This window comes from Sphingobacterium sp. KH_072, assembly GCF_057837975.1.
Genome location: NZ_CM174457.1, coordinates 1,439,388 through 1,497,058, shown reverse-complemented (window position 1 = coordinate 1,497,058; position 57,671 = coordinate 1,439,388). Strand labels below are relative to the sequence as shown.

Genomic DNA, 57,671 nt, shown 5'->3' with positions numbered 1-57,671 from the left:
ACATCATTCATGATTAATATATCAAACCTCTCCCTTCGTTTCGGAAAACGCATACTTTTTGAGGATGTGAATCTAAAATTCACCTCAGGAAACTGTTATGGTATTATCGGTGCAAATGGAGCAGGAAAATCTACTTTCTTAAAAATCATCTCTGGTGAGGTAGATCCATCAACTGGTTCCGTAGCTTTCACTCCAGGCGAGCGCATGTCTGTACTTAGTCAGGATCACTATGCCTTCGACGAATTTAGCGTGTTAGAAACGGTGATGATGGGTAATCAGGATCTGTACAAGATTATGAAAGAGAAAGACGCCATCTATATGAAGGAAGATTTCTCGGATGCAGATGGTGAGCGCGCTGGCGAACTAGAAAGTCTGTTTGCAGAAATTGATGGGTGGAATGCCGAAAGTAATGCCGCTACCCTTTTGAGTAATTTAGGTATTAGAGAAGAGCAACATACAAAACTCGTTCAAGAGTTGGATGGTAATGAGAAAGTTCGTGTGCTCTTGGCACAAGCGCTTTTTGGCAAGCCAGATATCTTAATTCTCGATGAGCCTACCAATGATTTGGACATCAAAACCATTGCTTGGTTAGAAGATTTCTTAGCATCATATGAAGCGATTGTATTAGTGGTATCCCATGACCGTCACTTTCTAGATTCGGTGTGTACGCACATCGTAGATATCGACTTCAGCAAAATGACGATATATACCGGTAATTATACGTTCTGGTACGAATCTTCTCAGTTAGCGCTGAAACAACGTTCGGATCAGAACAAGAAGACGGAAGATAAGGTCAAGGAACTACAGGAATTTATCCGTCGTTTCTCGGCCAATGCGTCTAAATCCAAACAAGCCACCTCTCGTAAGAAGGCTTTGGATAAGATCAATATCGATGAGATCAAACCTTCCAATCGTAAATATCCTGCTATCATGTTCAACACCATGGATCGCGATCCAGGAGATCAGATTTTGCAGGTAGAAGGCTTGAGCAAAACGGTGGATGGACAGGTCTTTTTCAAAGACATTTCCTTTATGGTCAATAAAGGCGATAAGATCGCGATCTTAGCAGATAACAATTTAGTCACTTCCGCATTTTACGATATCCTAGCAGGTCGTGATCAAGATTATAAAGGAGATTTCAAGTGGGGTATAACGATCACTCCAGCAGATATGCCGATTGATAATACCGATTTCTTCGAAGGCAGCAAGGAAAATCTAGTTGACTGGTTGAGAACGTATTCTACACGCCCAGATTCGGACGAACAGTTTATCCGTGGTTTCTTGGGTAAAATGTTATTCTCTGGTGAAGAGGTATTGAAGAAATGTTCGGTACTATCTGGAGGAGAAAAAATGCGTTGTATGTTCTCCCGCATGATGTTGCAAGGAGCGAACTTCTTGATGTTTGACGAGCCTACCAATCACTTGGATTTGGAGTCGATCACGGCTTTGAACAACGGAATGACAGATTTTAAAGGTTCGGTGCTATTCACTTCGCGAGATCATGAATTGACCGAAACGGTAGCGAATCGTGTTATTGAACTGACGCCGAAAGGAATCATCGACAAGTTAATGTCTTACGACGAATACATTCAGTCGGAAGTGGTGCAAGCGCAACGCGAAGAAATGTATAATTAATACGTGATCTAATCACTCTTTTTAAAACACCCTCGATAAATTTCTATTCATCGAGGGTGTTTTTTTGTGATAGGGTCGTTATCTTAGTGCCTTGATGAACTCCAACGATAGCAAGCTAAAATCTTTAAAACGGTATATTTCGGATACGGATGTTTCGATATCCGTCAGAAACCGAAAGGTGAACCTCTTGAATTACCAAAAATTCAAGTATGTTTTCTTTGGTGGTTTTAATGTCTTACTGAATTGGACACTGTTTTATCTGATCTTCCACTATGTCACCTTCAAAAACAATGTGGAAGTTCTTGGATTGGTTACCATCAGCCCATATATATTTGCACTATTAACCTCTTTTGTGGTGACGTTTTTTACGGGATTTCTGTTTAATTTCTTTTTCGTATTCAAACAAAATGAACACGCACCGAAATTCGGAAATCGGCTGCTTCGTTATTTTGCCACCAATATGGGATCGTTGTTCTTGAATTATTTCCTACTCAAACTATTTGTGGAACTATTACACTGGTATCCTACGCCATCACAGGTTTTGTGTACTTCGATTATCACTATTTATAGTTACCTCGCCCAGCGGAAGTTTACGTTTAGTAAGAAGTTTTAGCGCATTATTTACGAAATACCACTATTCCCAAGATATATGCGTTGTGAATAGTGGTAGTGATCATAGCACCAAAATTTAGAAAATATATCGAATACCTAATTGCATCTGCCAAGTAGTTCCCAAAGTACTTGCATTCTGAAATGGTGTAGTTGGTAGCTCCCCATTAATCACATTCATATTAAATTCGGGAATACCAGACTGTGCCGTCCTTTGGGTATTTAAAACTGGTTGTCCTTGATTGTTTACGCCAGGAATTACATTATTTCCATACAAAAATTATACATTATTAAGCCGACTTTGTACACCCGAACTTTTGCGAATTAGGTTGCCATAGCTAAATGGCTCATTTCCAAAAGTGGTGATAATATCACCTCCATCTAAGATATCGACTAAAGGAAATTCATCACCAGGAGTACTTCTCGGCTCATATTGATCTGAGTAGGATAATCGAATAGTGTTATTCGTGTTGCCCCAACGGCCGAAGTATTCTAGTGCACTAGAGTAAAAGTTGCGATCCTGAAAATAGTTAGAATTTTGGAAATGCAAGGTATTTCTCCCAGTTCTATTGTAACCAGCACGCTATAACCCCGAACCTGTAAAGGAACCGCTCAAGTTAGCCGGGGTGCTGGAAAGCACCTGATTATACCTGAGATTTATTTTATGATTATCTGCAATATTCCAATCAATTTTCGCAAAATCATGTCATGATTACTATTGTTTGAATAGCCTTGATAAGGCCCGGTTTCATAGCCATATGTGTTTCGGAGGAAGTTGCTCACACCATTTAAAAACTCTTCTGTAGGTCGAGTTACGTTGTTGGATGCATCCGGCCCAAAGGGATTTGAAGGACTTGATGCAATGCGATTCGGCCCAGGTTGTACACGTCTGAGTTGTTCTATATTAGCAAAAAAGAAGACTTTATTTTTGAGGATTGGTCCACCGAGCGTCACACCATATTGCTTTTCGCTCAAGTCTAATATGGGAATAACTTCATCACCCGCGCGGTTTCCGATTTGATTTTGATTTCTGGTGGTGTAAAACGCGGAACCGAAAAATTCGTTACTCCCTGAACGGGTCACCGCGTTTATCCCCGCCCCCGTGAAACCGGACTGGCGAACATCTATAGGGTTAATATCTACTACAATCTGCTCAATGGCATCTATGGAAATTGGAGATCCATTTGCAGGCAGATTTTGACCTATACCAAATTGGTTGTTGAAATTTGCACCATCTACCGAAAAATTATTAGCAAGGTAATTTCCTCCTGCTATTGCTGTTCCATTAGCTTGTGGCGTCAGCCGTGTAAAATCATTTATTACTTCTGGAAATGGATGGTAGCTGGTTAATCTGATCGCGACCGATCGCAGTGGCTGCACCGTTTTGTTGACCTTGAGTTAATCGTCTTGATACGGCCACCTCTTCCACGGTCGCTATATCATCACCGAACATCGCATTCAACACAAAAGACTGCCCCAACTGCAGGTAAACGTTATCATAAACTATAGCATCTTGGCCTACATAGGTAATTTCAATCCGGTAAGGACCTCCAACACGCATGTTGGCTAAAGTAAATCGTCCAGCATCGTTAGCTGAACTGGAATAGGCTGTACCAGACAGTGTGTGAACCGCACGGATAGTAGCGCCCGGTGTGGCTTGCCCCGATGATTGTGTTACTATCCCCGTAACACTACTTGTCGTAACCTGTGCTTGGATAGTTCCATAACTGGCTAGAACTAACAAAAAGAAAAGTAAAGATCTCTTCATAAATTAAAGTTTGTATTAATTAATTTTTGGTCGCGTAATAGTTGTAGTGAATAAGTTATTTTATACACGATGCCGAAACAAGAAAACGTTCAACGATCCCATTTCTAATTCGGATACCAGAACGAAATAAACTTAATTTTATTAAAAATAAAATTTCTAAAAAAAAAGTAATAATTACATCAAGATTAAACATAAAGAAATTGTTAACTTTTTAAGGCTTTAATATATCTACATAAATATATTTATTTCACATAAAGAATAATAAGCAAAGTGGATCATTATTCAGTTATTGGCAAGAATATTTTTAAATTTATAACTACTGCAAATTTGCATGGATAACAGCTTCCATCTGATTAAAACAAAAAAATCCCCGAGCGATTGCTCGGGGATTTTAAAATTAAATCTCTATGTGAAAAACGTTAGACTAGAACGTGTAACGCAATCCTAACATAATTTGATAAGTAGTTCCAAAGTTACTTGCATTTTGGAATGGTGTTGTAACCAGTTCATTATTTACATTACGTAATCTAAATGCCGCTGGTACGCCTTGTGGAGACACTCCTCCATTAACTCCTAACAATTGCTCTGCAGTATTTAAGTTCTCTTGAATACCCCAAGCTTTGTTAAGCAAATTACCGAAATTGATAAAGTCAGCACTAAATTGTAGGCTATGTCTGCGAGGGCCGATATTTGTAAATATGTCTTGCAAAACACGCACGTCAAAACGATTCAACCAAGGTCTCAAAAATCCGTTTCTTGGCAAATACTGACCTCTATACTTATCTAAACCATTTTCAGCAGCATATAGATCGAACGCTGCCGCTTGATCTGCCGAGGTAAAGGTTCTGCTTTGTTGGACATCATCCTTATCTCTGTAGGTGATCGTGTAATCTTGGAAGTTAAGAGAAGATGTTAATTTAGGCATGTAGATCAGATCTGCAGTTTGGCCGTCTCTATTAATGTCGGTCGAGTAAATGTACGAGAAGCGACCTTGATGAGAACCATTATAATAAACACCCACCGTAGTAGCTAATGCATTTGCATACTCAAAACGATAGCTCAAATTAGCAACAACTCTATGAGGAATAGCAAAAGATGATATGTGCAACATTTGATCGTTAGGACCATTAATATTTGCAGACGCACCCCAAGCTGAACTAGCGCTTGATCCGCTGTTTCCAGTCACATCTTTTGCATCAGAATAGGTATAGAAAACACTACCACTAAAACCTCTATAGTTTGGCACGCTTAAACCAACTGTAGCACTCAAAGCATATCCTTTAACATTAGTATTTGTTAAGACAGTTCCGTTGTTAGCGCCAATAGCAGGGTTAAATGCAGTTGCTCCGTTTGGATGATATGCACGATTATCACCATAATCTCCCGGTTCGCCAGACGATCCATAGTTAAGGAAAGTATTAGGCGCTCTTAAGTTAGAACCAAACTGGAATACCGCGTTAATGTCACGAGTATATAAGAAATCTCCCGTTACAACAAAAGGTGAGTTTGGAATTTTGTAATCAGCGCCCAAACTTGTACGCCAAACCATTGGCATCTTGAACTTGCGATCCACTAAAGAAAATGTACCTGGAGCACCATCACGAGGTGATCTGATAAATACATTTTCCGCACCTTGTGGCACATTGTTTAAATGATAATATGGATCTGTATTGAAATTTACATTTCCAATCCATGGTGCCACTTCGCCGTAATTTCCTGGTTCAATCGTGTTTTGTAAAACTCCAGCACCTGTAGGCATGTTGGTCAACCACACAAAAGGCACACGTCCAGAGAAGAATCCGGTACCTCCGCGAAGTACTAAGCTGCGATCTCCAAATACGTCATAGTTCACACCTAAACGTGGAGAAACTAGCAATTGCGATTTAGGCCACAAACCTGAGTTGTAGTTAGTCGGCATACCATTTACATCTTGCAAACGCAACGCGTCGATTGAAGGATTTGCCGTTAGCTTATTCATGTAAATTGGTAACTCTGCACGAACACCATAAGTAATAGTCAACTTATCGGTAGCAGTCCAACGATCTTGCGCATACAATGATGCCTGACCAAAGTTTACTCTCGAATAAGTATCTTGACCATCATAAGGGTAGGTCAATCCGAACATGATTGGCGCCACCTCATTAGGACCACCTGTGCTCAAGAAATCTTCCACAGATGCATATCTGTAATACGAACTTCCCATTCGGGTAAAGCTGTTACCAAAGTTCTGAATCTCAAATGCTGCACCAAACGTGAAATTATGTTTATCAGCTAATAAGGTTAAGTTGTTAATGAAGGAATAATTATTATTAATTACATCATTATTGTACGAGAATAGCTCGGTACCGAAACTCATATAGTTTTGGTGCGGACTAGAGTTGTCAGCTGGATTATGCGTACCGTCACCTATATCTACAAAAGGAAATAATTGATTACTAGGTGTTGTACGAGTATCTTGAATACGTGTATACGTCGCTAGAAATTGATTACTTAATCTTGAGCTAAAGTTACTGTTTAACTCAGCTGTGATAGAACGAACCACATTCTGAAATGCATAATTTCCATTCTCAAATGTAATCGAGTTTTGACCAACCCGATTATAGGCACCAGTTGCACGTGGGCGAGGTCCTGATGAACCATTTGCTACTTGCATCGAGTTTCCAATAACCTGATTGTAACGCACTGCTAATTTGTGCACATCATCAATATTCCAGTCTAAACGCGCTAAGAATTTCGTACTGCTTTGCTTAGCCTCGTTGGCATAACCCTCATATCGTCCTGGATCATATCCCCATTGGTTAATCAAGTGATTCCGTACTAGCTCCAAATCAGATCTACGAGTTCGGGCGATATTTTGTTCAGGTACCGCTACACCGTCTTCAGACGGTCTCCAAAGATTAGAACCAGAGGCATTTGCTCCAGTCGATTCCTCACGCTCCGCATTAACAAATAAGAATAATTTATCTTTTACAATTGGACCGCCTAATCTAAAACCATAGTTGCGATTTGCAGCGTCAACACGGTCTAAAGTAACATCTCCGATGCGGCGACCTTGTAGATTTTGGTTCTGTAAAAAGTAATAGGCAGATCCCTCTACGCGGTTTGAACCACTACGAGTGATCGCATTGATACCCGCACCAGTAAAACCCGATTGCGTCACATCAAAAGGAGCAATATTTACGGTAATTTGTTCGATTGCATCTAAAGAAATAGGTTGCGATCCACCACCTGGTAAAGGATTGTTTGTATCGGTACCAAAACCGTTGTTAAAGTTTGCACCGTCAATTTGCACGTTATTATAACGTGCATCACGACCGGCAAATGACGTTCCATTAGCTTGTGGAGTTAAACGCGTAAAGTCTATAATACTACGATTAACTTGCGGAAGCTCTTTTAATTGCTTTTGACCAATGGCAGTTGAGGCACCGGTACGAGCCGTATTGATACGACTTGGTCCTGTTACAGCAATCTCATCAAGATTTGTCATCCCATCTCCAAATACTGGAGTTGCTACCTTTAGTGCGAGACAGATTTAATCAGTAATTTTAAATTTGATGATATGCATAGAAAATTTGATGATTCGTTTAAGATAATGGCTGTTGAGCTGAGTATTGTGAAAGGCTCAGTTTCGGAAGTGGCCAAGGAGCTGGATATCGATCCCAGTTTGCTCAGTAAATGGCGCAGGAACCCACGTTTCAATGGCAACAAAGTTCTTCCGGACAACCCCAAGATAAGCCCCCAGGAGCAGGAGTTGAGGGTTTTGCGCAAAAAACTAAAAGATGCGGAGCTAGAGCGCGACATCTTAAAAAAGGCCATCGCCATCTTCTCCAAGGGAGACGGTCCATATACCGGTTCATAGCAGCGAATCGAGAGGTATATTCCGTAGAGAAGATGTGCGATGTATTTAGTGTTAGCGCTAGTTGTTTTTACCGCTGGTTGGTTTCTCCAGAGTCCCCTGGTGAACAGCGGGTTAAAATACTTGTTGAGAAAATACAAAAAATACACAAGGAGAGTGATTGTATATATGGCAGCCCAAGAATAACAGCTGAACTGCATAAAGCTGGAGACCCGGTTTCCAGATCCTATGTAGCAAGGTTGATGAAGAAACATGGTATACGCAGTAAAGTGAAAAAGAAGTATAAGGTGACAACAGATTCCAGCCATGGCTATCGGATAGCTGAAAATCTCCTCCAAAGAGATTTTTCAGCGGATACCCTGTCGCAAAAGTGGGTCGGCGATATCACCTATATCCATACCAGCAAGGGCTGGCTTTATTTGACAACCGTTATTGATCTGGCGGACAGAAAAGTGATCGGGTGGTCTTTGAGCACCGATATGACAGCTGAAAACACCTCGGTAGCCGCCATGAACATGGCTGTTGGGAACAGAGCTCCCAAGAATGGACTGATCTTTCACTCCGACAGAGGGGTTCAGTATGCCTGTGACGAATTTAAATCGATACTCAGGGATAATAATATAACCCAGAGTATGAGTAGGAAGGCAAACTGTTGGGATAATGCGGTGGCTGAGAGCTTCTTCAAATCACTAAAAGCTGAAATGGTCTACCACAGAAGATTTATTGATCAGCAGTCCGCTAAATTAGAGGTATTCGGATATATTGAAGGCTTTTACAATACCAGAAGAACACATTCGGCATTAGGGTATAAAACACCTAAGCAAATGGAAGAAATGCTGCTGAACAAAGAAAAACTAGCAGCGTAAAAAAAGTCTCTCATTTTTAGTTGCAGTTCCATACCGCGTTTAACACGAAAGGTTGACCTAATTGTAGATAAACATTTTCATAAACAACTGGGTCTTGTCCAACGTAAGTAACCTCGATACGGTAAGGACCACCAACACGCATATTGGCTAAATTGAAACGACCAGCGTCGTTGGCAGCGCTGGAGTAAGTGGTACCAGACGGCGTATGCACCGCACGAATGGTCGCACCTGGTGTTGCTTGCCCCGATGATTGTGTTACAATCCCCGTAACACTACTCGTCGTGACCTGCGCTTGGATAGTTCCATAGCTAGCTAGGACTAACGCAAAGAAAAGTAAAGATCTCTTCATAAGTTGTTGTTTGATAAAATAATTATGCACCGCAAAATTAAGAAGAGAGAGCAGTATATCAACGGCTTAACATAAACTTAATGTTAGATTTATACTGTCCTTACATGTTAATAAGTGCTTATGATAAACGAGATGTCAGAAAAATGGAAATTATGGTAACAGCTTGGGGCAAAGTGTTAAAGATATGTTAAAATATAGGCAACCAAATTACCATTATGGAAAAAGTAACTTTTTAAAAATGTGGAAAAAAAAATGACGGTGTGATATCAGCGCCTATAATTTATAGTGAGTCTAAAGAACTCTATTGCATGTGCTTATGCGCTCTACTTGATGTAGGCATAGGTAATACCATCTCCGCCCCGATCCGCGTGTTCATCCTCAAAATGAGAGATATGACTGTATTTCCGTAAATATTCTCGCACAAACTTTCTTAAAATACCATCACCCTTACCATGAACGATCTTCAGAGAAGGATAACCAATCATGACGGCACGATCCAACACCAACTCCAATTGATTCATCGCATCGTCGGTACGCATACCACGGATATCGAGCTCCGGACTGAAATCAGCGGCATCACCGGTAGACACAGAACCGATCCGCTTCAATGCTTTTTTCTTTTCTTTGCCTTGTAGTTTCTCTACTTTAGCAGGCTTCACCACCGTGCGCAACTCGCCTAAGGCTAGAATCAAATTTTTATTTTTGGCGATCTCGATCACTTGTGCTTCATTACCAGAATCAAGAAGCCGCACCCAATCTCCTACTTGAAGATCTTGATCAACCACCATTTCCGATTTCGATACTGACTTTTTCACAACTGGTTTGACCGGGCTGTGCTTATCAATCGCTTGATGCAAGGTAGATCGGATTTCACGTGTTTTCTCCTTATCCGCTTGTACCGATTTGATTTCCGCAATCGTATTTTCTACCAGCTTATTGGCATCTTTCAGGATCTGGCGCGCTTCCTCTTTCGCTTGCTTGAGCAGCTCTCTCCTATTGGTATCTACATAATCACGCAGCTCTTCATATTCTTGCTGCTTGGCCAGCAATTCTTTCTCTCGCCTCAGAATAGCTGCTTTGGTATCAATGATTTCTTTTTTATCCCGTTCCAGATTTACTAACAGCGATTCTACATTTTGCTGATGTTCACCAATTTTAGTTTTTGCTAAGCGCACCACTTCCTTGGGTAGTCCGATATTCTGTGCGATTTCCAGTGCATAGGAACTACCGGGCTTGCCAATCTGTAAAATATACCGTGGCTTCATCGCGGAATTATCAAACAGCATCGAGGCATTTTCTAATCCAGCGGTATCACTCGCAAAAACTTTGAGGTTGGAATAGTGAGTTGTGATCACCCCACGCACATTTTTGGTATTCAAAACTTCCAAAACAGCTTCGGCAATTGGCCCACCAAATTGTGGATCTGTACCTGTACCAAACTCATCAATCAGCACCAAGGTTCTGGCGTTAGCAAACTCTGTAAAATGTTTCATCTTCGACAAGTGAGCACTATAGGTACTCAAATCGCTTTCGATCGATTGATCATCACCAATATCCGCAAATATTTGCTTAAAAATCCCCATTTTAGAATTGCCGTCAGCAGGGATTAGTAAGCCCGACTGAAACATCAATTGTAATAGACCAACCGTTTTCATACAGACAGATTTACCACCAGCATTAGGACCTGAAACCAAAATCACCCGATCTTGCTCGTCCATCTTAATATTCAAAGGCACAATCGTATGTGTGCCTTCAGCCTTGGCACTTAGGAATAATAAAGGATGGCGTGCATTCACCAAATGAATTTCCGCGGTCTTTATAATCTCCGGCAATGCCGCTTCGATATCAATCGCAAACAAAGCTTTGGCACGTACAAAATCCAGCTTCGTGAGTAAACCATGGTAGGATTGCAATAGCGGAATATGGGGGCGCAATGAATTCGTCAGTTCCGTGAGTATCCTAACGATTTCGCGGCGACGCGCGAACTCCAAATCCCTTACCTTATTATTTAAGTGAAATACTTCTTCGGGCTCTATATAAGCAGTTTGTCCAGTAGCTGATTCATCATGAATCAACCCTTTTAACTTCCGTTTATTCTCTGCTAAAATAGGAATACACAGCCTGCCATCGCGGATAGTCAAATTACCATCTGCCGTCCAGCCATTATTTTGTGCGGCCTTGAATACCGACTCCAAACGCTTGCGCGCTTCTTGCTCACTTTTCTGAATTTGCTGACTAACATCCAACAAGAATCTGGATGCATTCTCCTTCATCTTGCCGCGATCATCGATCACTTGCTCGATCGACCGAACGATGCTATTTTCAATCGTCAGATGCTCAAATAACATATCGAGATGCGCATACTGCCCTTCGCGTTCTTTGAAATAGCGAATCAAAGCAAAAACAGTACGCAGCGATAATAGCACGCGATGAAACTCCTCCTCCAATAAAAATGTCCCTTCTACACGGGCTTTCTCCACCAAAGGACGAATCGGATACAAATGGTCGATCGGCAATGGATCATCCGTCTGCAGCAAGGTTTTGAACTCCGCAGTCTGATGCAAGAATTTTTGGATCTGTTCTGGATTGACCTGAGGTTGTATTTTACTCACCAATTCGCGCGCTGGTTCGCTCAGGCATTTCTGCCGAACCAAATCTTTAATTTCTAAAAAACCCAGCTTATCGGCTGCGTTAAGGGGATATATCATAGATAATTGTAGTCAATAAATTAGGGTGCTATTGTAACATCCAAAGGCCCTGTTTCCACACCAACAGAATCTACCTGAATTGGCTTTGGCACCGATACTGGTGTAAGATCCGTACGTCTCCATAGGTATCCGATACCACTTGGACGATATACGCTCTCTTTGTAACCTTCGTAATCAAAGCGGAAATTTGAATCTGGATAGAACTTCCAAAGATTCTGTTTTATGTCCAACAATCGCTGATAATGGGCTATACGATTCAGACTATCTCGCTCTACGGCATAGCGCAACGAATCGGTACGGTTAAACTGTCGCTCGGCATCTGTAAGCTCCTTCTGAATGTTTCCATAGATTTTTTCGGTAAGCACCGGATCCGCGTAAAAATAATCCAGATTACGCTCAAACGCGACTGAATCCAGACCATATCGTGATAGCAATTGTGTATATAGCGTATCGATCACCTTCTGCGAACTATCAATCGGCAATGTTTGCAGATATCCATCCAGCATATGTACATCCGTAAGCAATTTGGTCACTTGATCTTCCTTCAATATTCCTTCTGGCCTTTTCTCTAAACAAGAGGCCAATAGTAAAATCAGTGGAATCAACACATAGAATGAAGCACGCATTTTGTAAATTTGTACAAATTTAGCAATTAGGGTCGATAATGCCTATCCCATTGCTTGTTAATAAATGCAAAGAAGATGAGTATACGAAATAACATAGAAGCTTTACAAAATGAACTAAAGGCACGCGAAGTGACTTTAATAGCCGTATCCAAAACGAAGTCAAACGAAGATATTCTAGAAGCTTATGAAGCCGGTCAGCGCCTATTTGGCGAGAATATGGTGCAGGAGTTAGTGTCTAAGCAAGAAGCGCTACCGAAGGATATTGAGTGGCACTTGATCGGACATTTGCAGTCCAACAAAGTGAAGTACATAGCGCCATTTATCGCTATGATACAATCGGTTGACTCGTTTAATCTCTTGAAAGAGATTAACAAACATGGTGTTAAAAATAACCGTGTCATTGATTGCTTACTGCAGGTTCATATTGCCGATGAAGAAGCGAAGTTTGGTTTAGACCACGCGGAACTGATCGAAGTGTTACGCGATGATGCTTTGAGCGAGTTGCAAAACATTCGCATCCGCGGATTGATGGGCATCGCTACTAATACAGATAACGAAAAACATATTAAAGAAGAGTTTTACGAACTAAAAATGTTATTTGATGGCGTCAAAGTAAGCTTCTTCCGCAAAGAAGATTCTTTTGACACGCTTTCTATGGGTATGTCTTCCGATTATACCATTGCGGTAGCGGAAGGAAGCACGATGATTCGTGTGGGCAGTACACTATTTGGTAAACGCGTTATCAAACATTTTAAAGCATCAGAGGGTTAGAAACGGTATACGCTATCTGCGTTTCAATAAATCGACATGTTATGGTTCAAAACTTCGTTATACTCCTTGCTGCTTCATTAATTTCAGTATCTGCTTGCCAATCTCCTAATGGACAACGGCAAACGGAACGATCGGACACGACACGATCTGTAGATACTTCCGCGTATCGCACGACGGAGTATTTTCAAACGAGTCCGTACTATCAATCTCGTGGCGATCAGTACGATACAGCTTATTTTCGGGCAAGTTATCCGACTTCGGAAGATACACTGTTCAATGCCTTGATCATGCAATCGATGGCGGTGAAAGACAGAGCCGACCTCGAACAGATGGGAGAATCTTTCTTAGCAGATTATGATAGCTATGTGGAAGAAGCGCAACAGCCCGAACTTACCCATGCGTGGTTTCAAGATATTCGTGGCCGCGTGATGCTATACACGCCGACCTTGTTGGTGATTAGCAAAACACTGATCGAATACACAGGCGGAGCGCATGGCAACTTTGCGGAGCTGTATGACAATTATGATCTGCAAACAGGAAAACCATTAACGCTCAGCGATATTGTGCCAGCAGAACGTCAACAAGAGTTTATCGCGTTGGCAGAAGCGCGTTTTCGCCAAGTCGAAGGCCTAGCGCCGGATACACCGCTAACGGATCGGTATTTTTTTGATGAGGGCGTATTTGCACTCCCTGATAACTTTGCTTTTGACAAGGAAAACTTGGCCTTTCAATACAATCCCTATGAAATAAAAGCGTATGCAGAAGGCGTCACGCAATTCCATATACCGTACGATCAGTTGAAAGACTTGTTGACGGATAAAGCACAAAAATTCATTCAGGATATAAAAGTAACACACCCTTAATTCTTTCAAGATTCATGCAGGTATTCAAATTTGGTGGCGCTTCGGTGAAAAGTGCAGAAAACATTCGCAATGTAGCGACCATCATAGATACATATAAGATAAACGGATTATTAGTTGTCGTTTCTGCCATTGGCAAAACCACCAATAAACTTTCTGAAGTAGTAGATCGCTATTTTTATCGGGAAGGCGATCCGTTTGAAGCGTTGGAGCAAGTGCGCACCGAGCACCTTACCATTTTGCATGAACTGTTTAGTGATAAAAATCATCCAATTTTTGATGATGTGATCAATACCTTAGTCGAAGCCGAATGGATTTTGGAGGAAGATCCCCAAGATGCATATGACTATTTGTATGATCAGATCGTCTCTTTAGGCGAAATCTTATCGACGAAGATTATTGCTGCATATTGTCAGCATGTCGGATTTGCGGTTCGCTGGTTGGATGCGCGTGATTATATCTTTACCGATAACAGGTATATGGAAGGCACGGTAGATTGGGCTAAGACGGAAGATAAAATTAGCCGAGAGATCCCAGCCATGCTGGAAAAGGAGATCATTATTACGCAAGGATTCATCGGGTCTACTTCCGAAAATTTCACCACGACATTAGGTCGCGAAGGTTCGGACTATAGCGCTGCTATATTTGCATCTTGTCTCCGAGCACAAGATCTTACGATCTGGAAAGATGTACCGGGCGTGCTGAATGCCGACCCAAAATGGTTTAATGAGACGGAATTGATACCCGAATTATCGTACACGGATGCGATTGAGTTGACGTATTATGGTGCGACAGTGATTCACCCCAAAACTATCAAGCCACTGCAAAACACACAAATACCGCTTAATGTGCGCTCGTTCCTAGATCCTACCCAGCCGGGAACACAGATTCGCGCTACGCACCAGACGCTGCCTGTTCCTTCCTTTATCTTTAAGGTCAATCAAGTGTTGGTCAACATACAACCATTGGATTTCTCCTTCATTGTGGAGGATAATCTGGGGCATATATTCAATACCTTTCACCAGAACCGCATTAAGGTCAATATGATGCACAATAGTGCGATTAGCTTTTGCGTGAGTATTGATGATACTGGTGAGAATGTTTGGCAATTGATGGAAGACTTGCAAAAGCGCTACAAAGTGAGCGTTTCTGCGGGATTGGAACTCATCACCATTCGATATTATAATCAACAAACGATTGATCGCGTACTAGTAGGCAAAGAAATCGTTCGGGAATTAAAAGACAGTTATACCTGCCAGATGCTGGTCAAGAAAAGAGATGAATAAACGACTGCTACAGGCTGATGTACAAAATTATATCCTGACGCATCGTCAGGAATTACCAGCGACCATTGCGTTGCGGAAAAGTCCATTTCCGGATGTTGCTTCGAGTGAGCTAGCCGCGCAAATCGACGGTTGGCAACGATGTGTATCGAAGTTGCCGACTTGGGCTTTCAGCTTGCAAATCTTTTATCCTCCAAAACTCAATCTGGAACAGTGTTCATCGGAACATACGGCCTTGATCAAACAGCAAATTATCCGTAAAGGCGCTAAGGTCATAGATCTTACCGGCGGTTTTGGTGTTGATAGCTGTTATATGGCGCAGCATGCCCAATCTGTGGTTCATTGTGAGTTGAACGAAGCCTTGTCTGAGATCGTCGCACACAATGCGCAGGTGCTTGGCGTACATAACGTAAGCTGTGTAACTGGTGATGGCATTGCATATTTGCGACAGCAAGCAGATGATAGCTTCGATTATATTTACATCGATCCTTCGCGGCGCGTAAGCCAGAGCAAAGTTTTCCTGTTGGAAGACTGCGAGCCGAATATCGTGGCCTTACAGGAGTTGTTTTTCGCCAAATCCGAACGCATTATCACCAAGGTTTCCCCGCTATTAGACATTACGCAGGCATTGCGCTCGCTAAAACATGTGACGAATGTATATGTGATCAGTTTAGATAATGACTGCAAGGAGCTGTTGTTTATTCAGAAAAGAGGTTTCGAAGGCGAGCCATTGATATCTGCGATCCGCTTGTTCAAAGATCAGGTGCAAGAGTTATCTTTTACCATGGCGGAGGAAAAAGCACTTCGCAGCGAATACCGCACGCCGCAAAGGTATCTGTATGAACCGGACGTCAGTATCGTAAAAGCGGGTGCCTTTAAGACTGTGGCGAAAGAATATCAACTCGGAAAACTACACCTTCACTCCCATCTTTATACCTCTGATAAACTCATTGTTGATTTCCCAGGGAAGGCTTTTGAGATTTTAGAGGTATTCCCGTTTGGCGATTTGAAACGCAAAAAGACATTTGGCAAAGCCAATGTTACCACGCGTAATTTTCCGCTGAAGGTGGAAGAAATTCGAAAGAAATTTAAGATTCGGGATGGAGGTCAAATACACCTCTTCTTTACCACCGATCTGGAAGACGCACTCACCGTGCTGGTCTGCGAAAGACGGTAAAAAAGAGGTGCTGATAAGCTTTATTTTTTAATTCGCGTAACTCGCTTTTACAAAGTCGGCTTGCTGCAAGTAATCAATACTTTCTTTCAGACCTTGCTCTAGGTCGCCTCTTACCTCTTCCAGCTCCACAAATATGTGTTTCAAACCGGCAGCATCTGCATTGCGAAAAATGGCATCGAAGCCGACCATACCGCTTTGGCCAATCTCTTTATGATCTTTGATGTGTAGCGTAGTAAAACGATTAGGATATTGCTTGAAATACTCCACGGGGCTAGCATTACCAATCACCGCCCAATATACATCCATCTCGAAAAACACTAATTCTGGATCCGTATTCTCGATCATATAATCGTACATTACCACCTGATTTTCTACTTTCTGAAACTCGTGTGCATGATTGTGATATCCATATTTGATTCCCTGCTCTTTGCATAGTTTTCCTACTTCATTAAGGTAACGGCAGTTCACAGCTAGCTCTTTTACGGTTTTAGGCAAATCCATCCAAGGCGTCACAATGTAGCTCATTCCGGCCGCTTTATGCGCTTGGATCGTGGTTGCCCACCAAGCTAACGCTTTGGTAAAATCTTCATTAGCCACTTCTTCCGCAGATAGCGGTCTGGCTACGTGCGAAGACAATACCTTCATCCCTACAGATTCTACTTTTTGCTTAAACTCTTCTGGCGTTGTATTGTAAAATTTACCGTCGCGAAATCCGGCCGTTTCTACAGAAGTATAGCCCATATTCGCTAACTTCTGCAATACATTTACGTAATCAGCATTGTACGATTTGGGATCCACGTGGCTTCCCATCATACTGCGTACAGAATACAATTGCAATCCGATTTCTTTCTTTGGCTGTTGTTGTTGTTGTTGTTGTGCGAATGTGTTGTTTGGAGAGATGCTCAGCATGAAAAGCACGGTTCCCAACACGGAGGATTTAATCATTTGTTGATACATGTTAATGTGTTTGTGTAGATGTTCGGTTCATAAGATATCAACACTTGCATCTTTATGCAAATTTTAATAACATCGTAAATATATTAAACTACCGACAAAAACATGAACAAATTTAGAATTATTGTCACACTGACCATTGTAATTATCCTCACTTCTTTCTCGATGGAAGTTGTTGCTCAAAAATTGGAAAAGATGACCTGGTTTAATGAACCTAGTGATTGGGAAATACAAAATGAAACCTTGCAAATGTTCGTGACACCAAAGAGTGATTATTGGCGAATTTCTCATTATGGCTTCACGGTCGATGATGCCCCATTCTATTACACCGAACGCGGTGGCGAGTTTGAGGTGAAAGTCAAAATATCAGCCGATTATAAAACTAGATTCGATCAAGCTGGACTAATGCTGCGCATCGATCACGAAAATTACATCAAAGCAGGGATCGAGTTTGTGGATGGAAAATACAATTTGAGCGCGGTGGTAACGCATAAGACAAGCGATTGGAGCATTGTACCGATCGAAGATGCCATTCCCTTTGTATGGATAAAAGCCGTTCGTAGATTGGATGCGATAGAAGTTTTCTATTCTTTTGATGATAAAACCTACACGATGATGCGCAATGCGTGGCTACAAGATAATCATCCGGTGAAAGTTGGCGTGATGGCGGCTTGTCCAGACGGCGATGGGTTTAATGTAAAATTCGAGCAATTTAAAATTACACCGTTGGCAGATCAGCGCCGCACGGAGTGGCTCCAAAAGAATGCTGGAAATTAAATCACATTGATCGAGGCGGTATTTACACTGTGTTGACGATAGACAAAGGCAATTGTGACGATACCGCGACGATAGATGGCGCTCGCGGCTCGTATCTTTGAATTATGAAAAACGTAAAATTTTCGACGCTTGAACTGGCAACTGTAGTAAAAGACGATAATCTCGCAGGTGCTATGGCTCGTACGGTGGAAAGTGCACATGCTGCGGAGCAATACGGATTCGAACGGATCTGGTTGGCTGAGCATCATAATATGGAATACATCGCAAGTTCGGCCACTTCGTTGCTGATTCAGCATATCGCTAGCCACACGAAGCAGATCCGTGTAGGATCTGGCGGCATCATGCTACCGAATCATGCACCTTTGGTCATTGCAGAGCAGTTTGGCACATTGGAAACACTTTTCCCAGGTCGTGTAGAAATCGGTTTGGGCCGTGCGCCCGGCACAGATCAGCAAACGGCCATGGCATTGCGTCGTAACAATCTGAACACTTCTTTTTATTTTAAAGATGATGTACAGGCTTTGCAACAATATTTGAGTACAAATAACCACACATCAAAGGTAAGAGCATTTCCGGGTGAAGGTTTGGAAATTCCATTATGGATTTTAGGGTCGAGTACCGACAGTGCTTATTTGGCGGCGGAGTTGGGACTACCTTACGCCTTCGCAGCACATTTCGCTCCTGCAATGCTTTCACAAGCTATTGAAATATATAGAGCAAATTTCAAACCTAGCGAGCAACTGCAAGAACCATATGTATTGATTTGCGCGAACATCGTACCGGGCAGTACTAATGCAGAAGCGCAGTTGTTATCCACCAGTTTGTTCAATATGTTCGCTGGAATAATTACCAATCGCAGATCACCGCTTTCTCCGCCTACGGCGGAACCAATTTATGCGGGTATCCCAGAAATTGAGCAGGCGGTACAGTCCATGATTAGCTGCACTTTTATAGGAGATACTCCAACTTTGGTGAGTGAACTTTCGGAGTTTATCGAGCAGCACCAACCCGATGAAATTATGAGCACCAATTACATTTTCGACAATCAGAAACGCTTAGATGCTTTTCGATTGACGGCAGACATATTCCAAAAAATCAACAGTAATTAGCATGCGCGTACTAGCAGAATTACCTCATCCCGCTTTCAAGATCAGCCTTTTCGGGATGAATCAAAAATTCATTATAAAATTCGAACAAGGGACTTTGGAGCAGTCTTATAAAATTGCAGAAGCCGACATTATCGGAGGAGTAAACGGAGTCTTCGAATTAATTGATGAAGGCTTTTTAAAGACGGTAGAAGAGACCTTTCAGCAGATGCGAAGCAGTTTTGTGGAAGCCTATAAAAGATATGAATAATTCGTTCATATAATTATTCATAAAAACCTGTTAAATAAGATGTTATTTAACAGGTTTTTTGTTTTCAGAATAATATTTGGCGTTTCACACCGATCGCTAGTATTCAATTACACTTAATATTAATAATAACTATATATAAATTACGTAACAACATCATAAACAAAACACTAAATAGTTAAACAAAATATTATTTGGCTAGCAAATTTTGAAGAATTGACACACTTTCAACCGCAGTTTTCTCGATTATGATAGTTTGCGCAGGTACGCCATATTGTGACGCATTTGGATCCACAAAAATAAGGGTACAGTCACTTTTCAAATGGTATAAAAGATTGGCTGCTGGGTATACTTGTAGTGATGTACCAATCACAATAAAGACATCTGCTACCTCTGCAAGAGCAGTAGCTTCATCCATCGCCGGAACGGCTTCGCCGAACCAAACGACATGCGGTCTTAATGGCGAACCGCGCTCACAGCGATCATCCATGGAGAGTGTATCTCCTATTATCGGATATACAGCAGATGGATCAATAGAAGACTGCGATTTGATGATTTGTCCGTGCAAGTGCAACACACGATCGCTGCCAGCGCGCTCGTGTAGATCATCTATATTTTGAGTGATGATTTGCACATCCTCTACCTTTGCTAAATCGGCCAGATATTGATGTGCTGCATTCGGTTGTGCAGCCAAGCAAGCTTTCCGTCTTATATTATAAAAATGCTGCACAAGCTCGGGGTCGCGATGCCATGCTTCTGGTGTAGCCACATCTTCGATGCGATAACCTTCCCACAATCCATCCGCACCGCGAAAGGTTTGCAAACCACTTTCGGCGGATATGCCTGCGCCTGTAAATACCACAATATTTCTCATAAATGCATTCAATGATATAAGAGTAAAAATACGGGAAACATAAAAACATACTCGATAATCTTGCGCATTTACGACACGAATTTCTCCCTATCATCCCTATTTTGATTACAAATTCTCAATCTGGCTATCGGCTTTTCACCCGATCTATGATCGGTCAATTACGCAACAACGTCGAAGAATTCTTGCAGAGTAAGTTTAGAGACCTTTTCAGATCTTCCAGACGTTGGCCTGCTTAATATTAGAATAACAAATTGATATTGATAATTAAGAGTTGACTTAAGGAATAGTATCGATTACGTAATAAAAACGTAATCGATCTAGCAAAAAGGTAAATATCCATAATACGATTCTTCTAAGAATGATGTATACAGCTAATCTTGAAGATTTCATTATGGAAAACCGTAAACAAATAGTCTCACGAGGTGTTAGTTTTAACAAAATTTATTTCGATACATCTGTCAACACCTATATGTTTAAAAAAACACCTGCTCTTAAGTCATTACTAACACTTCCTCTTCTGCTAGTTTTAGTGATATTACTAGTACAACTAAATGCTTGTCATTAGATGACTGGAGATAAATTCTAATAATATATTATTCTGAAGAGATTTTTCGGCTAGGTTAGTTACTCGCTTTCGTTCATCGTGCTTTAGAAAGAGAAGGCTTGCACAGAAAATTGTAAGAATGCATTCTGATCTACCGTATTCCACATCGCCCAGATACCTATCGGAATTCGCCATGATGCTATTGGTATAGGCTTTATGACGATAAGACTTACTTCGCTAAGGCCGCGACGGGAAGCGAAAAAGTTGTTACGTTCGCCCAGAGATCTTAATGCATCTGCATAGCCTATGCGGCCGCTTACTATCAAATCATTCGTGCGAAGAAAAGGATATTCTAAGCTAGCAAAGTAAGAATACTTATTGCCCGTGTTATCCGAGTTCCGATCTCTACCAAAAACCACCGCATTCCAGCTAAGCTCCAACGGAAAATTATTACTAATTGTATAGAAACTTCTAAAATCCCAGAAACGACCAGTTTCTGCTGCCTTGTAATTAAAATACTCTGTATTATTGTACGTAGCTTCTGGTGAAAAATTATAAATATCCCACAATTCAAACCTAAATCTATTTTTTATATTTCGGTATCCGAGGTAATGATTAAATTCTTTATAACTACCCGTCGCATCTCCTCCTCCCCAAAAACCACCATAAAAATTATCTCCTGTAAGTTCTATATTACCCGTGTACACCAATCCGGTCGCTACTTCTAATCCTCGCCATAGATGACTATTACGTAACTGCAACGAAGAATGGAGATTTTGTCCTTGAGCAGACAGGGCAATAAGTATCACTAGGCATGCAAATACCTTTCTCATTTTTAAATAATTAGTGTTAATGATTTTTCTATTGGACGATATCCTGCTCTCGTGGTCGTGAACCGACCAAAGCATAAGCTAACATCAGCAATTCACACACAAGAGAGAGTGTCCAAGTCCAACGCCATGAACCAAACCAGTCCGCCAATCCACCTTGCATTAAAGTAAAGACAGCACCTCCAAATACGGCAGAAATGAAGATTCCTGAAGCTTTGGAAGTATATTGCTTCAAACCTTTAATAGATAACGAATAAATACAACTCCACATCGAAGAATGCAATAAACCTATGGCCACTAGGTACCATATATTATTAGTCACCATTGCGATGATCACGAGTATACTAGCCAAAGCTGTTGTGGTAATCAATTGATTGCGCGCGGATACATTTTTTAGAAAACTGGAAACAAGTCGACCGACCAAAAAACCTCCCCAATAAAGCGTAGAAAGTAAAGCATGAATGCCAAGATCTAGACCGCCAATGACTAATTCTGTACGACCGAAAAACGTGACTGGATGGCCCGATTCTAACAATTCAAATGCAAATAGATTTAGGTTAGCACCGATGGCCACTTCAGTACCGACATAAAAGAAGATAGCTGCGACACCAAGTGCAAAATGTCGAAATGACCACATACTACGCGTTAGCAAAGCGCTGTTTGTGCTTCTAGTTTCTGCAATATCTGGAATAGAAATCCGAAGTGTAAACAAGGTGACCACTAGTACGCAGACAATCAAACCACCTAACGGCAATAGTAATTGTTGGATCTGTATATTTTCTATAGAGATACCACTAAACATAATCACAGTCACGAAAAATGGCGCTGATGTAGTTCCTATCGAATTTATTCCAGTCGTAATACTAAGTCGTTGCACATCATTTGTGCCTGCCAGATCGTACGAAGCTACGTAAGGATTCACCACCACTTGAATGACGGCTGCAGAAGTACCCATCAAAAACGATCCAATTATAAAAATGATAAAACCATACGGCACCGCGACATCCGAGATGCGGATAACCTGATCCGGATAGGTCAAACCAACCCACGTCGATAGCATATACAAGCAAAGACCAAAGATGATAAACAATAGTCCGCGAATGATCGTGTTTTTATAACCAAAGCGATTTACCCATCTGCTACCCAAGGTGCTATTTATTAAATAGCCTAAAAAGAAAAAGAATGATATAGACGTTGTTAACGTATTAGAGTAACTACCCGCTTCTTTTAAAAATGTCACCTTGAGTGGTGCTTGCAATTGCTCATTCACTGTGGTAAGAAAGCCTACAATAAAGTAGATAAACGTTACGATGGCGTAAGGCCACATATTATGTTGTTTTCTCATCACACAAAAGATTATAGAATCGTTTTTAAAACCGCCATGGCTCCCTGCTCCTTAATAGCAGCGCAATAAGAAAAGTACAGCGTTTTGAAGTCTTTGGATGATGACAGCAAGCTATCTGTGAATGGTTTAAATTCAAGAAATTTCGATGGATCATCCGATTCGATATAAGGTAGATCAATCTCGGAGAGCCAAGGCTCAGCTATCTCATAATTTGCACCATGATCATCGATTTTATATTTCAGATAATGTCGATAGGTAGCAATGCCATAAGCTACTCGGCGGAGATCTTTTCCTTCTTCCACCATCTTATTAAGATTTGGCATAAGATAAACCGGGAACTTAGATATACCGTCAAAACATAAGCGGCTAACTTGATCACTCACTGAGCGATTAGCAAATCGTTCTAAAAGCGTCTTTTTATACTGATCCAAATCTGTATTTTCGGGAGTAGGCACATAAGGAGTGATATCAATATTCATGAAATCCGAAAGATATTGGTGTAGGTGCTCGTTTTGCATAGCTACATCTACTTTGCGATAACCAGACAGAAAAGCTGGATAAGAGAGTAGTGAATGTGAAGCGTTGAGTAAACTGAGCTTCATATTTTCAAACTGTGCTAGATCATCTGTAAACTCTACACCTACTCTTTCCCATGCCGGCCGGCCGGCCACGAAATTATCTTCGATCACCCATTGCACAAAATCTTCACAATAAACCGGAGCCAAGTCATTGAGCTGATTTTTGCTATTTAACCAATCTATATCTTGCGGAAGTGTAACTGGCGTGATCCGATCGACCATACTATTTGGGAAGGTAACTTTCTGCTCAACCCATTCTGCTAATTCTTGATCCTGAGCTTCGATAAAGGACGTAAATGCGCGCTTGGCTGTGTCACCATTGTGCTGCAGATTATCACACGAAAGCATTGTCAATCCCTCGATACCTGCTCGCATTCTTTTTCGTAAACCCGCCGCGACAAATCCAAATACAGTTTTAGGAGTTTCAAGATTTACTAAATCCTCTTGAATAGAAGCATTATCCATTTGAAAAGCACCATTAGTGCTATTGATATTGTAACCACCCTCGGTGATGGTTAGCGTAATAATTTTAGTATCGAGCGATGCTATTTTGTCTATCACAACTCTTGGATTTTCCACACCCCAAATCAAGTCGACCAATGAGTTGATTTCCTGCAATTCATCCTTACCGTCACGCCCACATATCGTGAGCGAATACCATCCGTCTTGTGCCTGTAGCGCGCGCACCAAATTCTCGTCATTAGGAAGCAATGCGATACCGCAAATACCCCAATCTCTCTGATCAGGATGAGCTAATAACAAGTTGGTATAATATTGCTGATGCGCTCTGTGAAAATTACCAACGCCAATGTGCACAATACTAGATTTTATGGCTATTCGGTCAACGCCAGTCTTAGCAACACCCGAAGGTTGCTGAATTATATTATGTCTAGTCATGGTTTATAATAGTTATCGGAAGTAAACATATTATTTTAAATGAAATCTTTTGTGATTAATCTCAAAGCAATCGATCCCAAAATCTGCAAACGATTGCAATTTGCCTATATGAACAATATAAGTTACATTTGGATTAACGAATTAAACCAAAAATGAAACAACCGACGCTGAAAGATCTTGCTAAGCAACTATTGCTATCCACCTCGACCGTCTCACGTGCCCTCTCCAACGACAAAAACGTTCGCAGAGAAACCCGCGAACAAGTGCAAGAAGCAGCAGAGAGAATGGGCTACAAACCTAATCGTGTAGCGCGAAATTTAAAATCTGGACGGTCTCATATGATAGGCGTAATTGTCCCCGAAATGGTTACCCCTTTCGCCTCCAGTGTACTAGAAGGTATTCAACATACTGTAGCAGATTTGGGATACCACATCATCATTGCGCAATCGGGAGAAGACCCTAAAATAGAACGAAAAAATTTAGTGATGATGCAGCAGGCATTCTACTAGATGCTAAACAGCCATTCGATGCTATTTTTGCCTTCACCGATACTTTAGCGATTGGCGCAATGAATTATTTGCGAGAGCGGGGCTGTAGTATTCCGCAAGATATTGCCATAGCGAGCTTTTCCGGGACAGCACTCTCTACAATCGTTAATCCGCAACTCACCACCGTTGAGCAGCCGCTACATAATATGGGAGCAAAAGCTGCGGAGCTATTACTGGGACTAATTGAGGGTTTAGAGCCTACTGAATATCAGGTAATACTAGATGCAACCTTACAATATCGTGGATCTACTGTCTCTCAACTTATCGACGATGTTGTATAGGCATTTTTAAATTGATTTCTAAAAAAAGTCGCCGTTTTTACAGCGAACTGCGTAAACGGCGACTCAAACAACCCTATTATGTAACTATTTGATATATAGACTACCAGCCTGGCGCAAAGTTTAATCCGAAGTGACCAAACTGCGAGCGACTACGCAATAATGGTATGGCATAATAAGGTTCTAATATCATCGCGCCAAACAAATTGACACGCATCGAGATACCAACACTGTACAATGGGGCACGCACTTGCGGATCATACTCATACAAAGATTCCCCATTCGGATTGTTGACCAAAATACGATCGGACTCGTTCTTGCTCCACCGCACCGTATTGCCGCGACTCCATGCTAAGCCAGCATCAAAAAACAGATTCAGGTCGGACCATAGGATCCCGGATTTGAACATCGCTAAACCTTCTGGACCAGTAAATGGTAATCGTACCTCAAAATTGGCTACAGCCATACGCGACCCCACCAAATCATTAAACGTGACGCGACCAGAAAGATCTTGAATACGCTCGTAACCACGCATTAGAAAAGGATAGCCAATATACAATCCTTGAAAGCGATCTTCGCCCTCGCCTACACGCATATAAGAATAAACACGTGCTGCTAATGTAATAGGCTTGAGACGTTCATAACGACGATAATCGAAATTATACACTTGGAAATTGTATTCTCCAAAACTTTGGCCAACGGTCATCCGATAACGGTAACCTTGTAGCGGCGCTGCAATGCCAAAAACCGTATTGTCGCCAATAAAACCAGCCGTGACCTGCGGCATCGCAAACGATTCTAAATTCCCTAATCCCAATCGCATGGCGTCGTCGGCACTCATGGCACGGCGATCGCTAATGCCGGTGCTACGACCAAAGCGCCAATGCTCAGCTCTAAATCCATACCGCGCGTAGGCCGCTCCCACTTCGAAGCGATGATTGCGGTTGAATGGGTAGGCCACGAAACCTTCTAATTGCGTTTGGAACTGACGCATCAAGTAAGTATTCTCTACCAACTCATTGCCCTGCCCCAAATCTTGTTCATTGAACTCCGTAAATCCGTAGCGGAAAGGAATATGCGACGCAGAAAAACCCCAATTCCAGCGACTTTGCTGATTAATATAAGCGACTTGACCACCAAAATCATAAATCTCGCCATTGACCGTAAGCGCGCCCATTATCTGATTATAGCCCAATATATCAGAGAATGTTCCGAATACGCCGCCAGCCATACCGGCACCATAGCGGTTACCGACAGCCATCCCCATACCAGTGTTGGTCAGGTAATCCAACTTAAATTGTGGTCGATAAGGTGTTGGGTTGATCTGTGAAGATGAAATACGTTGATACGCATTAAAATTTCTCAGATTATAGTTTACGACATCCACCCCACGATCTTCATCTGGAAATAGCATTGCCGCCTTAAAATCGACCACTTGATGATCTACCGGCACGGGCTCAAAAGCGGAGGCATTGGCACGATACACACTGTATTCATTGTTTTTGAAGAAAGAATATACAATCTCGTCTTGTGCCGAAATACTCATCGCGGGCGAATATTCCGTAATACCACTGATGCCCGTAAAGTAATCGGTGAGCCGCTCCACTTGCTTAGATACCAATTGAATCCGGTACATATTGCGAAAGCCATCGTTGTTCGATAGGAAATAGACCGCTGATCCATCTGCCGAAAAATGTGGATTGAGGTTATTCGCACCTGAAAAGATATCTAGATTTTTCAAGGTGCTTTCCTGCAAGTCGTAGATCGCCAAACTCATTGGAATATCAACCGAACGGTTATCGGATTGCAACGCGACGCGATCGGTGCTGAATACGATGTACCGGCCATCACGCGAAAAGCTGGGCTGCACATCGGAGTAATAATCATCCATTAATTGCACGAGTTTCTTACTGGATAAATTGTAAGTATAGATATCGCTTTGTCCATTTTTGAGCCCAGAGAAAGCGACTGTCTCACCATCGGGAGACCAACTTACATTGGCAAATTGTGCAATGCCTTCCATCTCTATCAAACCCATTTGCTTTCGTTTCTCGACATCGATGATCATCAACTTATTCTTACCTTGGTTGAATACGCCGAAAGCGAATCGTTTGCTATCTGGCGAGAAAGCACCTGCAGATTCGATAAAACTGAAGGCATCTATATCCTTATTTGTCTGCCTACTACCTAGTTTCTTAAGTACCTGACCGGTTCTGGCATCGGCTAGAAAGAGGTCGATTCCGAAAAGATCTAGCTCGGACAAAAAGGCCACATATTTCCCATCTGGTGAAATGGTTGGTGACACATTCATGCGGCCGGCATTAGATCGTGTCAACAGTGGTGTACCAATTGGACGTGTGGTCGTATCTTTTCCAAGTTTACGATAGGTATCTTCCATCGAATTCTTCCAAAGCGTAGAAATGGTCTGCGCATCGTATCCAAATACGCGCTTCATCCCTGTTTCGTAACCATATTTAGCCGACTCAATAAACATAGGCATAATCACCGTATCGCCATACGTAGCACCTATGAACGCTAAAAATGATTGTCCATAACGGTATGGAAAATAACGGTGAGACTGCTGAGTCATCTGTTGTAAAGACGGGAAATCCTTTCTAGCATACGCATCACGCATCCACATCGAGGTAAACGCATCTTTCTTGCCGATAGAGAAGTACTCTGCCATACCTTCTACCATCCACAAAGGTAAGTTCCCGATATTTTCTAACCGCGTACTATCATTGCCTTCGATCAGCATACGGTACTGGAAGGCGTGCACTAATTCGTGGCCCAGTACGTGGCGTGTCTGGTGATTGGATTGCGCGATGGGCATCACGACACGTTGCTTGAATGCTTCGGTAAAGCCTCCGGTACCTTCACCAATTTCACCCATTGTGGCGGTAGTCTGTTGAAATTCGGGATGGTTATTATAGAATATAATTGGATTTTTGCGCAGGAATGTATCTTGAAAAACTTGCTGATGCATCTCGTACCATACTTCTGATTCTTTTGCCAACCAATGCATCATCGAATCATTATTTAAGTAATAGTAAACGTTGAAGTGAGGCGTGTCATACACCTTGAAATTCAACTTCTTATAACGCATTTTATTCTGTCCGAAATACTGACTCATTCCGACAGAAGGCGCAAGCAAACAAAACACAAATCCCAAAAGCACAGGGATAAGGGAACGATGGCGAATCATATCATTTATATATTTCATAATATAAGGATCGACCTGTGACAACAGATCAACTAAAATGCACTATGTATGACATAGCGAGCTCACGAGAAAACGCTATTAGAATTCTGGTCCGATAATATCCGGAAAAGTAATTTCCTCAAAATCTGGCATCTCCATATCAAATTCCTCCAGCTCTGTACTAACCGAATCAGTCTGTACTCGAATTCTAGGACTTGGGCAAAGATAGTTTTTTTTGATATCCACACTCGCTTCAGGAAACTTACCAAAGGTAACACCCAATTCTGGATGTTTGTATAATTCTTCCATAAAAGAAGCATAAATCGGCAATGCCGTTTTAGATCCTTCTCCATTCGCTGAGCTAGTGAAATGTATACTTTGCTCATCGCAACCTACCCATACGCCTGCTACTAAATCTTTTGTGACGCCCATGTACCAGCCATCCACATAATCAGAAGAAGTACCTGTTTTGCCACCGATCTCGTTATTGTCGCGAAACAGATCCCACTCCCACAATGCTTGCGAAGTACCGCCCGGTTCTTCGAGCGTTCCGCGCAACATATAGCTCATTAACCAAGCATTTTCTGGAGAGATAGCTTGTTTTTGTTCCGACTTAAATTCTGCCACCACGCGCCCATTAGCATCGACAATCTTAGAAACCAACACGGGTTCCGTACGTTTTCCTTTATTCATAAACGCGGCATAAGCACGTACCATCTCAAAAACAGATACATCATTAGAGCCCAACCCTACCGAAGGCACAGAGGCCAGCGGACTCGTAATACCGAGATTGTGCGCCATCTTTACCACATTGTCCCAACCTACATCATTGGTAATCTGTGCCGTTACGCTATTGAGCGAACGAGCCATGGCCCAACGAAGCGACATCTGTTGATGAGAAAAATTCCAATCCGCATTCTTCGGTTCCCAGATTTCGTTTTCATTCTTATTATTTACAAACTCAATTCGCACCGGCTTATCTTCATACTTATCACAAGGTGCCATTCCAGATTCTAATGCGGTCATATACGCAAAAGGTTTGAAGGTAGAACCTGCCTGACGGCGAGCTTGATTCACGTGGTCGAACTTGTAAAAACGATGATTGATTCCACCAATCCATACTTTGACTTCACCCGAATACGGATCCATAGCCATCATGCCCATATTCAGCATTGTGAGATAATGTTGTAAGGAATCCATGGTGGATAATTCTTTCTTTTCCATTCCATCCCAGGTAAAGACATTCATCTCTTTGGTTTGGCGCATAATGTTGAACACCTGCTCTTCATCATTACCGTGTTGTTCCATCAAGGCTTTAAAGATTGGCAGATTCCGCGCCTGATCTTCCAAGAAGTTAGGCACAACTACCCCGCTTTTATCACGCCAAGGTGTTTTATTACGCCACACATTGTCAAACCTATTTTGTAGTTCACGCATCCTGTCCGTCATATTATCCTCTGCGATGCGTTGCATGCGAGAATCGATGGTCGTATAGATTTTAAGACCACTCGTGTAGATATCGATGTTGTTTTCTTTAGACCATGTGTCCAACCATTTCTCCACTGCGGTACGCAGATACGAATCGTTGGAGCTAGATACATCATTGTAATTTAAGTTTAAGCCCAGAGAATCTTGCACCAGTTGCTTATGTTCTGCCTCGCTTAAATATCCCTCTTTGAGCATCTGGCCAAGCACGACATTTCTGCGTTTAAAAGCATTTTTAGGATTGCGGATCGGATTATATAAAGTAGTCGCTTTCAGCATCCCAATCAGTACTGCTGCTTCTCTGTCTACAATTTGGGAAGGTAGTTTATTGAAATAGCGGAGCGAAGCAGATTTAATGCCGTAGGCATTATTACTAAATGAAACCGTATTCAGATACATCGTAATGATTTCCCGTTTAGAATAGCGGCTTTCTAGCTTGAAGGCGGTCATCCACTCCTTGTACTTCGTAATCAGGATACCGACACCAGGAATCCGACCTAATAGTCCTTGCGACTCTTGGTAACGTGTTTTATAGAGATTTTTGGATAATTGTTGGGTAATGGTACTTCCACCGCGATCACTACCGCGTAAGGTAGATACAACACTACCGACAAGACCGCGAAAATCTACGCCACTGTGCTGATAGAATCGGACATCTTCTGTTGCGATCAAGGCATCTAAAATGGCTGGCGAAATACTATCAAATGCAACCGGGTCACGATCTTCTCGAAAGTAGCGACCAATTAAGACCGAATCGGCGGTATATAACTCAGAACTAACGTTTAACGTAGGCAAGACAATATCTGTCTTGGTCGGTGAATAACCAAATAATCCAAGAAAATTGAGCTGTATAGCACAGGTGAATAGAATAACGGCATATACTAGAATTAATATCCATCGTAAAACCTGATTTTTCACTCTTTTAAACATGTGGTAAAAATGGGTAATTTGTTTGATAAACTGCGATTCAATATTAAAAAAAGATCTGCTCTACCCTAGTAATTTAAGGCTTTTTAACAATTAGAATGGGCAAAGTCAACAAAAAGATAGCGCCGCAGCAATAATTGTACCTAAATAAGTATTTTACGCAATCACCCTAACTATTGTGGTATAAATTAGCTATTTTTACAACATCAAACGAATCCATCTAATGTTAAAGCAGACCTTACAACAAAAACTTTTACAAAAACTATCGCCCCAGCAGATTCAGTTTATCAAGCTGCTGCAGGTGCCGACGGTTTCATTAGATGCACGCATAAAGGAAGAACTCGAGGAGAATCCAGCATTGGAAGATGGCAGTCTAACCAATATGAATGAACCTGCCGAAGAATACCCAGACCGCGACCCAGATGATAATTTTGAAATGGAGGAGCGTTCTACGGAAGAAGAATTTAGCGTAGAAGAATACATACAAGAAGACGATTTTAACGATTATAGCTCCTCTTATTCTGGTGATGATGAGGATGACCGCAAAGAAATTCCGGTTGCTATACAGGATTCATTTTATGAAAATCTACGCAACCAATTGGATCTTTTGGCGCTGAGCGACAAATTATATCAGATTGGATTACAGATAATTGGAAGCCTTGATGATGACGGGTACTTAAGGAGACCAATACATTCTTTAATTGATGATTTGGCCTTCTCGCAGAATGTGATTGCCGAAGAAGCAGATGTTTTAGAGATCTTGCAAGTCGTGCAAGAGTTTGATCCTGCCGGAGTCGGTGCCAGAAATCTGCAAGAATGTTTGCTGATCCAACTTCGAAGAAAAGACACGACCAATCCTATCATTCAGAAGGCGGTGATTGTGATCGAAAAATACCTTGAAGAGTTTATTAAAAAGCATTACGACAAAATTGAGAAACAGCTCGGTGTAGACTCAGCAGAGCTTCGGGAGATCTTCGCGGAGATCTTGAAGTTGAATCCGAAACCGGGCGATTCGGGCGCTGTAGCGGGCAAGCAACTGCACGTGATTCCTGATTTTCACATTTCTAACAACGATGGTGTGTTGCACCTAACCTTGAACGGTAGAAATGCACCAGAATTGCGCGTATCTCGATCGTACCAAGAGATGTTTGCACATTATGAAAAGGCAGAAAAGAATGACAAAAAAATGAAAGATGCGGTGCAGTTTGTGAAACAAAAGCTTGATTCTGCCAAATGGTTTATTGATGCAATCAAACAGCGACAGCAAACGCTTTTAAAAACCATGAATGCCATTATGGAATATCAATATGATTACTTCCAGAAGGGCGATGACCGCATGCTGAAGCCAATGATCTTAAAAGATATTGCCGAACGTATAGAAATGGACATTTCTACCGTTTCGCGCGTGGCGAATTCCAAGTATGTGCAAACCGAATTTGGCACTTTTTTACTTAAATCCTTTTTCTCAGAAGCCATACAGACGGATTCTGGTGAAGAGGTTTCTAACAAAGAAGTGAAGAAAATCTTAGAAGAATGTATCGCAAACGAAGATAAGCGTAAGCCATTGGCAGACGAGAAGCTGACGGACATTCTGAAAGAGAAAGGTTATTCTATTGCCCGACGTACGGTGGCTAAATACCGCGAAGCCATGAATATCCCCGTGGCACGGCTACGCAAAGAACTGTAATACCAAGATGTATTGGATGTTAGCCAAGCGCGACATCCAATACCATCATCACAACAAATCCCAGTACAAATCCTAAGATCGGTACATCGGAATGTCCTTCTGCCTGTGTTTCGGGCACGACTTCTTCGATAACGACAAAAATCATTGCGCCAGCAGCAAATGCCAACGCATACGGAAGCAATGGCACAAAAAAGCCAACAGCGACAACACCGAGCACAGCAAAGATCGGCTCTACAATTGCCGATAGCTGACCATAAGTAAAACTTTTCCACCGACTCAATCCCATTCGTCGCAGCGGCATCGCGACAGCCACTCCTTCTGGAAAATTTTGCAAACCAATACCAATCGTCAGCAATACTGCTCCCGTAATAGTGGCATCACCCAATCCGTAGGCTACGCCTCCAAAAAGCACGCCTACAGCCAAGCCCTCTGGAATATTGTGCAATGCAATTGCAATAACTAATAAAGTAGTACGGTGCAAGGAAGATTTTGGCCCTTCTGATTTAGAGAAATTAATGTGTAAATGCGGCATCAACTTATCTAACCCAAAAATAAATAAGGCACCGGCCACAAAACCGATCGCCGCGGGCATGACTTTCTTAAAACCTTCGCCAGCACTCATCTCAATTGCGGGTTGTAACAGACTCCAGAAACTAGCGGCAATCATGACACCACCCGTGAATCCCAACATCATGTTTAAAAACTTGCGATTGATCTCCTTAAAAAAGAAAACCAAAGCAGCACCTAGAGCGGTAACGCCCCAGGTAAACAAACCAGCAAATAAAGCCGCTACTAAAGGATCTAGTGAGGCGAAATATGAAACTATATCATCCATTATATTATTCGGGAGCCAATTCTAAAATCTGTAAGCTTACAAAGAAAACAAAAAAAGTGAGTCATGCTCACTTAAATCACAGAAATTATCACGTTTAAGCACGTACATCGGCATAAGAATCATTTTTATCAAACTCAGCAAGCGCAAATGGACACTGGGGAATGATTTTCCAATTCTCTGCCCGCGCTATGGCTACCACCTCAGCGATGAGTACTTTTCCGACACCTTTACCCCGCGCAAAGGATTCTACCTCTGTATGATCTATAACAATTTCATTATCAGTACGCGAAACGTACGTGACCTCACCATATTGTACATCATCCTCCAGAGCCAGAATAATTCCGTCTTTACCTTTCGGTATATATTTAAATTCCATGTTTATTTTTCTAAATAGTCTGCTAATGAACGCTTCAAAATATTATTCCACCCCGAATCAAAACTATCTACCGTGAACGCGTCTCCACCCTCTTTGTGATTAAGAAGATGCTCGTGCACCAACCGCACAGAGGTCACTGCACCACGAGGGATGAGTTCCCAAGTGACGACGGACTCGCCAATTTGCAAATCTGGATAGCTCCAAGTGTATTGCAAACGCTTTTTATCTTTCGCATCTAAAATTTTACAACGATGCAGAAACATGCGTTTATGCCCTAATTTGTGGAACTCAAATTCTGTCCCTTGCTCCGCCGAGAAGTTGGGCACATCAAAACACCATTCCCGAATCTGATCCGGTTCAGTTAATGCCAGCCATACACGTTCTACGGGCGCATTGTAGGTTACTTCGAGGTGAATAGTATCTAGATGCATCTGTTCAAAATTTCTTATTAAAATACAAATTTTATTCGGGATTTATAATCAAATTATGTTTTTGTACCTGGTTATTTACTGCATAAACAAATAACCCATCAACAAGTTTTATGCGCGCTTATATCCATATAAACGATTATTTAATATCTTTATGACATGACAGCATCCAATAATTCTCCTTTACATGTTTACGGCATCAAAAATTGTAGCACCGTAAAAAAAGCACTGGATTGGCTCACGCAACATAACAAACCTTTTGTTTTTCACGATTTCAAGAAAGAGCAAGCCACTGTTAGTCAGTTGGCAGCGTGGGAAAAACATGTTTCTTACGAAACATTATTAAATAAAAAAGGTACGACTTGGCGGAAGCTCGAGACCGAAGTGCAGCAGCAAATCGTGGATGCACCTTCGGCGAATGAAATTCTTGCTGTTCACAATAGCATGATTAAACGTCCGGTCATCGAACATGCATCGGGCTTGATCGTCGGATTCGACGAAAAAACTTACGAAACAACCTTATAGAAAAGCGCATACGAATGAATAAACTATTATCCTGTGTAGCCATGGCTGGGATGGCCATCAGCACTTTTACGCTTCAAGCACAGCAGACTACGGAGTCGCTGTACAATTATACAGAAGCTTTCCATCCTATCTTTTATAATAATAATGGATCTGTGTATCGCTCCGCAAGCGGCCGTCCTGGTCACAGCTATTGGCAGAATGCCGCGAGTTATGATTTGAAGGTTCGTTTAGACGATCAGGCTAACAGAATTTCGGGTCAAGTGACGATCACTTACACCAATAATAGTCCGGATGCCTTGGATTTTATATGGCTGCAATTGGATCAAAACCTTTTTGAGCCAAATTCTGTCGGACAAGCAGTGGTACCTCTTTCTAATAGTCGCTATGGCAGTGCTGGTAACGACTTCAAAGGCGGATATGAGATTGCTTCTGTCGGTATAAATGGGCAAAACGACACTAAATATACAATTAACGACACGCGCATGCGTGTTGACTTGGCAAAGCCATTAGCAGCAAACGGTGGAAAGACCACGCTGACGATTGAATACGCGTACAATATACCGATGTATGGTGCAGATCGTACTGGAATATTGGAGACAAAGCAGGGTAATATTTATGCTATCGCGCAATGGTATCCACGCGTGTACGTATATGATGATGTGCAAGGTTGGAATACAATTCCTTATACGGGGCCGGGTGAGTTTTATTGCGAATACGGAGATTTCAACCTAGAGATCACCGCGCCGGCAGAACATATTGTGGTAATGGGTGGCGAATTGTTGAACCCACAAGACGTATATACGAGTGAGCAATTCACTCGCTACAAAGACGCTCAAAAGAGCGACAAAACGGTGATGATTCGCAGCGCTGCCGAAGTGTCCAATAAACAATCGCGGCCAAGTGGTAAGAAAGAACTAACCTGGAAATACCGCTTAGAAAACGCACGCGACGTAGCTTGGGCTTCCTCTAAGTCATTCATCATCGATGCTGCGAAGATCAATTTGCCTAGCGGCAAAACAGCATTGGCTATGTCAGCATATCCTGCAGAAAGTAATGGTGCCAATGCTTGGGAGCGTTCTACGGAATACACCAAAGCGTCGATCGAGTATTATTCTAAAAAATGGTTTGAATATCCCTACCCCGTCGCTGTCAATGTAGCATCTAATGTCGGTGGTATGGAATATCCTGCTATTTCTTTCTGTTCTAGCCAAGCAAAAGCAGGCAGCTTGTGGGGCGTTACGGATCATGAGTTCGGACACAACTGGTTTCCGATGATCGTGGGTAGCAACGAACGCCTACACGCTTGGATGGACGAAGGATTTAACACCTTCATTAACGATCTTTCTACAGCCGCGTTCAACAATGGCGAATATGAGCGCCGGATGGGTGATCGCAATAGCATGACAGCGGCTTTTGCTGTACCAGGATTGGAGCCAATCATGAGTTCACCTCAAAATATGCGCGAGCGTAACTTAGGAATTCTAGCATATTACAAACCCGGTTTTGGTTTGCGGTTATTGCGTGATGAGATCATTGGCGCAAAACGTTTTGATGCCGCATTCCGAGCATATATACATGCTTGGGCTTTCAAGCATCCAACACCAGAAGATTTCTTTCGCACGATCGAAAATGAAACGGGTGAAAATCTAGCCTGGTTTTGGCGTGGTTGGTTTCAGCACAACTGGTTGTTGGATCAAGCGATTGATGAAGTGCGGTACGTAGAATTATCGCCAGAAAAAGGCGCCATTATCAAGATCAGCAACTTACAAAAATTAGCTCTACCCGTTGTCGTTGAAGCGACAACCGAGAGTGGAAAAAAAATACGTAAAAAATTGCCTGTAGATATCTGGGAACGAAACAAAAGCTGGTCATTTGCGTTAGAAACTACAGAAAGATTGACGTCAGTAACTATCGATCCGGATCATGTGTATCCCGATATTAATCAAGAAAACAATACTTGGAGAGCCAACTAAAAATGAAAAGAACGTATTTATCAATTACCATCATGGCAATTGTATTCCTGACCTCTGGGCTTCATGCTATTGGTCAGGAATTAAAGGGTGTAGTGTATGACCTCGAAAGTAGCAATAAGCTACGCGGCATATTAGTCAAAAACCTGAGCACTAATAAGCAAACAGAGACGGATAGTGACGGTAATTTCAAAATTGAAGCGAAGACCAATGATTATCTACGTCTATCAGGTGGAGGTTACGAAGCGGATACGATCTTTATCTACGAAGAAGCACTTCGTCGCGTTTATCTAGTAAGAGATCAGGAAACTTTGGTGATCAATGAAGTATACGTTACCCGATTGTCAGATAGTCGGTTAGCATCAGAAATTGCACGCGCCAAAAATGATGGGAAAGCTGCGGAAGCAAGCCAGCAGCGTGGCGGACTTCGGGTCTCACCTTCTCGACTGTTTGGAAGACGCGGTAAGCAAGCACGTAGCAATTTGGATATTCTGATTGCAGAACGAGACAACCGCACGGTCGATCGCGTGTTCACCAATCAATTGATTCGCTCCATGACTCCGCTTACTGATGATGAAATTCCATTATTTCGGGATGGTTACAGACCAAGTTTATCATTTATTCAAAGCGCCAGTCCGGAAGACTTAAGAATCTATATCAGTGAATCTTATACCGAATACAGAAAAGAGAATCCCAAATAAATATAGGGGCGCAGAGAGAAAATTGAAAAAGATATTTGCAATTGTCTTGGAAAAACGTACCTTTGCATCACTTCAAACAACGAAGGTTACTTCGTGACATAAGAAGTTCGATTCCGTAGCTCAGCTGGTAGAGCATTACACTTTTAATGTAGTGGTCCTGGGTTCGAATCCCAGCGGGATCACAGAGAGTAATACCAAAAAACATTAAAACCCTGCAAATCAACAGATTGCAGGGTTTTTTATTTGGGAAATAGCACCAAAATATGCACGAATTCGCATATTCGCGGTGAGTTATTCGGTGAGTCATTGGAATTTTTCTAATGACTCACCGAATAAGGACTTAACTTATTGATATTAAACGTGTTTAACCCAAGAACATCTTGTTAAAATAGTACTGCAAAGCTAATTTTGTTTCACCTTAACTCTTTAGTTATGAAGACTAATTTTAGTGTACTCTTCTTTTTGAAGAAGTCAAAAAATCAAAAATCACAGAATCCGTCCTTCGTTTATTGGCGCGTTACCTTGAATGGAAAGCGGTGGGAATGCCCAACCGGAAAAAAAGCATTCCCAGAACAGTGGAATGTCGACGCTGGTAGATTCTTGGGAAAATCGCAACAAACCAGAACAATGAATGCTTTCTTGGACAACCTAAATGCGAGGTTACATGCTATCTATCATGATCTTCGGATGGATGAGGCCAGTTTTGATATTTCTGCATTTAAAAAACGCTACCTAGGTATTACAGATACCGGTTACACTTTATGTTATGCCATCGAGCTGCACAATGAAAAAATGCAAACGCTGGTGCAGCATGGCGAGTATGCCGTAGGTACACTCAAACGATATCAGGTACTCCTAAGACACATTAAAACTTTCATTGAGGTTATTTACCATAAATCCGATGTTGATCTGAAAGATCTAGATCAGACATTCATTGATGAATTTGAATTCTATCTTCGATCTGTTAAGCTTAATGACATCAACACTTCCAATAAGCATCTGAAGAATCTTAAAAAGATCATTCTAATCTGCATTCGCTATAAATGGATTGATGCCGATCCTTTTGATGGTCGTAAGCTTCAATCTAAGCCCGTGAATAGAACTTTTTTGACCTCAGATGAATTGCGCCGTATTGTCGAGAAGGAGCTGACAACGCAAAGATTAGAACAGGTTCGTGACTTCTTCCTGTTTAGCTGCTATACAGGCCTCTCATACGCCGATGTACATAAACTTCAACTAACCGATATTGGCGTTGGTATTGACGGTGGAAAATGGATTTTCACCTATCGCCAGAAAACAGACACACGGGTTTCTATTCCACTACTGCCCGTAGCAGCTACCATACTGGCAAAGTATGCGGAGAATCCTTGGTGCGTTCATAATAACCGCGCCTTGCCTATATCCAGCAACCAAAAGATGAATGAATACTTAGTTGAGATTGCTGCCATATGCGGTATCAATAAGACGCTGGGCAATCGTGTAGCCAAACGAACCTTTGCGACCACCGTAACACTCATGAATGGCGTCCCTATCGAAAGCGTGTCGAAAATGCTTGGTCATACCAATATTCGCACCACGCAGCTCTATGCAAAAGTTCTCGATAAGAAAGTGAGTGATGATATGGCACCACTGATGAAGAAGTTTGCATTGCAAACTGACGAATAATATTGATACACGTTCTTTATTTTTATATGGTGCTCAAACTGAGCACCATTTTTCATATCTATCTCTACCTCTTTATACAATATTTATAAATTTCACTATATTTAATAAATTATAAAAACCGCTACTACCCTACATCTCCAGTCTAGTCATGAAATTCCTTCTTTTGTTATTTGCGAAGCTATTGATCGTAATTAGCACAAATACAAAAGTACACCTCATCTAATTTGAATATGAGGAGTGCCCCTAATTCATCATCTCAACTTCTACCATACCCTCGAGCACCTCTGTTCAACTGATGGAAGATTGTGATTGTCCATGGATAAGGGTGAATTACAATGGCGTGATTGGTTATGTAAACTCGGCATACCTATCCAGTGAAAAACAAACAACCAATGTTGCTACTTCCAGAATAAGACACTACGCCAATACTGCTGGAGAGCGCGTTCAATCTGCAACTCATTACAAGACTGCACCATCAAATGCTACAACTCGCTGCCTGGACGACAGCTATAGTTTTAGTAGAAGCAAGAGCGGAAACTGTTCGGGGCACGGTGGTGTAGCCCAATGGTTATAGCGTGATCAGTGCGATTGACCATCTCCAAACTATTAAATAAAGGATTTAAATCAGCTTGCCGGCCTACTCCTGAGTTTTCATGCCGCCTAGAATCTCCAGTGTTTTTTGATCCAACTTACCTTGGAAGTATTTATTTAAGACCTGTTGAAAAATGTTCTTAGCTTCCGATATTTCAGAAAACAGTGTCATACAGGAATGCGGCTTCAGATCATCCGGATTTCCAAATATATCGTGAGCTGTTAGACCGTTCAAATTGAATAGCGCAGTTGAGACTTCTCTCAAATTCTGACCAAGCACAGGATGTCTTAAAAATGCGGATGCCTCCTGCAAACTTTGAATGGCATAAAACTTTGAGGTATCACTATTACCTAAACCGGCGATCTGCGGAAAAACATACCACATCCAGTGCGATTGTTTCTGACCGCCTTTAATTTCGATCAATGCGTTCAAATAAACTTGATTCTGTGCTTTTAAAAATCGGTCAAGATTAATAGTCATTCGGTAAGATTGTATGGCAGCAATTTACGAAATAGGTATCAATATTGATTCCTCTAGATTTCCTAGGTGTACTAATGTATCATTGCCATACCAGAATTTAACTCAACATATAACCCATTCCCATAAGAAAAATCCATCGCAAATAGTTGGCAAAATTTTGCCAACTATTTGCGATCGCTCGTCCCTAACTTTGAAATATGAAGCGATTGAAATCTTGCTCATAACATTGCAACACCGAAAAATAATATTGATCATGAACACATTTAAAATATATAACAGAAGAAAGTTCGCAGTATTCCCGATGTGGGTCTACTGGTCAGACTTGGCTAGTAGGCCTTTATAAGATCAACGATATTTTACGCTTAATCGTAAGTAAGCTATTAATAAACATTCAAAATTTTAAAAACATGAAAAACACATTTGCAGTGAAGACATCACTCTTCACATTAATATTAGCATTAATAGCAATCGGTACGTTTGCTTTTAATGCCGTGATGATTAAAACCAAGACTGCTAGCAGCAAGGTGGTTAATTCCTATCATTTTATCGGAGATAGTAACACCGAAGGTCAGTTCTCTGAAATTGATAACTGGCAACCCGGCCCCGCCTCTGATGCTTGTGGTGACACCGGAGAAAAGCCCTGCGAAATAAGCGTGGAAGCGAACGATCTGGATGAGCTGGAAACTTATCTTAGTGGAATGAGCAATCAGGCAGTATTACAATTAAACCCTAACTCTAGGCGTCCTTAAGTTCTGCAAATTAAATGATAGAGGTCAACACAAAATGTGTTGACCTCTTGCTTTTTGTTCTTATCTTAAAAAAACGTAGGCATCTGATCTAATAATCATTAGGTTTTCCTGAGTTAGTCTCTTTCTGTATTTTGATTTCCTGTATTTTGGTTTCACCAATTGCTCTTATCACATCTAGAAGATCTCCTTTGTTTTTGATCGCATCACTAACAGCTGCAAATATGATGCTACCCCTAACAAGAAAGTTTTCATCAGATACATCAATCTCCCGCAGAAGTAGCCGTTCCAGCAACATGATGTGCTCAGATTTCCAGCCTTTCATCTCTGCTTTATTACCTAGATAGTATTTAATGACATTCTCCTTTTTAATGAATAACATATCTCAAGATTTGCCTTAGCGCGGATTCTGCTTAATATTCGACAGCGCAATTACTTCCTCTGGGATAGCAATAGCGTAACTCGGATCATTTGGCCGTAGCTGGTATCGCTGATTTTCGAGAACTCTTTCCAGCGTGATACCTACCCCATCCCGATTATATCTCTTTATGTCCGCCCATCTCAGTGCGCGCATCACCAGCTCTTTACGTCGCTCATCTCTAATGATCGCTATAGCGGTATCTTTATCCATGAATGTGTAATCTGTGAAATTCGAGATTTGGTAGCGAGTTACCAAAAGTTGATTCAGCGCATCAGCTGCACCACCAAGGTCTCCCAGCTGCGCCTTGCACTCCGCTATCATCAGTAGTATCTCTGCCGAACTTATTCCGTTGGTTACATTCATCGCCGCAGTATGACTACCCCGAAAAAAATAGGTGCCATCTGGGTTTGCCCGATAATAGATTCGCTTGCGCAGGTCATGCGCTGTATACATATTATATAACTCGGGGACTATCTTGGCAATGCTTGTACTCAGCGGCCCGCCATAGAGCGTATTGCTCCACAGTAGCAACTCTTCGCTACTATTGCTCTTGACTGGAATCGGATATAGTGGCGTCTCGCTGATCGTGTTGAAATCAATAAGGCTTAAACTTGAATGATCTATTTCGTGCAGGCTTTGAAGTGATTGGTCGTAGTCTCCCATGTATAAATACGTTCTGGCGAGCATCGCGAGCGCGACTGGTCTGGTCGGTGCTGTCTTTCCCGGTTGACGCTCGGGCAAAAGCGTAATAGCAAGCTGAAAATCGCTGATAATCTGCTGGTAGGTTTGTTCTAGCGTAGCACGCACCGAAGGTATATTGGGATCTGGATCGAGTTTTAGTACGATGCCCAAATCCTGCTGGGAAGTCTGGTTATTATAAGCGACACACCAAGTTTGCGCAGCATCCAAGAAGCGGCTTGCGCGCATAAATAGTGCATGGCCGCGGATCTGATCGGCTTGCACCCCATTTAGATTTTGCTCATCCATACCCTGAAGCACCAGATTGCAAATGTTAACTGCATAATAGCAATTGTACCACTCGTCACCACCCGAACTTTGCGGACGCGCCACAAAGTCTGGTTGCCATGTGTATAGTCTGCGATCACTTTCATATCCTAATCCCCGCACATCGGCATCACTTAGATAGAAGTCTGCTGCACTCACCTCTGCTGCGGCAACGTAGTCGTTATTTATATTGCCAAAATTATCTAACATCGCTTGAAAGTCCCCTACTGTGGCCGGGACAGATAAGCGCTGATCCGCCTTTTCTTCCAGAAAGCTATTGCAGCTTGATAATTGGATCATGACTATGGCCATCAGGACTCCTGCATACACCATCTGTTTTGATGGTATGGACACAAATCTGATTCGCCAGTTTCTATATTTTCTGCTTTGTAATTCCATCGCTATATTGATTTTAAAAGTTTGCGCGCATTCCCATGGTGTAGCCTGCCGGACGGACTAGCCTTGTACCGGCCGTATTATTAAAGTCTGGATCAATTCCATGCTTATTCGCTCGCCAGAGTATTCCCAAATTATTGGCATTCAAATAAAGCTCTACCTGATGCTGTCTGCCAGCAACTCGCAAGGGCAAACGGTAGTTCAGATTGATATATTGCAAGCGGATATGATCCCCTTTTTCCACCAGCGCGCTAGATCCAGCATAAAAGTTATCCCGCTGGGAGTTCGTGCTGTACATATTTGCTGGAATGTCGGTATGCAGCTCATCACCGGGCTGCTGCCACCGGTTCTCATAATCGCTATGGCTGCGCCAGCTATTCATTAAATTAGTGTAGTGAATCGATCCCCTGCGAAACCAGTAGCCCAACTTATAGGATATCCCCACCTGCAAACTGATCCCTTTATAGCCAAAGGAGTTAATAAAGGAACCAAAACTGGTCGGTATCGAAGAGCCAAAGAACTCCAGCTCTTCCAGCGTAGTTCCTGCTCCGATAATCGTACGATAGTCAGTGCTAATCTGCCCATCCAAGTATCCTTGCGCAGCACCTGTTTGTCCATCAAGGCCTGCCCAGGGGTAGGCAAATACCGCATATACTGGTTTGCCCGCCACGCCCGATATAGGGACATTGCTCGGATTTACATACTGATTAGCTAGAGTACGATTGATCAGGTACTGCTCGATCTGATCTTTAAAGAAACTGTAGTTTACTATGCTCGACCATTCTAGTGCGTTTGTTTTTATATTGATCGTTTTTAGTTCCACATCTACCCCATTTCCCGACATGCTGGCTACATTACGTAGCGTGTATGGCGGAATGCCAGTCGTGTAGTCTAGGGGCGCAGCGCCAAATAGGTCGCTACCTTTTTTACGAAAGTATTCTATGCTAGCCATGATCCGGTTATCCAGCATACGCAGATCAGCGGCTAGGTTAATCATGTTGGATGTCTCCCAGCGCAATGAGGGGTTGTAATAGTTATTAACTACAGCAACGGGTCTGCCCGTGTAATTAGAATTGCCAGGCAAATAGCGAATGGTATTCACCGCCGCCATAGCTGGGTCAATATTACCGCTAAAGCCATAAGTGGCTCGAACATTCAGGTAGCCTATTACATTCGAGTTGAAAAAAGATTCCTCAGAGATTTTCCATGCACCGCCTACCGACCAAAACGGGTTCCATTGATCATTGGTGTTTAGTCCGAATAGGTTACTGGCATCCCTGCGCACGCTGCCTGAGAGCGTATACTTGCCGCGATAGGTATAGGCCGCATTACCATACTGCGATAAAAAGCGTGTCTGGGTAGCTGAGACAAACTGATTGTTGGGGATAAAGCTACTACCTGAGATAAAACTAGGGTAACTGCGGGTGAAGTCCACCAGACCGCTGGTCATATTATCAGGATTATACCCATACAGACGGTGCTGGTCAGCCTCCCGAACAACCGAGCGCATCTCGAGACCAATAATGCCGCTGATATGATGCAGATCGCTGATACTACGATCATAGGCCAACTGACCGCGTACATTGTTGCTGCGGAGCATACTGCCAGAAAGGTCATTTATGCCACCTCTTGGCACGGCATAACTGGCCAGCCCTTGATTATTGATTTGTGTGTAGCGGTTAACAAAGTCACGCGCCATGTAGCTCTGTGGATCTGCAAGCGTTTGGCCGCTATCATATTGCCGCTCGAACTGATAATTAACCGAGGCGTTAAGCCCAGGTAGTATCTTATAATCAAGCGCGGCGGTAGCCAGCATATTTGAAGAGCGGCTAGAACTGGTATTATGCTGCCAGTCGGTTAGCGGATAGTAATTCCAATCCTGCAGTAACCCCTGCCCGACCGAATTGATATAGCTATTGTTCCAAGTATTAAATACGGCCTTTGGCCGGCCATGCTGGTCAGCAAGTTCCATGTATGGAACAAACACGCCGCCGTTCATCGAAATACCGCTATAACCCAGCCTGCCTGAGCGTGTTCCCGACTCGGTATAATAGATGCCCGTACGTATGGAAAGTGACTCTAGCGGCTTGTAGGTGTTTTCAAAGCGCAGATTCAGCCTTCTATATCCTTCCCCTAAGTTATCTCGATTACGATCATATCCAGCTGCCGATGACCAAGACAACTTTTCAGATCCTCCTTGCAATCCCAAATAGTACTGCTGATTTATCCCAGCTTGATACATGTGCTGATTCAGTTGATCCCGTGCATCAATGCCTCGTAGCCGCTGTAATTCCGTATCTACCTGCCCGGCATCTAAAGATCCCTCTGCCAGTTTGCTCAGCATATCCACTACTGGAGAGATCACCGGCCGAGAAGCGGAAGAGATGCGGCTATTGTAAAATCCTTGATTAAATAGTTCTACTTCCATGTCGATATAATCCGCACTAGACATTTGGCGGATGTAACCTAGATCTGGTTTGGCAGTAATGGTCATGTGGCTGTTGAATTCGATAGATATCGGCTTATCAAATGATCCTTTTTTTGTGGTGATCACAATCACGCCATTAGCCGCTCTAGCACCCCAGATGCTGGATGCTGCGGCATCTTTTAAGATGGTGATACTCTCGACGATATTAGGATTAATGTTGTTGATATCACCTTCATATGGAAAGTTGTCCAGCACGATTAACGGATCACGAGGTCCTTGAATAGTGGATAGCCCACGAACCATTAGCCTAGGTGTAGTTAAACTATTATCTGTAGTGATGCTACTGGCAATCGCAGGTAGTCGAGAGATGATATCCGGACCTACCTGCTGATTGAAAAGATCCCTATCTACTGATGAGAAGGAACCAGTTGCCCGTTCGCGCGGTAACTGCTGATACCCGGTGGATACCACTGTAACTGAGTCTACCGAGCGCACATCAGCCTCCAGCCGCACGGTCAACGTATCCATATCCGTATCCATGATTGCTGTCGTAAATGAGCGGTAGCCCTGATGTTCAACCACAAATCGTCTTTCTGCAGATGGGTGTATTCCCAATACAAAGCGGCCGCGAAGATCGCTAAGTGTAGAATTATCTAGACCCGACTGACGGATCGTTGCCCCACGAATGGGCAGGCCATCATGTTTTGATACAACCCTGCCGCGCAACTGCTGGGCGTGCGCAGTATGGTAGGATAACGCTAGGGTTAGTGCAAGTAAGTATATTGAAGGCTCATTACCCGATATAAACGCCGTACGCGCTTGGCATTTATACGATACCCTAGATCTTTGTTGAGATACGCAGTCATCCGTTCCACACCGTAAAATGGACAGTCCCGAAACTTGCGGTCAATTAGCTTCATGATGGACTGATTCAACAAGGATTCACCTTTAGGCTTGAAATAATAGAAGCTACGTTGAAGATTCAGCAGCTTACATTGCCCCACAATACTTAGCGGTTCATATCCTGGGGAAACAAGTCCGCGCCTTTCAATCATGCTCATTTCCCCAATACCTTTTTTAAGAAATCAACTTGGATCTGAAGTTCACCAATCTTGGAATAAAGTTCTTTCTCTTTAGACTCTTCTTTCTGTGTAGGTTTCTCTGAACCGAACACCGTGTCAGCTTTCTCCAGAAATTCCCGTTTCCAAGCGGTGATCTGTGTGGGATGAAGGCTGTATTTGGAAGCAAGTTCCTGCATGGTACTAACTTCTTTAAGGGCTTCTAAGACTACTTTGGTCTTGAAAACCGGACTGAATTTTCTACGCTCTTTTTTCATTTTCAACTGTTAAATTATCGAATTTAATCAGCAGTCCAATATTTGGGGAGTATTACACTCTTGCGCACTGCCCCATAAAGGGAATAACAGACAACACAGTATCCTAAATGGTTTTGCTACACAGACTAGTTTGCTCATATTGACTTTTCTGATCTTAGGTCGAAATTTAAGTCATCTCAGGCTATTATAACTGTGTCGTTTATGATTCGCACCAAGGCATTTACAATTAGTACCAATCAAGCCTCGCTAATGATTTAATTACAATACAGTAGATCGCCCGTGTGGAAATTGCTAATGACCTGATCGCTGTATTTGGCGTGTATAACATAAAAGAGACCTCTGTAATGTGGCCTTTTTTCACCCTCTTCCAATGTTTTATTCTCTTGGTCGATTGCAATTTTTAGCGTGTTCATCTCATCATCATACAAAGGCACATACTTGAGCGTGCGATCCTTCAATTTCCACGTGTATATCTCGTACGAGTCCATGAACTCTCCTTCTGTTTGTTCGGCAGTGCCATGTTTTTTATTCAGTAGCTGAATAAATTGATCGCTCTCCTGCTTGGTCAAGTCCGATGCAATGGCATTAAACACCATGATTTCTTCTTCCAGACTAACCACCATATTAAACGTATTGAATACGAAGTCATCATAGCGAGCTAGCTCATCACTACTTCTGGAGGAGAATTGGCGATACTCATACCACAATGGCTTTGCTTCATCCGTGTAGTCGTTTTCTCTACTTACGAACTTCTGCATTGAGGTATTTTTTACGTTGTAGACTTCCTCATAACTACTATCCTTTGTATCCGCAGGCAACAGTGTGCTTACAGGAGTAGAGAAATCAAAATTTTCTAATTGCAATACCGTTGTCGATAATGATTTCGTTTGCCCTTGGCAACTGTTCATCATAACAAGGACGAAAAGTGAAAGTGCCATTGTTTTCATATTATAATTCATAGATTTTGCACTAGTATTTTTTACTGACGCAATTAAGTGTAATGTAATTACAAATAGAGATCAATAGCTGTACACGTTTACAATTCGTTGGGGTAGATTTATGAATTGCTCGGCAAACAACAAATACGAATTGTAAACGGCTACCTGTAGATAATAAACCGATCGCTGGTTTCGTTGCTGTTAATGCTACTTTGCAGAAAGCGAGTACACGATAAAAAAATCATGACGCCAAAGAAAAAAAGTCTTTATGAAAAATATAATCATCCTCTCCCTACTGCTTACTTCGGTTATTTCGTTGCAATCCTCTTGTCAGGAAAAGGAAACATATTGGCGAATAAAGAACATATACAGAGAAGATCATGAGCCTTTTGTCGGGCTAACCGCCATGTCGATGGAAGAAATATTCGACTACAATTTTCACTTTGTTAGAAAGAATGAAAGTCTACATTTTGAATGGCCAGAAAAGCTAGAAATAAACTTGAAAGATTTCAGGAGTCTCCATCAGCTCCATATTACCGGCAAGGATTATTATGAAATGTACGATCATGAATTCGACGATAGTCGCTTTCTCCTAAAATTCAAGGATAACGCGACATCATCAAAGTCAAAAAATACCATTATGGAGTTTGAAAAGATCGAAAAACACCAATACGATGAAGATATTGCTGAAGCTATCGCCTATCAAAATGAGGTACTGCATAAGATCAACGAATTGAAGGCGACATTAAAAAAGCAGCCTCCTATTACATTGAACAAACTTGAAAAGCTTACTACCAAAGTGGACACCATATTTGATGATACATATGATAGCGACATCATTTTGAGAATCCCAGAACAGATAGCGCTGCATGAATCCGGTGATCTTAAAAATCAAAAATTTGGCGATATAAAAATTGGTACGTTTAAAGATCATTCAAAGATTTACGATATAGAACACACAGAAGATTATGGGTTGAAACAACTGACTATTTGGGTATCGACCGATCCGGCAAGTTTTAGCATGGAGAAATTTGTGGCAGAAAACGACAACATAGTTTTGGTAAAAGAAGAGAAAGACAACATTGTGGGCTACACCATCAGTTATGACTTTGAAAATGAGCAGGCTATTATCGGTTCATTCTTCTCGCTAAAATATTACCAAGTTGGCAAAACACACATATTTATATATGGTGACGTTACGGCCTCGCAAATGAAGAACGCACCGAATGACGTAGAGATGAATAAAATACTGAAATTCAACTATATGATATCTGAACATATCACGGTAAAACCAAATCCTTAAAGAAGTACATGCTGATTTAATATGGAACGCAACTCTTTAGGAGTTGCGTTTTTTGTGTCGTAAAGATTAGCCTTGAATGATGATTTCTTTTTTTGCATGCCGCTAACCGAAATTAAAGTGAAATCATTTTAAGCAATTACCCAAATACTATTACTTTTATAAGATCATGACGACGAATTCGAAAACAGCTTCTTCGACTCGTAGATATGCTGTGCAAGTACGATCTCCAATGAGACATTTTTCGGTCTTTTTCACATTTATCGTGAGCCTTATGGCTTTTCGCCTTTATGCATTTGATCGTTATCCAATGATAGAATGGTATTACTTTAGTTTAAGTAAAGATCAAGCTCTTTTATTAATAGGTGTGTACATGCTTACAGGATATTTACTTGGATGGCGATTTGGCGTTGGTAGAATCAAATTATCAATCAATCAAAACGGTATTAAATGGCATTGGCAGCGACGTTATCCCTGGAGTAAAGCAGATGATTTCAATATTGTTTGGAGTGATATCCAACATTACAGTTTTCCTTGGACTCGTTACTACTATTGCATGCAACTTACACTAAGTAATGGTAGTAAGACAAAACTTTTCGCGAGTATGAGAACTAAAAGCAATGACTTTCTCGCGTTTAAAGAGGATTTTCTAAGCGAGATAAAACGATGGAACGAACAAGCAGTCACAGAAAATCGTACCACCATTACCAAACCACCTTCTTTTTACGAGTCCAAGACTGCTTTTGTATTGATCTATGTAATTGTCGCTTTCTTAATTAGTTTCACCGTGGCATTTGTATTCCTTTTGAAAGAATCGATGCCTCCGATAATCGTCTGGATCGTGATGATAGGAGCTTCTTATATGTATATTGGTCACGTGATCAGTACGAGAAGTAAAATAAAAAAAAGAAATGCCTTCAGCGAAGTGAACAAATAAAACCTGTATTAAAGCCCTCCTCCTACGTTCACCAAAGCGCGCTCAATCTTACCGGAAATCAAATGTTTCTTGATGTTGCCAAGGACCACCTTGATAAACCCAAAGATCCAAACCAGTAGCTTGGATGGGAGTGTAAAGCGAACTGTGTCACGTCACTCTTTTTAGGGTTCGTGCTCAGAGGCTGAAAGCCTCGAGTGCGAACCCTAAAAAGAGTTGCCGAAGGCCTTAATTCTATCTCCAAATTTAATATGTAATTGTTGCATTGTCAAACCCCAGTTTCGAATAGGCATAGTCCATTTCTTGGATATATCCTTAATGGTGAGATAAACTAGTTTTAACAGTGCCTGATCCGAGGTGAATGCTCCCTTCGTTTTCGTGATTTTTCTAACCTGCCGGTGCATTGCCTCGATAGCATTTGTCGTATAAATAGCTCTTCGAATCTCGGGTGAATACTCAAAATAAGTAGAAAGATTCCCCCAATTATCCAACCACCCCTTTACCGAAAGTGGATACTTCTTGCCCCATTTTTCATCAAATTCTAAGAGCTTTTCGTAGCCTTGATCCTGATTGATGGCCTGATAGATAGGTTTTAAATCTGCAACAACAGCCTTTTTATCCTTTTCCGGGACATATCGAAGACTTGAACGTATCTGATGAACTATGCAAAGTTGGATCTGGGTTTTGGGATATACCGCTTCGATAGCATCGGGAAAACCCTTTAAGCCGTCGATGCAGGCAACTAGGATATCCTCTACGCCCCGCTGCTTCAGATCGGTCAGTACCGAAAGCCAGAACTTCGCACCCTCATTTTCTGAAAGATAAATACCGATTAGGTCTTTTCGTCCGTCCCGATTTACCCCAAGTATATTGTATACTGCACGGGTTTGAACACTGCCGTTGTCTTTAACTTTATAATGCATGCAGTCCAGAAAAACAAAGGGATATACTGATTCAAGTGGGCGATTGCGCCATTCGTTCATCGCAGGAATGACCTTGTCGGTGATGTTGGATATTTCCGTAGCAGATATGTCCATCGCATACATTTCTTTCACATAGCCCGAAATATCTCGTGTGCTCATGCCTCTAGCATACATGGCAATCACGTTTCCTTCCAGTTCATCAGTAATGATTAACTGGCGCTTGGGAATTATCTTAGGCTCAAAAGTGCCGTTTCGATCACGGCCACTCTCCAGTTCAAAATGACCAGACTGAAGGCTTCGTACCGTCTTTTTGGTCTTCCCGTTTTTACGATTGAGCTCGCCAGATGCTTTATTTTCTTGTAGATGGTGATTCAGCTCACCTTCAAGCATACTTTCAAGAAGGTGTTTCAGCATTGGAGCAAAAACACCATCAGTACCACCCATTTTCTTGCCTTCATACAGGCTTTTCATTGCTTCTTCTTTGAAGCGCTCAAAGTCAAATCCCTCTTTTTCCATTGTTATGTGTCTAATATAAAAAATCTATACTTGACACAGTTTAGTTTACACCCTCGCTTGGATGGTGAAAGGTTGGAAGATTTCCTCCAATTGTGATAACAACTCCTTTGACATTTCTGGAGTTACTTTATTCTGCACCGTGATGTGCGGTCTGAAGCCTTGTTTGTCTTGGGGAATCAGAACTGCTGCAAAAGCTTCGCTTAAATACCTATGTAATTCTCGCAATTCTGCGGACGCTATCTTAAACGCGACGCCAGCACCCAACTGCATCAACCCAACAACCTCCATATTAAACTGATTCTTCGATACATTTCGTAAAATCTCGAAAGTGCGTGCAATATCAGGTAATTGATGAAACAGCGTTAAATGCGCTTTGAGGTAATTCCGTTCGCTAGGAAAATGCCTCTCCCGTAATTGATTGAAATACAATTGACTATCCTCATCCATCCGGACGGTCAATATATAAATTACTTTACTCGTGCTAGCTTGCATCGTTGTGAACAATATTTGACTTCATCCCACACCTTCTCCCATTTTTTGCGCCATGTAAATGGTCGGCCGCAAGTCGCGCAGATTTTCTGCGGTAAGTCCGATTTTTTTAACCCCTCTCATCCTTCCACCGTTTTTTCATTGCTGCATATTTTTCGTTCGCTTCAGCTTGTTTCCATCGGTCATAAAATACGTCGGCTGCGGCTGCTTTTTCAAGATCACCTGTGCCACGCTCCAACATCGCATAGTCGTTATGCTCATCATATTTCTTTCCGCCTTTGTAATTCACGTAGCGTCTGGCTCGTGTATAGCCCATCTGCAGATATTTCCGAGCCATATCAGCACCTACTAAATCCTCTGCTTTCACATACGCTTCAAATAGATCAAATATCTTTTCACTGCTTTCTACGGCGATCTTTTCTGTCTTAAAACGCCAGTATTGCCCGATTTCTGATTTATAAGGTTCGCAGATAAGTACGCCTTGCTCACCCTTGCCAACGCGATACCGTTCTGGATTTTCGCGATAATCGACATCCGATTTCCACGGATAGCTTTCTTTATCAAAGTTTAGATAACTCGGTTTGCGGTTTTTCATAAATGGGACAATCGAAGAGTTTGTCTAGTTACGTAGTTTTAATGCGTATTGGCCCTTTAATATGATTTACATCTGCAACTTCACCATGTTGCACAACCAACACCTCGCCTTTGCGGTGCAATGCAATCGCTACATCAACCACATCTTGCATTCGATTTCGCCAATTGTCTGGATAAAGCTTGCGTGCCACTTCCGATGGACAAATACTTTTATCTGCACCGCGCGCAGCAGTGGTAGACAGGATGGCTTTTTCAATTTCTGGATCAAGTGGCATAGAAACTCAACAAAGAAGACACCTTATTGGTTTCGTATTTTCTTTCATGTCTAACTATCAGCTTTAACTGGATTATCAATCAGGATGAAGAATTAGCATTCAGGTTCATCATGGTTTAGTAGTTTTTACAAGTCGGTTGGATGTATGTTAATCAAAAAGTTAAACTACACAGACAGACTTGTCTGTATAGTTTAACTTTTATACATTTGCTTAGACAATAGTAGTATACATGAGTAACCCACGGGAAAGAATTATAAATACCGCTTCCATCCTGTTTCACCAGCAAGGGTACAATAGCACTGGAATAAATCAGATTATTGGCGAAGCCAACGTAGCAAAAGCTAGCTTTTATCAGCATTTCAAATCTAAGGATGAATTATGTGTAGCATTCCTTAATACCAGACATGATTATTGGTTTTCACAGTTATTGACATACGTTTCCAAACATACTAATAGGAAAAAAAGAGTGTTAAGTGCTTTTGAATTCATCATCGCTATGAACATGAAGGAAAATTTTAGAGGATGCAGTTTTCTAAATATCCTATCGGAAATATCCAAAGAGCAAAGTGCCATACTTTCGGTGATACAGGCGCATAAAACCGATTTGAGAATATTCTTTGAAAAAGAACTTGGAGACGATATGTTAGCCTCTCATATTTACCTCTTATTTGAAGGCGCCATCATAGAAAGCCAACTCTTTCAATCAAATGAGCTAGTCGAGAAATCAAAAAAAATCATAAACAGTTCAATTTAATTCTTAAAACAATGGAACAGAAGCACCCTTTGCCTCCATTCACCTTGGAGACCGCAAAACAGAAAACCCAAATAGCAGAAGACGCTTGGAACACCAAAGATCCTCAAAAGATTTCCTTGGCGTATACCGTAGATAGTGAGTGGCGAAATCGCGATGTTTTTGTCAATGGTCGCGAAGAAATTGTCGAATTTTTGACCGGTAAATGGGAAAAAGAATTGGATTACAAACTTAGAAAAGAATACTGGGCACATACCGATAACAGGATTGCCGTTAGGTTCGAATACGAATACCGAAACAAAGCCGGCAAATGGTTTAGAGCCTACGGCAATGAAAACTGGGAGTTTGACGAACATGGCCTAATGAAAAAACGCTATGCAAGTATAAATGATCTCGAAATAAAGGAAGCGGATAGATATTTATAAACATAAAATGGATTGCGCACAGAAAACGCTACATTGCCATCTAACCTTGTAAACATGAAGCAAAAAAAATTCTCCCTCCTTACTTTCTGTGCGGTTTGTATCGTAATTTTATCCTCTGCCGGAACGAATGTGATGGCGCAGAAAAAACTGAACGTTGTGGTGGCTGGCCTGAGTCATGATCATGTATACCTGATCATGAATAGTTACGAAAAAGGTGCGGTAAATATCGTCGGTATCTCCGAAACTAATATAGATTTGATCCAGCGGTTTAAGCAACGGTATAATCTAGCTGATTCGCTGTTTCACAGCGATTTATCCGCGCTTCTTAAGATTCGAAAACCCGACGTAGTGTTAGCATATAATCCCATCAATGAACATCTGGCTGTCGTAGAAGCATCGGCGCCTTTAGGCATATCCGTAATGGTCGAAAAACCGCTTGCAACTACCGTTGAACAAGCGGAACGCATGGCACAATTGGCGAGAAAGCACCAAATTCATTTGCTTACTAACTACGAAACCACCTGGTATGCAAGTAATCAGGAAGCTTATGTGAAGATCAAAAACAACAAAGAGATCGGAAAGATCAGAAAAATGGTGGTGCACGATGGGCATCAGGGTCCAAAAGAAATCAATGTAAGTAAGGAGTTTTTAAGCTGGTTAACCGATCCAGTACAAAATGGCGGCGGTGCGATCGTAGATTTTGGTTGTTATGGTGCAAACCTCATGACATGGTTAATGGATGGCAGGGCGCCCACCGCGGTCACCGCCATCACGCGACAACTCAAGAAAGACGTATATCCACTTGTGGATGATGATGCGACTATTCTCTTAGAATATCCGGACGCAACGGGAATTGTCGAAGCATCTTGGAATTGGCCATTTTCTATTAAGGATATGGAAGTATTTGGTGAAACGGGATATATCCAAGCGGTGAATCCAACATTGCTTAGAATCAAGGAAAATGAACGTGCTCCTTACCAAGAAACGACTGCCGCCTCGCTCCCCATTAATCTAAGCAATCATCTAGACTATTTAGCGGCGGTGTTAAATCGCGAGATGGATCCCAGACAGGATTTATCCAGCTTAGAAAACAACCTAATTGTGGTGAAAATTCTAGAAGCAGCGAAGACATCTGCGAAGACAGGTCGTAGAGTGCTATTACAATAAGTAGCTAGTTATCATTTCGCAACTCGCAATCAGCATGGTACGACGCTTCCCAAAATCAGCAATTTCCCATTAGGATAAGTTTATTTACCATTCCCTGATTTGGTTACAACAATCCCTGTTATGCTTACATAAGCGTTGCGTGATTTGGCGAATTTTGAGTTATGGTAAAGAAACAATTTGCATTAGGCAGTCAGGGATTGACGGTGCCGATGATTGGATTAGGCTGTATGGGAATGACTGGTTTCGAAGATGGACATATGTACGGCCCAGCAGATGAGAAAGAAGCTATCGCTACTATCCATCGTTCTTTGGAGTTGGGAGGGAATTTTTTAGATACGGCAGATCTGTACGGCCCATTTAAAAATGAACAACTCATTGCGAAAGCTATTAGCGGAAAGCGAGATCAATTTATTTTAGCATCGAAGTTTGGTTGGGAAATCGATGACAACAATAAAGTAACTTGGGCTATTAATGGAAAAAAAGGATATGTCAAAAAAGCAATCGAGCGCTCGCTGAAAAACCTTAACACGGATTACATTGATCTATATTATCTACACCGATTGGACAAAAATACACCAATCGAAGAAACGGTGGAGGCGATGAGCGAACTGGTGAAAGAAGGAAAGGTTGGATACCTTGGTTTATCAGAAGTTTCTTCAGAAACTATTCAACGCGCGCACGCCGTGCACCCGATTACTGCGGTACAGAGTGAATATTCCTTGTTCGAAAGAACGGTAGAGGCTCGCGGCGTATTAAACAGGCTAAAAGAGTTGGGTATTGGCTTTGTTGCGTACTCTCCACTGGGTCGTGGATTTTTATCTGGCGAGATCAAAACAATTGATGATCTACCAGAAGATGACTTCCGTCGTGCAATCCCTCGCTTTCAAGGGGGAATGTTTGAAAAGAACATCGAGTTAGTCAAAGCCATCAAAGCCATGGCAGATGAGAAAAATATCACACCATCACAGCTAGCTTTGGCGTGGGTAATCAATAAAGAAATACTACCAATACCAGGTACAAAGCGAAGAAAATACCTAGAACAAAATATAGAGGCGACTCATATTGAATTGACAACAGCTGATATAGCGAAACTAGAAAACATGTTGCCACTCGGAACGGATACTGGCGCCGCTTATGATGATTTCAGTATGGGATTAATTGATTAAATTTGATTATGCACTCGATTAACTCCTTATCCGAATTTCACCGCTTGCTGTCCTTACCGGAACCACGACATCCTTTGGTTACGGTAATCGATCTCAGTGAAAGCATTTTTTTGGAAGATGATACGTGGAATGGTTTCGTGAATCGCTTCTATTGCGTTGCGCTTAAACGCGAAGTCAAAGGTAAGATCAGGTATGGGCAGCAGCATTATGATTACGACAAAGGAGTGTTGAGTTTTACCGGCCCCAATCAAGTGCAGCAACTGGATCTGCAAAACATAGAATGCGGATCCGGTTATCTCCTTGTCTTTCACCCAGATTTCCTCTTGCAACATACACTAGCAAATAGCATCCATCAGTATGGCTTTTTCGATTATTCCGTGAACGAAGCGCTACACTTGTCTGCCGAAGAAGAGCAAGATTTAATCAACATCCTGCTCAAAATTGACAAGGAATGCCAGTATATTGATAAACACACGCAAGAGATCATTCTTACGCAGATCGAGAGCTTATTGAAATACTCTAATCGGTTTTATGAACGTCAGTTTCTGACGCGCAAAAATAATAACTCAGGGCTGCTGATTAAATTCAAACAGCTGCTTGACGATTATTTCAGCAGCGATGTACAGTCTTTGCTTTCAGTACACTATTTGGCTGAGCAGATGAACCTCTCCCCTAATTATTTAAGTGAGCTGCTACGGATGCATACGGGGCAGAATACGCAACAGCATATTCACGAAAAGTTGATATCAAAAGCGAAAGAAAAGTTATCTACAACGAGCCTTTCGGTCGGCGAAATTGCTTATGCGTTGGGTTTTGAACATGCGCAATCTTTTAGCACACTCTTCAAAAAGAAAACAAGCTTATCCCCACTGGAATTTAGACAGACTTTCAACTAATTAGTATTATTATGCTATTTGTAGCAAATTAGGATCGGATATTGTGATAACAAAGCATGTACAAAATGCTTTATGTACTATCACCATACTTTACTTAAATGAATACACCCGTTCCTGATTACCTTGCTGATCTATTGCGAAATTGTAAAGCTGCCCACGGTGGCGAACTGGCAGATTATATTCCAGAACTCGCTTCGGCCGATCCAAATAAGTTGGCGGTAGCATTGACCACCTTAGATGGTTTGGTTTATAGCGCAGGCGACGCCGACTACGAATTTAGTATCCAATCGATTTCTAAAGCTTTCACGTATGCGTATGTCATCGAAGAGGTCGGTCTTGATAAGGTAATGCAGAAAGTGGGTGTCGAACCTTCTGGTGAAGCTTTTAATGAAATTTCGCTGGATCAGACCGACGATCAGATAAAGCCCAAAAATCCGATGATTAATTCGGGTGCTATTACGATACATTCCTTGATTCCTAAAGCAGAAAACTCGTGCAGAGCAGAGACTGCACGACAGTTTTTCAGCAAGTTGGCCGGTCGTGAATTATCTTTTGATCTAGCTATTTTCCATTCGGAAAAAGAAACAGCATTCCGCAACCTATCGA

At 41.9% G+C, this 57,671-nt stretch carries 57 protein-coding genes, 1 tRNA gene and 1 pseudogene (1 of these 59 only partly in view); 29 read left to right on the top strand and 30 right to left on the bottom strand.

Going from position 1 to position 57,671, the window contains the following annotated elements:
* The first annotated feature begins 9 nt into the window (after window positions 1-9).
* Together AC3IRT_RS06945 and AC3IRT_RS06940 are read left to right on the top strand one after the other, a co-directional pair.
* On the top strand, window positions 10-1,635 hold the full coding sequence (locus AC3IRT_RS06945) for an ABC-F family ATP-binding cassette domain-containing protein (protein WP_489395667.1): 1,626 nt from the start codon (window positions 10-12) through the stop codon (window positions 1,633-1,635).
* A gap of 94 nt (window positions 1,636-1,729) precedes the next feature.
* Window positions 1,730-2,248, top strand: coding sequence for a GtrA family protein (locus AC3IRT_RS06940; RefSeq protein WP_489395666.1), 519 nt, complete (start codon window positions 1,730-1,732; stop codon window positions 2,246-2,248).
* Between the two features lie 75 nt (window positions 2,249-2,323).
* Here the strand turns inward: AC3IRT_RS06940 and AC3IRT_RS06935 are convergent, their stop codons facing one another.
* The 5 genes from AC3IRT_RS06935 to AC3IRT_RS06915 all read right to left on the bottom strand — a co-directional run bounded on the left by AC3IRT_RS06935 (window position 2,324) and on the right by AC3IRT_RS06915 (window position 7,499).
* On the bottom strand, window positions 2,324-2,521 hold the full coding sequence (locus tag AC3IRT_RS06935) for a hypothetical protein (protein WP_489395665.1): 198 nt from the start codon (window positions 2,519-2,521) through the stop codon (window positions 2,324-2,326).
* Between the two features lie 3 nt (window positions 2,522-2,524).
* A complete protein-coding gene (locus tag AC3IRT_RS06930; RefSeq protein ID WP_489395664.1) occupies window positions 2,525-2,794 on the bottom strand; it encodes a hypothetical protein in 270 nt (89 codons plus the stop codon).
* Between the two features lie 107 nt (window positions 2,795-2,901).
* Window positions 2,902-3,624, bottom strand: a complete 723-nt coding sequence (locus tag AC3IRT_RS06925) for an outer membrane beta-barrel protein (protein WP_489395663.1) — start codon at window positions 3,622-3,624, stop codon at window positions 2,902-2,904.
* Window positions 3,557-4,012, bottom strand: coding sequence for a carboxypeptidase-like regulatory domain-containing protein (locus tag AC3IRT_RS06920; RefSeq protein WP_489395662.1), 456 nt, complete (start codon window positions 4,010-4,012; stop codon window positions 3,557-3,559). Before AC3IRT_RS06920 ends, AC3IRT_RS06925 begins: the two co-directional genes overlap by 68 nt.
* A 424-nt stretch (window positions 4,013-4,436) precedes the next feature.
* Window positions 4,437-7,499, bottom strand: a complete 3,063-nt coding sequence (locus AC3IRT_RS06915) for a TonB-dependent receptor domain-containing protein (protein WP_489395661.1) — start codon at window positions 7,497-7,499, stop codon at window positions 4,437-4,439.
* Window positions 7,500-7,571: 72 nt separating this feature from the next.
* Between AC3IRT_RS06915 and AC3IRT_RS06910 the strand changes: the two are divergent.
* Both AC3IRT_RS06910 and AC3IRT_RS06905 read left to right on the top strand, forming a co-directional pair.
* Window positions 7,572-7,775: pseudogene (locus AC3IRT_RS06910) on the top strand (transposase); the annotation flags it as partial.
* Window positions 7,688-8,734, top strand: coding sequence for an IS3 family transposase (locus AC3IRT_RS06905; protein WP_489395111.1), 1,047 nt, complete (start codon window positions 7,688-7,690; stop codon window positions 8,732-8,734). The pseudogene AC3IRT_RS06910 and the gene AC3IRT_RS06905, both read left to right, overlap by 88 nt.
* A gap of 16 nt (window positions 8,735-8,750) precedes the next feature.
* Here AC3IRT_RS06905 and AC3IRT_RS06900 read toward each other — a convergent pair whose 3' ends face one another.
* The 3 genes from AC3IRT_RS06900 to AC3IRT_RS06890 form a co-directional block, all read right to left on the bottom strand.
* On the bottom strand, window positions 8,751-9,083 hold the full coding sequence (locus tag AC3IRT_RS06900) for a carboxypeptidase-like regulatory domain-containing protein (RefSeq protein ID WP_489395660.1): 333 nt from the start codon (window positions 9,081-9,083) through the stop codon (window positions 8,751-8,753).
* Between the two features lie 323 nt (window positions 9,084-9,406).
* Complete coding sequence (locus AC3IRT_RS06895) at window positions 9,407-11,791, bottom strand: endonuclease MutS2 (protein WP_489395659.1); 2,385 nt, start codon at window positions 11,789-11,791, stop codon at window positions 9,407-9,409.
* Between the two features lie 20 nt (window positions 11,792-11,811).
* On the bottom strand, window positions 11,812-12,417 hold the full coding sequence (locus AC3IRT_RS06890; RefSeq protein ID WP_489395658.1) for a DUF4296 domain-containing protein: 606 nt from the start codon (window positions 12,415-12,417) through the stop codon (window positions 11,812-11,814).
* Between the two features lie 75 nt (window positions 12,418-12,492).
* On the opposite strand from AC3IRT_RS06890, the gene AC3IRT_RS06885 reads away from it, so the two are divergent.
* The 4 genes from AC3IRT_RS06885 to AC3IRT_RS06870 are packed head-to-tail and all read left to right on the top strand — an operon-like array spanning window position 12,493 to window position 16,508.
* Window positions 12,493-13,188 carry a YggS family pyridoxal phosphate-dependent enzyme gene (locus tag AC3IRT_RS06885; RefSeq protein WP_489395657.1) on the top strand — a complete coding sequence of 232 codons (696 nt, stop codon included), beginning with the start codon at window positions 12,493-12,495 and terminating at the stop codon, window positions 13,186-13,188.
* Between the two features lie 41 nt (window positions 13,189-13,229).
* A complete protein-coding gene (locus AC3IRT_RS06880; protein ID WP_489395656.1) occupies window positions 13,230-14,051 on the top strand; it encodes a DUF3298 and DUF4163 domain-containing protein in 822 nt (273 codons plus the stop codon).
* 14 nt (window positions 14,052-14,065) lie between these two features.
* Window positions 14,066-15,334 (top strand): aspartate kinase, encoded by a 1,269-nt coding sequence (locus tag AC3IRT_RS06875; protein WP_489395655.1) that lies wholly within the window; start codon window positions 14,066-14,068, stop codon window positions 15,332-15,334.
* Complete coding sequence (locus AC3IRT_RS06870; RefSeq protein ID WP_489395654.1) at window positions 15,327-16,508, top strand: THUMP-like domain-containing protein; 1,182 nt, start codon at window positions 15,327-15,329, stop codon at window positions 16,506-16,508. Before AC3IRT_RS06875 ends, AC3IRT_RS06870 begins: the two co-directional genes overlap by 8 nt.
* Window positions 16,509-16,535: 27 nt before the next feature.
* Here AC3IRT_RS06870 and AC3IRT_RS06865 read toward each other — a convergent pair whose 3' ends face one another.
* Window positions 16,536-17,453: a sugar phosphate isomerase/epimerase family protein gene (locus AC3IRT_RS06865; protein ID WP_489395653.1), complete on the bottom strand. Its 918-nt coding sequence runs from the start codon at window positions 17,451-17,453 to the stop codon at window positions 16,536-16,538.
* Window positions 17,454-17,567: 114 nt separating this feature from the next.
* Here AC3IRT_RS06865 and AC3IRT_RS06860 point away from each other — a divergent pair, with 114 nt between their 5' ends.
* The 3 genes from AC3IRT_RS06860 to AC3IRT_RS06850 all read left to right on the top strand — a co-directional run bounded on the left by AC3IRT_RS06860 (window position 17,568) and on the right by AC3IRT_RS06850 (window position 19,595).
* Entirely contained in the window at window positions 17,568-18,239 is a 672-nt protein-coding gene (locus AC3IRT_RS06860; RefSeq protein WP_489395652.1) for a DUF1349 domain-containing protein, read from the top strand.
* A 104-nt stretch (window positions 18,240-18,343) separates the two neighbouring features.
* Window positions 18,344-19,348 (top strand): LLM class flavin-dependent oxidoreductase, encoded by a 1,005-nt coding sequence (locus AC3IRT_RS06855; protein ID WP_489395651.1) that lies wholly within the window; start codon window positions 18,344-18,346, stop codon window positions 19,346-19,348.
* Between the two features lies 1 nt (window position 19,349).
* Window positions 19,350-19,595 carry a hypothetical protein gene (locus AC3IRT_RS06850; RefSeq protein ID WP_489395650.1) on the top strand — a complete coding sequence of 82 codons (246 nt, stop codon included), beginning with the start codon at window positions 19,350-19,352 and terminating at the stop codon, window positions 19,593-19,595.
* 187 nt (window positions 19,596-19,782) lie between these two features.
* Here the strand turns inward: AC3IRT_RS06850 and AC3IRT_RS06845 are convergent, their stop codons facing one another.
* From AC3IRT_RS06845 to AC3IRT_RS06830, 4 genes are all read right to left on the bottom strand, one after another.
* Window positions 19,783-20,466 (bottom strand): SIR2 family NAD-dependent protein deacylase, encoded by a 684-nt coding sequence (locus tag AC3IRT_RS06845; protein ID WP_489395649.1) that lies wholly within the window; start codon window positions 20,464-20,466, stop codon window positions 19,783-19,785.
* A 648-nt stretch (window positions 20,467-21,114) separates the two neighbouring features.
* Complete coding sequence (locus AC3IRT_RS06840) at window positions 21,115-21,843, bottom strand: hypothetical protein (RefSeq protein ID WP_489395648.1); 729 nt, start codon at window positions 21,841-21,843, stop codon at window positions 21,115-21,117.
* Window positions 21,844-21,871: 28 nt separating this feature from the next.
* Entirely contained in the window at window positions 21,872-23,185 is a 1,314-nt protein-coding gene (locus tag AC3IRT_RS06835) for an MFS transporter (RefSeq protein ID WP_489395647.1), read from the bottom strand.
* Between the two features lie 11 nt (window positions 23,186-23,196).
* Window positions 23,197-24,660, bottom strand: a complete 1,464-nt coding sequence (locus AC3IRT_RS06830; RefSeq protein ID WP_489395646.1) for a mannitol dehydrogenase family protein — start codon at window positions 24,658-24,660, stop codon at window positions 23,197-23,199.
* 152 nt (window positions 24,661-24,812) lie between these two features.
* On the opposite strand from AC3IRT_RS06830, the gene AC3IRT_RS06825 reads away from it, so the two are divergent.
* Window positions 24,813-25,169, top strand: a complete 357-nt coding sequence (locus AC3IRT_RS06825; protein ID WP_489395645.1) for a LacI family DNA-binding transcriptional regulator — start codon at window positions 24,813-24,815, stop codon at window positions 25,167-25,169.
* Entirely contained in the window at window positions 25,160-25,489 is a 330-nt protein-coding gene (locus tag AC3IRT_RS06820; protein ID WP_489396113.1) for a substrate-binding domain-containing protein, read from the top strand. Before AC3IRT_RS06825 ends, AC3IRT_RS06820 begins: the two co-directional genes overlap by 10 nt.
* Window positions 25,490-25,589: 100 nt before the next feature.
* Here AC3IRT_RS06820 and AC3IRT_RS06815 read toward each other — a convergent pair whose 3' ends face one another.
* Both AC3IRT_RS06815 and AC3IRT_RS06810 read right to left on the bottom strand, forming a co-directional pair.
* Window positions 25,590-28,709 (bottom strand): basic secretory protein-like protein, encoded by a 3,120-nt coding sequence (locus AC3IRT_RS06815; RefSeq protein WP_489395644.1) that lies wholly within the window; start codon window positions 28,707-28,709, stop codon window positions 25,590-25,592.
* Between the two features lie 78 nt (window positions 28,710-28,787).
* The gene (locus AC3IRT_RS06810) at window positions 28,788-31,103 is read right to left on the bottom strand and encodes a transglycosylase domain-containing protein (protein WP_489395643.1); all 2,316 of its coding nucleotides are present in this window, start codon (window positions 31,101-31,103) and stop codon (window positions 28,788-28,790) included.
* Window positions 31,104-31,323: 220 nt separating this feature from the next.
* Between AC3IRT_RS06810 and rpoN the strand changes: the two genes are divergently transcribed.
* Entirely contained in the window at window positions 31,324-32,787 is a 1,464-nt protein-coding gene (rpoN, locus tag AC3IRT_RS06805) for an RNA polymerase factor sigma-54 (RefSeq protein WP_489395642.1), read from the top strand.
* Between the two features lie 19 nt (window positions 32,788-32,806).
* Here the strand turns inward: rpoN and AC3IRT_RS06800 are convergent, their stop codons facing one another.
* The 3 genes from AC3IRT_RS06800 to AC3IRT_RS06790 all read right to left on the bottom strand — a co-directional run bounded on the left by AC3IRT_RS06800 (window position 32,807) and on the right by AC3IRT_RS06790 (window position 34,429).
* Window positions 32,807-33,622 carry a ZIP family metal transporter gene (locus tag AC3IRT_RS06800; RefSeq protein WP_489395641.1) on the bottom strand — a complete coding sequence of 272 codons (816 nt, stop codon included), beginning with the start codon at window positions 33,620-33,622 and terminating at the stop codon, window positions 32,807-32,809.
* A 94-nt stretch (window positions 33,623-33,716) separates the two neighbouring features.
* Window positions 33,717-33,998 carry a GNAT family N-acetyltransferase gene (locus tag AC3IRT_RS06795; RefSeq protein WP_489395640.1) on the bottom strand — a complete coding sequence of 94 codons (282 nt, stop codon included), beginning with the start codon at window positions 33,996-33,998 and terminating at the stop codon, window positions 33,717-33,719.
* A 2-nt stretch (window positions 33,999-34,000) separates the two neighbouring features.
* A complete protein-coding gene (locus tag AC3IRT_RS06790; protein WP_489395639.1) occupies window positions 34,001-34,429 on the bottom strand; it encodes an SRPBCC family protein in 429 nt (142 codons plus the stop codon).
* A 156-nt stretch (window positions 34,430-34,585) separates the two neighbouring features.
* Between AC3IRT_RS06790 and AC3IRT_RS06785 the strand changes: the two genes are divergently transcribed.
* The 6 genes from AC3IRT_RS06785 (at window position 34,586) to AC3IRT_RS06760 (ending at window position 39,861) form a co-directional block, all read left to right on the top strand.
* Window positions 34,586-34,951 carry a Spx/MgsR family RNA polymerase-binding regulatory protein gene (locus AC3IRT_RS06785; protein ID WP_489395638.1) on the top strand — a complete coding sequence of 122 codons (366 nt, stop codon included), beginning with the start codon at window positions 34,586-34,588 and terminating at the stop codon, window positions 34,949-34,951.
* Window positions 34,952-34,965: 14 nt separating this feature from the next.
* The gene (locus AC3IRT_RS06780) at window positions 34,966-36,924 is read left to right on the top strand and encodes a M1 family metallopeptidase (protein ID WP_489395637.1); all 1,959 of its coding nucleotides are present in this window, start codon (window positions 34,966-34,968) and stop codon (window positions 36,922-36,924) included.
* Window positions 36,925-36,926: 2 nt separating this feature from the next.
* On the top strand, window positions 36,927-37,622 hold the full coding sequence (locus AC3IRT_RS06775; RefSeq protein ID WP_489395636.1) for a carboxypeptidase-like regulatory domain-containing protein: 696 nt from the start codon (window positions 36,927-36,929) through the stop codon (window positions 37,620-37,622).
* Window positions 37,623-37,731: 109 nt separating this feature from the next.
* Window positions 37,732-37,804: transfer RNA gene (locus tag AC3IRT_RS06770), tRNA-Lys, on the top strand.
* A gap of 250 nt (window positions 37,805-38,054) precedes the next feature.
* Window positions 38,055-39,287, top strand: a complete 1,233-nt coding sequence (locus AC3IRT_RS06765) for a site-specific integrase (RefSeq protein ID WP_489392989.1) — start codon at window positions 38,055-38,057, stop codon at window positions 39,285-39,287.
* A gap of 295 nt (window positions 39,288-39,582) precedes the next feature.
* The gene (locus tag AC3IRT_RS06760; protein ID WP_489392990.1) at window positions 39,583-39,861 is read left to right on the top strand and encodes a DUF3761 domain-containing protein; all 279 of its coding nucleotides are present in this window, start codon (window positions 39,583-39,585) and stop codon (window positions 39,859-39,861) included.
* 63 nt (window positions 39,862-39,924) lie between these two features.
* Here the strand turns inward: AC3IRT_RS06760 and AC3IRT_RS06755 are convergent, their stop codons facing one another.
* Window positions 39,925-40,359, bottom strand: coding sequence for a DUF1810 domain-containing protein (locus AC3IRT_RS06755; RefSeq protein WP_489392991.1), 435 nt, complete (start codon window positions 40,357-40,359; stop codon window positions 39,925-39,927).
* A 407-nt stretch (window positions 40,360-40,766) separates the two neighbouring features.
* Between AC3IRT_RS06755 and AC3IRT_RS06750 the strand changes: the two genes are divergently transcribed.
* Window positions 40,767-41,108: a hypothetical protein gene (locus tag AC3IRT_RS06750; RefSeq protein WP_489392992.1), complete on the top strand. Its 342-nt coding sequence runs from the start codon at window positions 40,767-40,769 to the stop codon at window positions 41,106-41,108.
* Between the two features lie 88 nt (window positions 41,109-41,196).
* On the opposite strand, the gene AC3IRT_RS06745 is transcribed toward AC3IRT_RS06750, so the two are convergent.
* From AC3IRT_RS06745 to AC3IRT_RS06720, 6 genes are all read right to left on the bottom strand, one after another.
* The gene (locus AC3IRT_RS06745) at window positions 41,197-41,487 is read right to left on the bottom strand and encodes a hypothetical protein (RefSeq protein ID WP_489392993.1); all 291 of its coding nucleotides are present in this window, start codon (window positions 41,485-41,487) and stop codon (window positions 41,197-41,199) included.
* 15 nt (window positions 41,488-41,502) lie between these two features.
* Window positions 41,503-42,930 carry a RagB/SusD family nutrient uptake outer membrane protein gene (locus tag AC3IRT_RS06740; protein WP_489392994.1) on the bottom strand — a complete coding sequence of 476 codons (1,428 nt, stop codon included), beginning with the start codon at window positions 42,928-42,930 and terminating at the stop codon, window positions 41,503-41,505.
* A gap of 13 nt (window positions 42,931-42,943) precedes the next feature.
* Window positions 42,944-46,081, bottom strand: coding sequence for a SusC/RagA family TonB-linked outer membrane protein (locus AC3IRT_RS06735; protein ID WP_489395635.1), 3,138 nt, complete (start codon window positions 46,079-46,081; stop codon window positions 42,944-42,946).
* A 38-nt stretch (window positions 46,082-46,119) separates the two neighbouring features.
* Complete coding sequence (locus AC3IRT_RS06730) at window positions 46,120-46,416, bottom strand: IS3 family transposase (protein WP_489395634.1); 297 nt, start codon at window positions 46,414-46,416, stop codon at window positions 46,120-46,122.
* Complete coding sequence (locus AC3IRT_RS06725) at window positions 46,413-46,691, bottom strand: transposase (RefSeq protein ID WP_489393147.1); 279 nt, start codon at window positions 46,689-46,691, stop codon at window positions 46,413-46,415. Before AC3IRT_RS06725 ends, AC3IRT_RS06730 begins: the two co-directional genes overlap by 4 nt.
* 254 nt (window positions 46,692-46,945) lie before the next feature.
* Window positions 46,946-47,650: a hypothetical protein gene (locus tag AC3IRT_RS06720; protein ID WP_489395633.1), complete on the bottom strand. Its 705-nt coding sequence runs from the start codon at window positions 47,648-47,650 to the stop codon at window positions 46,946-46,948.
* A gap of 247 nt (window positions 47,651-47,897) precedes the next feature.
* Between AC3IRT_RS06720 and AC3IRT_RS06715 the strand changes: the two genes are divergently transcribed.
* Together AC3IRT_RS06715 and AC3IRT_RS06710 are read left to right on the top strand one after the other, a co-directional pair.
* Window positions 47,898-48,932 (top strand): hypothetical protein, encoded by a 1,035-nt coding sequence (locus AC3IRT_RS06715; RefSeq protein WP_489395632.1) that lies wholly within the window; start codon window positions 47,898-47,900, stop codon window positions 48,930-48,932.
* Window positions 48,933-49,098: 166 nt separating this feature from the next.
* Complete coding sequence (locus AC3IRT_RS06710; protein ID WP_489395631.1) at window positions 49,099-49,866, top strand: hypothetical protein; 768 nt, start codon at window positions 49,099-49,101, stop codon at window positions 49,864-49,866.
* A 203-nt stretch (window positions 49,867-50,069) separates the two neighbouring features.
* Here AC3IRT_RS06710 and AC3IRT_RS06705 read toward each other — a convergent pair whose 3' ends face one another.
* The 5 genes from AC3IRT_RS06705 to AC3IRT_RS06685 are packed head-to-tail and all read right to left on the bottom strand — an operon-like array spanning window position 50,070 to window position 52,660.
* A complete protein-coding gene (locus AC3IRT_RS06705) occupies window positions 50,070-51,302 on the bottom strand; it encodes an IS256 family transposase (protein WP_489393422.1) in 1,233 nt (410 codons plus the stop codon).
* 45 nt (window positions 51,303-51,347) lie between these two features.
* A complete protein-coding gene (locus tag AC3IRT_RS06700) occupies window positions 51,348-51,794 on the bottom strand; it encodes a 2'-5' RNA ligase family protein (RefSeq protein WP_489395630.1) in 447 nt (148 codons plus the stop codon).
* Complete coding sequence (locus tag AC3IRT_RS06695) at window positions 51,770-51,877, bottom strand: DUF2256 domain-containing protein (RefSeq protein WP_489396112.1); 108 nt, start codon at window positions 51,875-51,877, stop codon at window positions 51,770-51,772. Before AC3IRT_RS06695 ends, AC3IRT_RS06700 begins: the two co-directional genes overlap by 25 nt.
* Window positions 51,878-51,900: 23 nt before the next feature.
* A complete protein-coding gene (locus tag AC3IRT_RS06690) occupies window positions 51,901-52,386 on the bottom strand; it encodes a DUF4385 domain-containing protein (RefSeq protein WP_489395629.1) in 486 nt (161 codons plus the stop codon).
* Between the two features lie 28 nt (window positions 52,387-52,414).
* Window positions 52,415-52,660 carry a DUF3253 domain-containing protein gene (locus tag AC3IRT_RS06685; protein WP_489395628.1) on the bottom strand — a complete coding sequence of 82 codons (246 nt, stop codon included), beginning with the start codon at window positions 52,658-52,660 and terminating at the stop codon, window positions 52,415-52,417.
* A 229-nt stretch (window positions 52,661-52,889) separates the two neighbouring features.
* On the opposite strand from AC3IRT_RS06685, the gene AC3IRT_RS06680 reads away from it, so the two are divergent.
* The 6 genes from AC3IRT_RS06680 to AC3IRT_RS06655 all read left to right on the top strand — a co-directional run.
* Window positions 52,890-53,414 carry a TetR/AcrR family transcriptional regulator gene (locus tag AC3IRT_RS06680; protein ID WP_489395627.1) on the top strand — a complete coding sequence of 175 codons (525 nt, stop codon included), beginning with the start codon at window positions 52,890-52,892 and terminating at the stop codon, window positions 53,412-53,414.
* Window positions 53,415-53,425: 11 nt separating this feature from the next.
* The gene (locus AC3IRT_RS06675; RefSeq protein ID WP_489395626.1) at window positions 53,426-53,836 is read left to right on the top strand and encodes a DUF1348 family protein; all 411 of its coding nucleotides are present in this window, start codon (window positions 53,426-53,428) and stop codon (window positions 53,834-53,836) included.
* A gap of 54 nt (window positions 53,837-53,890) precedes the next feature.
* Window positions 53,891-55,003, top strand: a complete 1,113-nt coding sequence (locus AC3IRT_RS06670) for a Gfo/Idh/MocA family protein (RefSeq protein WP_489395625.1) — start codon at window positions 53,891-53,893, stop codon at window positions 55,001-55,003.
* Window positions 55,004-55,164: 161 nt separating this feature from the next.
* Entirely contained in the window at window positions 55,165-56,169 is a 1,005-nt protein-coding gene (locus tag AC3IRT_RS06665; RefSeq protein ID WP_489395624.1) for an aldo/keto reductase, read from the top strand.
* Between the two features lie 8 nt (window positions 56,170-56,177).
* Complete coding sequence (locus AC3IRT_RS06660; RefSeq protein ID WP_489395623.1) at window positions 56,178-57,065, top strand: helix-turn-helix domain-containing protein; 888 nt, start codon at window positions 56,178-56,180, stop codon at window positions 57,063-57,065.
* Between the two features lie 98 nt (window positions 57,066-57,163).
* Window positions 57,164-57,671, top strand: partial view of a glutaminase gene (locus AC3IRT_RS06655; protein WP_489395622.1) — the beginning only. It continues 764 nt past the right edge of the window; the window shows 508 of its 1,272 coding nt (coding positions 1-508); its start codon is at window positions 57,164-57,166; its stop codon lies beyond the right edge, outside the window.

Bases quoted from the DNA above. Each gene is read 5' to 3' on its own strand.
- AC3IRT_RS06810 (WP_489395643.1), bottom strand. From the start codon at position 31,103: ATGTTTAAAAGAGTGAAAAATCAGGTTTTACGATGGATATTAATTCTA.
- AC3IRT_RS06840 (WP_489395648.1), bottom strand. From the start codon at position 21,843: ATGAGAAAGGTATTTGCATGCCTAGTGATACTTATTGCCCTGTCTGCT.
- AC3IRT_RS06945 (WP_489395667.1), top strand. From the start codon at position 10: ATGATTAATATATCAAACCTCTCCCTTCGTTTCGGAAAACGCATACTT.
- AC3IRT_RS06860 (WP_489395652.1), top strand. From the start codon at position 17,568: ATGAACAAATTTAGAATTATTGTCACACTGACCATTGTAATTATCCTC.
- AC3IRT_RS06710 (WP_489395631.1), top strand. From the start codon at position 49,099: ATGACGACGAATTCGAAAACAGCTTCTTCGACTCGTAGATATGCTGTG.
- AC3IRT_RS06680 (WP_489395627.1), top strand. From the start codon at position 52,890: ATGAGTAACCCACGGGAAAGAATTATAAATACCGCTTCCATCCTGTTT.
- AC3IRT_RS06850 (WP_489395650.1), top strand. From the start codon at position 19,350: ATGCGCGTACTAGCAGAATTACCTCATCCCGCTTTCAAGATCAGCCTT.
- AC3IRT_RS06845 (WP_489395649.1), bottom strand. From the start codon at position 20,466: ATGAGAAATATTGTGGTATTTACAGGCGCAGGCATATCCGCCGAAAGT.
- AC3IRT_RS06705 (WP_489393422.1), bottom strand. From the start codon at position 51,302: ATGGAAAAAGAGGGATTTGACTTTGAGCGCTTCAAAGAAGAAGCAATG.
- AC3IRT_RS06830 (WP_489395646.1), bottom strand. From the start codon at position 24,660: ATGACTAGACATAATATAATTCAGCAACCTTCGGGTGTTGCTAAGACT.
- AC3IRT_RS06880 (WP_489395656.1), top strand. From the start codon at position 13,230: ATGGTTCAAAACTTCGTTATACTCCTTGCTGCTTCATTAATTTCAGTA.
- AC3IRT_RS06780 (WP_489395637.1), top strand. From the start codon at position 34,966: ATGAATAAACTATTATCCTGTGTAGCCATGGCTGGGATGGCCATCAGC.
- AC3IRT_RS06885 (WP_489395657.1), top strand. From the start codon at position 12,493: ATGAGTATACGAAATAACATAGAAGCTTTACAAAATGAACTAAAGGCA.
- AC3IRT_RS06865 (WP_489395653.1), bottom strand. From the start codon at position 17,453: ATGATTAAATCCTCCGTGTTGGGAACCGTGCTTTTCATGCTGAGCATC.
- AC3IRT_RS06800 (WP_489395641.1), bottom strand. From the start codon at position 33,622: ATGGATGATATAGTTTCATATTTCGCCTCACTAGATCCTTTAGTAGCG.
- AC3IRT_RS06815 (WP_489395644.1), bottom strand. From the start codon at position 28,709: ATGAAATATATAAATGATATGATTCGCCATCGTTCCCTTATCCCTGTG.
- AC3IRT_RS06660 (WP_489395623.1), top strand. From the start codon at position 56,178: ATGCACTCGATTAACTCCTTATCCGAATTTCACCGCTTGCTGTCCTTA.
- AC3IRT_RS06825 (WP_489395645.1), top strand. From the start codon at position 24,813: ATGAAACAACCGACGCTGAAAGATCTTGCTAAGCAACTATTGCTATCC.
- AC3IRT_RS06670 (WP_489395625.1), top strand. From the start codon at position 53,891: ATGAAGCAAAAAAAATTCTCCCTCCTTACTTTCTGTGCGGTTTGTATC.
- AC3IRT_RS06790 (WP_489395639.1), bottom strand. From the start codon at position 34,429: ATGCATCTAGATACTATTCACCTCGAAGTAACCTACAATGCGCCCGTA.
- AC3IRT_RS06730 (WP_489395634.1), bottom strand. From the start codon at position 46,416: ATGAGCATGATTGAAAGGCGCGGACTTGTTTCCCCAGGATATGAACCG.
- AC3IRT_RS06740 (WP_489392994.1), bottom strand. From the start codon at position 42,930: ATGGAATTACAAAGCAGAAAATATAGAAACTGGCGAATCAGATTTGTG.
- AC3IRT_RS06675 (WP_489395626.1), top strand. From the start codon at position 53,426: ATGGAACAGAAGCACCCTTTGCCTCCATTCACCTTGGAGACCGCAAAA.
- AC3IRT_RS06765 (WP_489392989.1), top strand. From the start codon at position 38,055: ATGAAGACTAATTTTAGTGTACTCTTCTTTTTGAAGAAGTCAAAAAAT.
- AC3IRT_RS06900 (WP_489395660.1), bottom strand. From the start codon at position 9,083: ATGAAGAGATCTTTACTTTTCTTTGCGTTAGTCCTAGCTAGCTATGGA.
- AC3IRT_RS06890 (WP_489395658.1), bottom strand. From the start codon at position 12,417: ATGCGTGCTTCATTCTATGTGTTGATTCCACTGATTTTACTATTGGCC.
- AC3IRT_RS06775 (WP_489395636.1), top strand. From the start codon at position 36,927: ATGAAAAGAACGTATTTATCAATTACCATCATGGCAATTGTATTCCTG.
- AC3IRT_RS06875 (WP_489395655.1), top strand. From the start codon at position 14,066: ATGCAGGTATTCAAATTTGGTGGCGCTTCGGTGAAAAGTGCAGAAAAC.
- AC3IRT_RS06665 (WP_489395624.1), top strand. From the start codon at position 55,165: ATGGTAAAGAAACAATTTGCATTAGGCAGTCAGGGATTGACGGTGCCG.
- AC3IRT_RS06920 (WP_489395662.1), bottom strand. From the start codon at position 4,012: ATGAAGAGATCTTTACTTTTCTTTTTGTTAGTTCTAGCCAGTTATGGA.
- AC3IRT_RS06725 (WP_489393147.1), bottom strand. From the start codon at position 46,691: ATGAAAAAAGAGCGTAGAAAATTCAGTCCGGTTTTCAAGACCAAAGTA.
- AC3IRT_RS06760 (WP_489392990.1), top strand. From the start codon at position 39,583: ATGGAAGATTGTGATTGTCCATGGATAAGGGTGAATTACAATGGCGTG.
- AC3IRT_RS06755 (WP_489392991.1), bottom strand. From the start codon at position 40,359: ATGACTATTAATCTTGACCGATTTTTAAAAGCACAGAATCAAGTTTAT.
- AC3IRT_RS06715 (WP_489395632.1), top strand. From the start codon at position 47,898: ATGAAAAATATAATCATCCTCTCCCTACTGCTTACTTCGGTTATTTCG.
- AC3IRT_RS06855 (WP_489395651.1), top strand. From the start codon at position 18,344: ATGAAAAACGTAAAATTTTCGACGCTTGAACTGGCAACTGTAGTAAAA.
- AC3IRT_RS06915 (WP_489395661.1), bottom strand. From the start codon at position 7,499: ATGACAAATCTTGATGAGATTGCTGTAACAGGACCAAGTCGTATCAAT.
- rpoN (WP_489395642.1), top strand. From the start codon at position 31,324: ATGTTAAAGCAGACCTTACAACAAAAACTTTTACAAAAACTATCGCCC.
- AC3IRT_RS06685 (WP_489395628.1), bottom strand. From the start codon at position 52,660: ATGCCACTTGATCCAGAAATTGAAAAAGCCATCCTGTCTACCACTGCT.
- AC3IRT_RS06750 (WP_489392992.1), top strand. From the start codon at position 40,767: ATGAAAAACACATTTGCAGTGAAGACATCACTCTTCACATTAATATTA.
- AC3IRT_RS06690 (WP_489395629.1), bottom strand. From the start codon at position 52,386: ATGAAAAACCGCAAACCGAGTTATCTAAACTTTGATAAAGAAAGCTAT.
- AC3IRT_RS06745 (WP_489392993.1), bottom strand. From the start codon at position 41,487: ATGTTATTCATTAAAAAGGAGAATGTCATTAAATACTATCTAGGTAAT.
- AC3IRT_RS06720 (WP_489395633.1), bottom strand. From the start codon at position 47,650: ATGAATTATAATATGAAAACAATGGCACTTTCACTTTTCGTCCTTGTT.
- AC3IRT_RS06795 (WP_489395640.1), bottom strand. From the start codon at position 33,998: ATGGAATTTAAATATATACCGAAAGGTAAAGACGGAATTATTCTGGCT.
- AC3IRT_RS06940 (WP_489395666.1), top strand. From the start codon at position 1,730: ATGAACTCCAACGATAGCAAGCTAAAATCTTTAAAACGGTATATTTCG.
- AC3IRT_RS06905 (WP_489395111.1), top strand. From the start codon at position 7,688: ATGGCGCAGGAACCCACGTTTCAATGGCAACAAAGTTCTTCCGGACAA.
- AC3IRT_RS06785 (WP_489395638.1), top strand. From the start codon at position 34,586: ATGACAGCATCCAATAATTCTCCTTTACATGTTTACGGCATCAAAAAT.
- AC3IRT_RS06835 (WP_489395647.1), bottom strand. From the start codon at position 23,185: ATGAGAAAACAACATAATATGTGGCCTTACGCCATCGTAACGTTTATC.
- AC3IRT_RS06895 (WP_489395659.1), bottom strand. From the start codon at position 11,791: ATGATATATCCCCTTAACGCAGCCGATAAGCTGGGTTTTTTAGAAATT.
- AC3IRT_RS06870 (WP_489395654.1), top strand. From the start codon at position 15,327: ATGAATAAACGACTGCTACAGGCTGATGTACAAAATTATATCCTGACG.
- AC3IRT_RS06700 (WP_489395630.1), bottom strand. From the start codon at position 51,794: ATGCAAGCTAGCACGAGTAAAGTAATTTATATATTGACCGTCCGGATG.